At 58.1% G+C, this 57,671-nt stretch carries 50 protein-coding genes and 1 tRNA gene (1 of these 51 running past the window's edge); 31 read left to right on the plus strand and 20 right to left on the minus strand.

Annotated features, from left to right (window positions below):
* The 3 genes from metF to metB all read right to left on the minus strand — a co-directional run.
* Nucleotides 1–886, minus strand: an 886-nt coding sequence (gene metF / locus FT726_RS05580; RefSeq protein WP_346302553.1) for a methylenetetrahydrofolate reductase, incomplete at its 3' end; no start/stop codon positions are given.
* A 216-nt stretch (nt 887–1,102) separates the two neighbouring features.
* On the minus strand, nt 1,103–3,535 hold the full coding sequence (locus FT726_RS05585) for a bifunctional aspartate kinase/homoserine dehydrogenase II (RefSeq protein WP_021506835.1): 2,433 nt from the start codon (nt 3,533–3,535) through the stop codon (nt 1,103–1,105).
* Nucleotides 3,536–3,537: 2 nt separating this feature from the next.
* Entirely contained in the window at nt 3,538–4,698 is a 1,161-nt protein-coding gene (gene metB / locus FT726_RS05590; protein WP_021506836.1) for a cystathionine gamma-synthase, read from the minus strand.
* A 279-nt stretch (nt 4,699–4,977) separates the two neighbouring features.
* Between metB and metJ the strand changes: the two genes are divergently transcribed.
* Nucleotides 4,978–5,295 (plus strand): met regulon transcriptional regulator MetJ, encoded by a 318-nt coding sequence (gene metJ, locus FT726_RS05595; RefSeq protein WP_007885403.1) that lies wholly within the window; start codon nt 4,978–4,980, stop codon nt 5,293–5,295.
* A 77-nt stretch (nt 5,296–5,372) separates the two neighbouring features.
* On the opposite strand, the gene rpmE is transcribed toward metJ, so the two are convergent.
* On the minus strand, nt 5,373–5,588 hold the full coding sequence (gene rpmE / locus FT726_RS05600) for a 50S ribosomal protein L31 (protein ID WP_021506837.1): 216 nt from the start codon (nt 5,586–5,588) through the stop codon (nt 5,373–5,375).
* A 276-nt stretch (nt 5,589–5,864) separates the two neighbouring features.
* Here rpmE and priA point away from each other — a divergent pair, with 276 nt between their 5' ends.
* The 6 genes from priA (at nt 5,865) to FT726_RS05630 (ending at nt 12,854) form a co-directional block, all read left to right on the plus strand.
* Nucleotides 5,865–8,063, plus strand: coding sequence for a primosomal protein N' (gene priA, locus FT726_RS05605; RefSeq protein WP_288420875.1), 2,199 nt, complete (start codon nt 5,865–5,867; stop codon nt 8,061–8,063).
* Nucleotides 8,064–8,187: 124 nt separating this feature from the next.
* Nucleotides 8,188–9,267, plus strand: coding sequence for a DNA-binding transcriptional regulator CytR (cytR, locus tag FT726_RS05610; protein ID WP_370445720.1), 1,080 nt, complete (start codon nt 8,188–8,190; stop codon nt 9,265–9,267).
* A gap of 153 nt (nt 9,268–9,420) precedes the next feature.
* The gene (gene ftsN, locus FT726_RS05615; RefSeq protein WP_072209006.1) at nt 9,421–10,323 is read left to right on the plus strand and encodes a cell division protein FtsN; all 903 of its coding nucleotides are present in this window, start codon (nt 9,421–9,423) and stop codon (nt 10,321–10,323) included.
* 142 nt (nt 10,324–10,465) lie between these two features.
* Complete coding sequence (gene hslV / locus FT726_RS05620) at nt 10,466–10,996, plus strand: ATP-dependent protease subunit HslV (protein WP_031279590.1); 531 nt, start codon at nt 10,466–10,468, stop codon at nt 10,994–10,996.
* 11 nt (nt 10,997–11,007) lie between these two features.
* Nucleotides 11,008–12,342, plus strand: coding sequence for an HslU--HslV peptidase ATPase subunit (gene hslU, locus FT726_RS05625; RefSeq protein ID WP_021506842.1), 1,335 nt, complete (start codon nt 11,008–11,010; stop codon nt 12,340–12,342).
* A 149-nt stretch (nt 12,343–12,491) separates the two neighbouring features.
* Entirely contained in the window at nt 12,492–12,854 is a 363-nt protein-coding gene (locus FT726_RS05630) for a YibL family ribosome-associated protein (RefSeq protein ID WP_346302554.1), read from the plus strand.
* 6 nt (nt 12,855–12,860) lie between these two features.
* Here FT726_RS05630 and FT726_RS05635 read toward each other — a convergent pair whose 3' ends face one another.
* The 3 genes from FT726_RS05635 to FT726_RS05645 form a co-directional block, all read right to left on the minus strand.
* Nucleotides 12,861–13,823 carry a VirK/YbjX family protein gene (locus tag FT726_RS05635; protein WP_132466969.1) on the minus strand — a complete coding sequence of 321 codons (963 nt, stop codon included), beginning with the start codon at nt 13,821–13,823 and terminating at the stop codon, nt 12,861–12,863.
* A 177-nt stretch (nt 13,824–14,000) separates the two neighbouring features.
* The gene (gene sodA, locus FT726_RS05640) at nt 14,001–14,618 is read right to left on the minus strand and encodes a superoxide dismutase [Mn] (protein WP_021506845.1); all 618 of its coding nucleotides are present in this window, start codon (nt 14,616–14,618) and stop codon (nt 14,001–14,003) included.
* A 158-nt stretch (nt 14,619–14,776) separates the two neighbouring features.
* The gene (locus tag FT726_RS05645) at nt 14,777–15,802 is read right to left on the minus strand and encodes a LacI family DNA-binding transcriptional regulator (RefSeq protein WP_021506846.1); all 1,026 of its coding nucleotides are present in this window, start codon (nt 15,800–15,802) and stop codon (nt 14,777–14,779) included.
* A 312-nt stretch (nt 15,803–16,114) separates the two neighbouring features.
* Between FT726_RS05645 and FT726_RS05650 the strand changes: the two genes are divergently transcribed.
* The 4 genes from FT726_RS05650 to alsE are packed head-to-tail and all read left to right on the plus strand — an operon-like array spanning nt 16,115 to nt 18,869.
* Complete coding sequence (locus tag FT726_RS05650) at nt 16,115–16,555, plus strand: PTS sugar transporter subunit IIA (RefSeq protein WP_058758147.1); 441 nt, start codon at nt 16,115–16,117, stop codon at nt 16,553–16,555.
* 19 nt (nt 16,556–16,574) lie between these two features.
* Nucleotides 16,575–16,841, plus strand: a complete 267-nt coding sequence (locus FT726_RS05655; protein ID WP_021313417.1) for a PTS sugar transporter subunit IIB — start codon at nt 16,575–16,577, stop codon at nt 16,839–16,841.
* A gap of 35 nt (nt 16,842–16,876) precedes the next feature.
* Nucleotides 16,877–18,139: a PTS ascorbate transporter subunit IIC gene (locus tag FT726_RS05660; protein ID WP_058758148.1), complete on the plus strand. Its 1,263-nt coding sequence runs from the start codon at nt 16,877–16,879 to the stop codon at nt 18,137–18,139.
* A gap of 49 nt (nt 18,140–18,188) precedes the next feature.
* Nucleotides 18,189–18,869 (plus strand): D-allulose 6-phosphate 3-epimerase, encoded by a 681-nt coding sequence (alsE, locus tag FT726_RS05665; RefSeq protein WP_021506849.1) that lies wholly within the window; start codon nt 18,189–18,191, stop codon nt 18,867–18,869.
* Nucleotides 18,870–18,961: 92 nt separating this feature from the next.
* Here alsE and FT726_RS05670 read toward each other — a convergent pair whose 3' ends face one another.
* Nucleotides 18,962–20,302 carry an aspartate aminotransferase family protein gene (locus FT726_RS05670; protein ID WP_288420867.1) on the minus strand — a complete coding sequence of 447 codons (1,341 nt, stop codon included), beginning with the start codon at nt 20,300–20,302 and terminating at the stop codon, nt 18,962–18,964.
* 173 nt (nt 20,303–20,475) lie between these two features.
* On the opposite strand from FT726_RS05670, the gene FT726_RS05675 reads away from it, so the two are divergent.
* Nucleotides 20,476–21,249: a DeoR/GlpR family DNA-binding transcription regulator gene (locus FT726_RS05675; RefSeq protein ID WP_088516188.1), complete on the plus strand. Its 774-nt coding sequence runs from the start codon at nt 20,476–20,478 to the stop codon at nt 21,247–21,249.
* A gap of 51 nt (nt 21,250–21,300) precedes the next feature.
* Here the strand turns inward: FT726_RS05675 and FT726_RS05680 are convergent, their stop codons facing one another.
* Complete coding sequence (locus FT726_RS05680) at nt 21,301–22,416, minus strand: glycosyltransferase family 9 protein (protein WP_058770770.1); 1,116 nt, start codon at nt 22,414–22,416, stop codon at nt 21,301–21,303.
* A 204-nt stretch (nt 22,417–22,620) separates the two neighbouring features.
* On the minus strand, nt 22,621–23,451 hold the full coding sequence (gene fdhD / locus FT726_RS05685; RefSeq protein ID WP_058758153.1) for a formate dehydrogenase accessory sulfurtransferase FdhD: 831 nt from the start codon (nt 23,449–23,451) through the stop codon (nt 22,621–22,623).
* 143 nt (nt 23,452–23,594) lie between these two features.
* Between fdhD and fdnG the strand changes: the two genes are divergently transcribed.
* The 7 genes from fdnG (at nt 23,595) to selB (ending at nt 33,086) form a co-directional block, all read left to right on the plus strand.
* Entirely contained in the window at nt 23,595–26,642 is a 3,048-nt protein-coding gene (gene fdnG / locus FT726_RS05690; protein ID WP_288420863.1) for a formate dehydrogenase-N subunit alpha, read from the plus strand.
* A gap of 12 nt (nt 26,643–26,654) precedes the next feature.
* Nucleotides 26,655–27,554: a formate dehydrogenase subunit beta gene (gene fdxH / locus FT726_RS05695; RefSeq protein WP_021506856.1), complete on the plus strand. Its 900-nt coding sequence runs from the start codon at nt 26,655–26,657 to the stop codon at nt 27,552–27,554.
* Entirely contained in the window at nt 27,554–28,195 is a 642-nt protein-coding gene (fdoI, locus tag FT726_RS05700; RefSeq protein WP_031279592.1) for a formate dehydrogenase cytochrome b556 subunit, read from the plus strand. Before fdxH ends, fdoI begins: the two co-directional genes overlap by 1 nt.
* Nucleotides 28,195–29,121: a formate dehydrogenase accessory protein FdhE gene (fdhE, locus tag FT726_RS05705; protein WP_058770768.1), complete on the plus strand. Its 927-nt coding sequence runs from the start codon at nt 28,195–28,197 to the stop codon at nt 29,119–29,121. Before fdoI ends, fdhE begins: the two co-directional genes overlap by 1 nt.
* 115 nt (nt 29,122–29,236) lie before the next feature.
* Nucleotides 29,237–29,848, plus strand: coding sequence for a glutathione S-transferase (locus FT726_RS05710; RefSeq protein WP_021506859.1), 612 nt, complete (start codon nt 29,237–29,239; stop codon nt 29,846–29,848).
* Nucleotides 29,849–29,856: 8 nt separating this feature from the next.
* A complete protein-coding gene (gene selA / locus FT726_RS05715) occupies nt 29,857–31,236 on the plus strand; it encodes an L-seryl-tRNA(Sec) selenium transferase (RefSeq protein ID WP_104189538.1) in 1,380 nt (459 codons plus the stop codon).
* A complete protein-coding gene (gene selB, locus FT726_RS05720; RefSeq protein WP_346302555.1) occupies nt 31,233–33,086 on the plus strand; it encodes a selenocysteine-specific translation elongation factor in 1,854 nt (617 codons plus the stop codon). Before selA ends, selB begins: the two co-directional genes overlap by 4 nt.
* Nucleotides 33,087–33,136: 50 nt before the next feature.
* On the opposite strand, the gene glyS is transcribed toward selB, so the two are convergent.
* Both glyS and glyQ read right to left on the minus strand, forming a co-directional pair.
* The gene (gene glyS, locus FT726_RS05725) at nt 33,137–35,206 is read right to left on the minus strand and encodes a glycine--tRNA ligase subunit beta (protein WP_058781907.1); all 2,070 of its coding nucleotides are present in this window, start codon (nt 35,204–35,206) and stop codon (nt 33,137–33,139) included.
* 9 nt (nt 35,207–35,215) lie between these two features.
* Nucleotides 35,216–36,127, minus strand: a complete 912-nt coding sequence (gene glyQ, locus FT726_RS05730) for a glycine--tRNA ligase subunit alpha (protein ID WP_021506863.1) — start codon at nt 36,125–36,127, stop codon at nt 35,216–35,218.
* Between the two features lie 204 nt (nt 36,128–36,331).
* Between glyQ and FT726_RS05735 the strand changes: the two genes are divergently transcribed.
* A complete protein-coding gene (locus FT726_RS05735; RefSeq protein WP_058775591.1) occupies nt 36,332–37,327 on the plus strand; it encodes an acyltransferase in 996 nt (331 codons plus the stop codon).
* Here FT726_RS05735 and FT726_RS05740 read toward each other — a convergent pair.
* The 3 genes from FT726_RS05740 to xylA form a co-directional block, all read right to left on the minus strand.
* Nucleotides 37,312–38,244 carry a GlxA family transcriptional regulator gene (locus FT726_RS05740; protein ID WP_141496809.1) on the minus strand — a complete coding sequence of 311 codons (933 nt, stop codon included), beginning with the start codon at nt 38,242–38,244 and terminating at the stop codon, nt 37,312–37,314. The two genes, FT726_RS05735 and FT726_RS05740, sit on opposite strands and share 16 nt — an antisense overlap.
* A 139-nt stretch (nt 38,245–38,383) precedes the next feature.
* Nucleotides 38,384–39,826, minus strand: coding sequence for a xylulokinase (gene xylB / locus FT726_RS05745; RefSeq protein WP_346302556.1), 1,443 nt, complete (start codon nt 39,824–39,826; stop codon nt 38,384–38,386).
* Nucleotides 39,827–39,843: 17 nt separating this feature from the next.
* Nucleotides 39,844–41,166, minus strand: a complete 1,323-nt coding sequence (gene xylA, locus FT726_RS05750; protein WP_058758163.1) for a xylose isomerase — start codon at nt 41,164–41,166, stop codon at nt 39,844–39,846.
* Between the two features lie 358 nt (nt 41,167–41,524).
* Between xylA and xylF the strand changes: the two genes are divergently transcribed.
* The 6 genes from xylF (at nt 41,525) to FT726_RS05780 (ending at nt 47,535) form a co-directional block, all read left to right on the plus strand.
* The gene (gene xylF / locus FT726_RS05755) at nt 41,525–42,517 is read left to right on the plus strand and encodes a D-xylose ABC transporter substrate-binding protein (protein ID WP_104094297.1); all 993 of its coding nucleotides are present in this window, start codon (nt 41,525–41,527) and stop codon (nt 42,515–42,517) included.
* 27 nt (nt 42,518–42,544) lie between these two features.
* Nucleotides 42,545–44,065 carry a xylose ABC transporter ATP-binding protein gene (locus FT726_RS05760; RefSeq protein ID WP_058758165.1) on the plus strand — a complete coding sequence of 507 codons (1,521 nt, stop codon included), beginning with the start codon at nt 42,545–42,547 and terminating at the stop codon, nt 44,063–44,065.
* Nucleotides 44,058–45,239, plus strand: a complete 1,182-nt coding sequence (gene xylH / locus FT726_RS05765; protein WP_150361098.1) for a xylose ABC transporter permease XylH — start codon at nt 44,058–44,060, stop codon at nt 45,237–45,239. The genes FT726_RS05760 and xylH overlap by 8 nt, the downstream gene beginning before the upstream one ends.
* A gap of 93 nt (nt 45,240–45,332) precedes the next feature.
* A complete protein-coding gene (gene xylR / locus FT726_RS05770) occupies nt 45,333–46,511 on the plus strand; it encodes a D-xylose utilization transcriptional activator XylR (protein WP_282955055.1) in 1,179 nt (392 codons plus the stop codon).
* 60 nt (nt 46,512–46,571) lie between these two features.
* Nucleotides 46,572–46,666: transfer RNA gene (locus FT726_RS05775), tRNA-Sec, on the plus strand.
* Between the two features lie 20 nt (nt 46,667–46,686).
* Complete coding sequence (locus FT726_RS05780) at nt 46,687–47,535, plus strand: AraC family transcriptional regulator (RefSeq protein ID WP_058775596.1); 849 nt, start codon at nt 46,687–46,689, stop codon at nt 47,533–47,535.
* Here FT726_RS05780 and FT726_RS05785 read toward each other — a convergent pair.
* Nucleotides 47,492–47,890, minus strand: coding sequence for a helix-turn-helix domain-containing protein (locus tag FT726_RS05785; RefSeq protein ID WP_104189533.1), 399 nt, complete (start codon nt 47,888–47,890; stop codon nt 47,492–47,494). The two genes, FT726_RS05780 and FT726_RS05785, sit on opposite strands and share 44 nt — an antisense overlap.
* A 233-nt stretch (nt 47,891–48,123) precedes the next feature.
* Here FT726_RS05785 and FT726_RS05790 point away from each other — a divergent pair, with 233 nt between their 5' ends.
* Nucleotides 48,124–48,501 (plus strand): DUF1360 domain-containing protein, encoded by a 378-nt coding sequence (locus tag FT726_RS05790; protein WP_288420844.1) that lies wholly within the window; start codon nt 48,124–48,126, stop codon nt 48,499–48,501.
* A gap of 12 nt (nt 48,502–48,513) precedes the next feature.
* On the opposite strand, the gene FT726_RS05795 is transcribed toward FT726_RS05790, so the two are convergent.
* Nucleotides 48,514–48,978, minus strand: a complete 465-nt coding sequence (locus tag FT726_RS05795; RefSeq protein ID WP_021506875.1) for an Rrf2 family transcriptional regulator — start codon at nt 48,976–48,978, stop codon at nt 48,514–48,516.
* Between the two features lie 399 nt (nt 48,979–49,377).
* On the opposite strand from FT726_RS05795, the gene FT726_RS05800 reads away from it, so the two are divergent.
* On the plus strand, nt 49,378–50,010 hold the full coding sequence (locus FT726_RS05800) for a response regulator (protein WP_058758170.1): 633 nt from the start codon (nt 49,378–49,380) through the stop codon (nt 50,008–50,010).
* Nucleotides 50,007–53,195: an ATP-binding protein gene (locus tag FT726_RS05805; RefSeq protein ID WP_346302557.1), complete on the plus strand. Its 3,189-nt coding sequence runs from the start codon at nt 50,007–50,009 to the stop codon at nt 53,193–53,195. Before FT726_RS05800 ends, FT726_RS05805 begins: the two co-directional genes overlap by 4 nt.
* Before the next feature lie 9 nt (nt 53,196–53,204).
* On the opposite strand, the gene FT726_RS05810 is transcribed toward FT726_RS05805, so the two are convergent.
* Nucleotides 53,205–54,122, minus strand: a complete 918-nt coding sequence (locus tag FT726_RS05810) for an alpha/beta hydrolase (protein ID WP_058781882.1) — start codon at nt 54,120–54,122, stop codon at nt 53,205–53,207.
* A gap of 316 nt (nt 54,123–54,438) precedes the next feature.
* Here FT726_RS05810 and FT726_RS05815 point away from each other — a divergent pair, with 316 nt between their 5' ends.
* Complete coding sequence (locus FT726_RS05815; protein ID WP_223815726.1) at nt 54,439–55,515, plus strand: EpsG family protein; 1,077 nt, start codon at nt 54,439–54,441, stop codon at nt 55,513–55,515.
* 26 nt (nt 55,516–55,541) lie between these two features.
* Here FT726_RS05815 and FT726_RS05820 read toward each other — a convergent pair whose 3' ends face one another.
* Entirely contained in the window at nt 55,542–55,871 is a 330-nt protein-coding gene (locus tag FT726_RS05820) for a hypothetical protein (protein ID WP_164861029.1), read from the minus strand.
* On the opposite strand from FT726_RS05820, the gene FT726_RS05825 reads away from it, so the two are divergent.
* Complete coding sequence (locus FT726_RS05825; protein ID WP_230201055.1) at nt 55,815–56,798, plus strand: acyltransferase; 984 nt, start codon at nt 55,815–55,817, stop codon at nt 56,796–56,798. The genes FT726_RS05820 and FT726_RS05825 overlap by 57 nt on opposite strands.
* Before the next feature lie 48 nt (nt 56,799–56,846).
* Here FT726_RS05825 and FT726_RS05830 read toward each other — a convergent pair whose 3' ends face one another.
* On the minus strand, nt 56,847–57,671 hold the 3' portion of the coding sequence (locus FT726_RS05830) for a LacI family DNA-binding transcriptional regulator (protein ID WP_104189525.1). Its footprint extends 168 nt past the window's final position; the window shows 825 of its 993 coding nt (coding positions 169–993); its start codon lies beyond the right edge, outside the window; the stop codon is at nt 56,847–56,849.

Consider the following 57,671-nt stretch of genomic DNA (forward strand, 5'->3'; position numbering starts at 1 on the left):
GCGTCGGGCGAACACCCAGCGTGTGGCAGATGGCGTAGCTCATCTCGGCGCGGTTTAGCGTGTAGAAATGAAAGTCCTTCACCCCTTCGCGCGACAGAATTTTCACCATGTCCATGGCGATATTGGCACCGACCATTTTGCGCGTCTCCGCATCATCATCCAGCCCGTCAAACATGGCGTTCATCCAGCCCGGTACGCGCACGTTGGTCATGGTGGCGAAACGCTGCAGCTGTTTAAAGTTAGAGACCGGCAGAATGCCCGGCACGATCTCCACGTCGATACCGGTAGCCACGCAGCGATCGCGAAAGCGCAGATAGCTCTCCACGTCGAAGAAAAACTGGGTGATCGCGCGACTGGCGCCGGCATCTATTTTTCGCTTCAGGTTGATCAGATCCGCCTGCGCACTCTTCGCTTCCGGATGCACTTCGGGATAGGCCGCTACCGAGATGTCGAAATCACCGACCTCTTTCAGCAGCGACACCAGATCGCTGCCGTACATGTCCGGTTTGCCGCCGCCCGGTGGTAAATCGCCGCGCAGCGCCACGATATGGCGAATGCCGTTATTCCAGTAGTCACGCGCAATGGCGCGCAGTTCATCGCGCGTCGCATCAATACAGGTGAGGTGCGGTGCCGCTTCCAGTCCGGTGCGCTCTTTAATGCCTTTGATGATGCTGTGAGTGCGGTCGCGCTCGCCGGAGTTGGCTCCGTAAGTGACCGAGACGAATTTGGGTTTCAGGCTGCTCAGGCGGTCGATGGAGTTCCACAGGGTTGCTTCCATTTCGCTGGTGCGGGGCGGGAAAAACTCAAAAGAGACATTAATTTGCCCGTTCAGCTCAGCCAGGCTCTGGTTCAGCGCTTCGCGCTGATTGGCATGAAAGAAACTCATCCTGTTACCTCATCATCACATATCGATTAATTTGCGAACCGCGAACATCCATACGTTTAGACGTCCAGATGCACAAAATGAACGATCTTCAGCTTAGCGTCAACATAAAATTGCTTGCCGGGCGTGACAAATATTCAACCAAAGTGAAAGGGATTCACCTGACGGGGGGAAGCAGAGGGAAAAACGCAGACAGCGGACGCCGTCTGCGCAGCAGGTTTACAGCAGTTGGGCGAGACGATTGATATCAGACTGGAGCGCACCGGCGGTGACATCCCGGCCGGCGCCCGGCCCGCGGATCACCAGCGGATTGTCGCGATACCAGCGGCTTTCAATGGCAAACACGTTATCGCACGGCAGCAGCGCCGCCAGCGGATGCTCCGGACGCACCGCTTCCACGCCGACGCGCGCTTTACCGTTGGCATCGAAACGCGCCACGTAGCGCAGCACCAGACCCATCTCCTGTGCGGCTTCGAAGCGCTGCAGCATCTGCTCGTTCAGCTCGTCAGCGTTTTCAAAGAAGTGGTCGATGGATTCGCCTTCGCACTGTGACGGCACCAGCGATTCAACCCGCACCTGATCCGGTTCGATGTCGTAACCGGCTTCGCGCGCCAGAATCACCAGTTTGCGCATCACGTCCTGACCGGAGAGATCGACGCGCGGGTCGGGCTCGGTTAAGCCCTGCTGCCACGCCTGATCGACCAGCTCGCTGAACGGCACCGTGCCGTCAAACTGCAGGAACAGCCACGACAGCGTGCCGGAGAAGATACCGCTGATCGCCAGAATGCTGTCGCCGCTTTCGCGCAGGTCGCGCACCGTGTGATTGACCGGCAATCCGGCACCCACGGTCGCGTTATACAGCCAGTGGCGACCGGTTTTGGCGAAGGCATCGCGTACCTGACGCCAGCTCTGGCCGCTGGCAGCGCCGGCCACTTTGTTGGCGCTGATGACGTGGAAGCCGTGGCTGGCAAAATCGTGATACTGCTGCGCCAGCGAATCACTGGCGGTGACGTCGAGCACCACCAGATCGTCAAACGGGTGCGCGCGCATCCACAGGAACAGCGACTCTTCGTCGCGCGCTTCCGCTTCATCATCAAAGAAGGCCAGCGCCCGGCTGGCGTCGAGGCCGTCATAGCTCAGCAGGCTGCGGCTACTGTCCGCCACGCCCGCCAGCACAAACTCGAACCCGGTACGCGCCGACAGCGTCTCCTGCTCGCGCGCGAACAGCTCCAGCCAGCGTGAACCGATATTACCTTTGCCAAACAGAATCAGGCCGATGCGCTTCTCGGCGCGGAACAGCGACTGGTGCAGTCCCTGAATCAGGTGCTGGGTCGGTCCGACGCGCAGCACCGCCACCAGGCTGATGTGATCTTCTGACTGCCAGACGAATTCGACCGGCTGGTCTTTGATCTGCTGCCAGAAGCGATGGCTGTGCAGCGGATTACGCGTTACGCCAGCACCGACCAGCGCCACCAGCGCCAGACCGTCGCGCAGCTGCAGATGACCGGGCAGCGCCGCGTCCTGCAGCAGGTTAAAGGCGCTGTTGACCACTTCCGAGGTGTAACACAGCTGCAGCAGGCGACGATCCGGATGGATACCCATCGCCAGCGGACGCAGCTGCGCGCGCTTCAGCAGCAGATCGATCTCTTTCTGCTGGGTGGCAAAATCGTGGCTATCAGGAATCTGAATCTCAACCAGGCAGACATCGTCGTGGCTGGTGACAATGCGCGCGCCGGTACCGGATGCCAGCACGCGCTCAATGCGCGTTGAGCCCTGCTCCGGCTGATAGCTGCAGCGCAGCTGTAAATCGATGTCGCTATTGGAGACCGGCTGCAGCGTACGCGTGTGCAGCACCGGCGCCGCCAGTCGGGCCAGCTCGCTGGCCTCATCCAGCCGCAGCAGCGGCAGCAGGCAGGCATCGGAGACCTTGCGCGGGTCCGCGCTGTAAACGCCAGCCACGTCGCTCCAGATGGTGACGCGGTTCACGCCCGCCAGCGCGCCAATCTGCGTTGCCGAGTAGTCAGAGCCGTTACGGCCGAGCAGCACGGTTTCGCCCGCTTCGCTGCGGCTGATAAAGCCAGTGACCACCAGACGCTTATGCGGATGCTGCGCCAGCAGCGCCTGCAGCAGCGGCCAGGATTTGCCTTCATCTACCTGCGGCTGTGCCGCACGTTCGGCACGCAGGAAGTCGCGTGCGTCCAGCCACGCCGCTTCGATATCACGCTGGCTGAGCACCGCCGCCATCAGGCGCGCCGACCAGATTTCGCCGTGGCCGACCACTTCGGCGTACACCGCATCGGTGATGGCGCCGTCGAGCAGCGCAGCCAGGCGTTCAAGATCGCGGATGAAGGCTGCGGTCAGGGTTTCTGCATATTCAGCAGGCAGCAGTGCAGCGATCAGCTCGCTGTGAAAACGGCGTAACGCCTGTTGCACCTGATGGGCCGATAAGCGATCGCTCTGGCTCAGCTTGAGCCAGCTAATCAGCTGGTTAGTGGTGCTGCCAGCGGCAGAGACCACCATTAAGTCGCCCGGCTGGCTGTAATCGGCCATGATACCGGCGACGCGCTGATAACAGCGCGCGTCGGCCAGGCTACTGCCACCAAATTTATGCAACTGCTTGATCGGCGTTCCCGCGCCTGCTGAAATCGTCATGGTTACCCCTCGGCTGCGATCCTGAATGCATTATCCAGGTCGGCGATTAAATCTTCGTGATCTTCAATTCCGACAGAAATACGCAGCAGCGAGTCGGAAATGCCCGCTGCGGCACGCGCGTCCGCCGACATGCCGGCGTGCGTCATGGTGGCGGTGTGCGAAATCAGACTTTCCACGCCGCCCAGCGACTCCGCCAGCGTAAACAGCTGCAGCGCTTTCAGGAAGCGGCGCAGCCGCGCCTCATCGGCGTCGAGTTCAAAACTGAGCATCGCGCCAAAACCGCGCTGCTGACGCGCGGCAAACTGGTGGCCGGCATTCTCTGGCAGAGACGGATGATACAGCTTTTTCACCAGCGGTTGTTGCTTCAGGTAATCAACAATCGCCAGAGCGTTACGCTGCGCCGCCGCCATGCGCGGTGCCAGGGTGCGCAGGCCGCGCAGCAGCAGATAGCTGTCAAACGCCGCGCCGGTGACACCAATGTTATTCGCCCACCAGGCGAGTTCCGTGACCAGCGCCGGATCTTTAGCGATAACCGCACCGGCCACCACGTCCGAGTGACCGTTCAGGTATTTGGTGCAGGAGTGGATCACCAGATCGGCACCCAGCGCCAGCGGGTTCTGCAGCGCCGGGCTGAGGAAGGTGTTGTCCACTACGCTCACCGCACCGGCAGCACGCGCGGCGGCGCAGATGGCCGCAATGTCCACTACGCGCAGCAGCGGATTGCTCGGGCTTTCGACCAGCACCAGCTTTGGTTTTTCCGCCAGCGCCGCCGCCAGCGCCGCTTCATCGCCCTGATCGACAAACTTCACGCGGTAAGCGCCGCGCTTGCTCAGGCTGTCAAACAGACGATAGCTGCCGCCGTAGCAGTCGTGCGGCGCCACCAGCAGATCGCCTGGCTTCAGGAACACCGTCGTCACCAGATGAATCGCCGACATCCCGGTGTTGGTCAGCACCGCGCCCGCACCCCCTTCCAGCTCAGCCAGCGCGCGCTGGACCACATCGCGCGTCGGGTTACCACGGCGTGAATAGTCATGCGCGCGCGGCTCGTTGAAATCGAGGAAGTTATAGGTGCTGGAGAGGTGAATCGGTGGGACAACGCAGCCATATTGCTCGTCATCATTCAAACCGCTGCGTACTGCGATGGTTGCCTGTTTACGCGTCATGGTGCTTACTGTTCCTGAAGTGTAATAAAAAAGTGGCAACAGAATAACACTCCGCAACTGGACGTCAATACATCTGGACATCTAAATGTCTTTGCGTATAGATTGAGCAAAGCCGCAATACCCGCTAAAATTACGCGTCATCGCCTGGTGTTCAGCGCGCTTTCCTGTGAAACGCGATGTGTAAGCATAAAACCGGCAGTTTAAGCGGTCAGGCATCGAAAAATCGGGCATAATCAACGGATTTCCCCATATTCAACTTTTTATTGATTAAGGTAACCCATGGCTGAATGGAACGGCGAATATATCAGCCCTTACGCTGAACACGGTAAGAAGAGCGAGCAGGTTAAGAAGATTACAGTTTCTATCCCGCTGAAAGTGCTGAAGATTTTAACGGATGAGCGTACCCGCCGTCAGGTGAACAATCTGCGTCACGCCACCAACAGCGAACTGCTGTGCGAAGCCTTTTTGCATGCCTTCACCGGGCAACCGCTGCCGAATGATGTTGATCTGCGTAAAGAGCGCAGCGACGAGATTCCGGAAGAAGCAAAACAGATTATGCGTGAGATGGGCATCGATCCCGACAGCTGGGAATACTGAGGCCAGAAATAAAAAAACCCAGCCGAGGCTGGGTTTTTTCTTGCAACCGAATCGTGAAGATTCGCCGGCAAATAATCTTATTTCTTGCTGCCTGGGATGCTGAAACGCTTGTTGAAGCGATCAACACGACCACCAGAGTCAACAACACGCTGCTTACCGGTGTAGAACGGGTGGCATTTGCCGCACACGTCCAGGTTCAGGGTACCAGTCATGGTTGAACGGGTGTTGATCACGTTGCCGCAAGAGCAGGTGATGGTCACAGCTTCGTATTTCGGGTGAATACCTTGTTTCATGGGAGAACCTCATAAAAGGCCGTGTCGCTCTCCGTGCCAGGCGAACCTGCACAGCACCACACGCGGTTAATAAATGGTGTATCTTTGACGAGTCATCTCATCAAAGGCGGCATAGTATACAGAAAATGAGCGCATTGATCAAATCCGCGCAATGCGCCGTGCTCTGCCATGCCGGGTAAACGCCTGCAGCCAGCGCCGCCGCGCGCTGAAGTATGACGGGGGTGACGCCAGCGTGTACACTACTTCTCCTTTTTACAGAACCGGATAGAGATCGACATGCCCGTTGTTCAGGTTGCCCTGCCCGTTCCGCTGCCTCGCCTGTTTGACTACCTGCTGCCCGCCGATGCGCCGCAGCCGGTGGCCGGCGCGCGCGTGAGCGTACCGTTCGGCAACCGGAAAATGACGGGCATCGTGGTTAGCACGCGCGCCACCAGCGATCTCCCCCTTGCCCAGCTGAAACAGATTGATGCGTTACTCGATGACCGCTCGCTGTTTTCGCCGGCGCTGTGGCGCATCCTCAACTGGGCCGCCGGTTACTATCACTCTCCGCTCGGCGAAGTGCTCAGCCACGCGCTGCCGGTACTGCTGCGTCAGGGCAAACCGGCCCAGGAAGCGCCGCTGTGGCAGTGGGTGGTGAACGAAGCCGGGCGCGAAGTGGCGCTGGAAAGCCTGAAGCGCGCGCCGAAACAGCAGCAGGCGCTGGCGGCGTTGCGTCAGCGGCCGCTGTATCGGCATCAGATCGGCGAGCAGGATTTTACCGATGCCGCGCTGCAGGCGCTGCGTGCCAAAGGCCTGTGCGACCTGCGCGAACATGCGCCACAGCAGCACGACTGGCGCACCAGTTTCGCGGTGAAAGGTGAACGGCTGCGGCTGAATACCGATCAGGCGATGGCGGTGGGCGCCATTCGCAGCGAGGACGAACATTACGCCGCGTGGCTGCTGGCAGGCATTACCGGATCGGGTAAAACCGAGGTCTATCTCAGCGTGCTGGAGAATGTGCTGGCGCGCGGCAAACAGGCGCTGGTGCTGGTGCCGGAAATTGGCCTGACGCCGCAAACTATCGCCCGTTTCCGTGAACGCTTCGATGCGCCGATTGATGTGCTGCACTCGGCGCTCAATGACAGCGAGCGTCTGGCGGTCTGGTTGCGCGCGCGCAGCGGCGAGACCGCCATCGTCATCGGCACACGATCCGCGCTGTTCACACCGCTGGCGCGGCCGGGCGTGATCATCATTGATGAAGAACACGACAGCTCCTACAAACAGCAGGAAGGCTGGCGCTACCAGGCGCGCGATCTGGCGGTATTCCGCGCTCACGAAGAAGATGTGCCGATTGTGATGGGCTCGGCGACGCCGGCGCTGGAGACGCTGCACAACGTGCGTGTCGGTAAATATCGCCAGCTCAACCTGACCAAACGTGCCGGTAACGCCAAACCGGCGCTGCAGCAGCTAATCGATCTCAAGGGACAGCAACTGAAAGGCGGTCTTGCGCCGGCGCTGCTGGGCAAGATGCGCCAGCACCTGCAGGCGGATAATCAGGTTCTGCTGTTTCTCAATCGCCGCGGCTTTTCGCCGGCGCTGATGTGCCACGACTGCGGCTGGCTGGCGGAGTGCCAGCGCTGCGACAGTTATTACACGCTGCATCAGCAGCATCGTCAGCTGCGCTGTCACCACTGCGACAGCCAGCGTCCGCTGCCGCATCAGTGTCCGGGCTGCGGTTCAACCCATCTGCTGCCGGTCGGCGTGGGCACGGAACAGCTGGAGCAGCAGCTCAGCACGCTGTTTCCTGGCGTGCCGGTGTCGCGCATCGATCGCGACACCACCAGTCGCAAAGGCGCGCTGGAACAGCATCTGGCCGATGTGCATCGCGGCGGAGCGCGCATTCTGGTCGGCACGCAGATGCTGGCCAAAGGCCATCACTTCCCGGACGTGACGCTGGTATCGCTGCTGGATGTCGATGGCGCGCTGTTTTCCGCCGATTTCCGTGCCGCCGAGCGCTTTGCCCAGCTCTACACACAGGTCGCCGGCCGCGCCGGCCGCGCCGGTAAGCAGGGTGAAGTGTTACTACAGACGCACCATCCGGAGCATCCACTGCTGCAAACGCTGCTGCATCGCGGCTATTTTGCGTTTGCCGATCAGACGCTGCTGGAGCGCCAGTCAGTGCAGCTGCCGCCGTGGACCAGCCACGCACTGTTTCGCGCTGAAGATCTGGATAACGCGCAGGCGGCGGAGTTCCTTACTCAGCTGCGTAACCTGCTGGAAGCCAGCCCGCTCAAAGATGGGGCGATGTGGCTTATGGGGCCGGTGCCGGCGCTGGCACCGAAGCGCAGCGGACGCTGGCGCTGGCAACTGCTGCTACAGCATCCGTCGCGCAAGCGGCTGCAGCAGTTGCTGAGCAGTTCACTGCCGCTGGTCACCACCCTGCCCGCCGCGCGCAAAGTCAAATGGACGCTGGATATCGACCCCACCGAGAGTTAAGCCGCGCCACATCTGCGAGCCAGATCGAAAAAAGTCGCACAAGTCACAATTTTTATGCAAATTAAGTAACAACCTCACACGGCGTTGGGTTAACAATAGTGCCCGTTCCGGCACTGGGCCGGCTATGTGTGAATATCTATGCGCTGTACCGCGTCAGGAGTTAACGTTGGATCAGAAGCAACCCTCATCGGCAGCCACCATGAAAGATGTGGCCGAGCAGGCTGGCGTCTCCACCGCCACGGTTTCGCGCGCGCTGATGAATCCGGAAAAAGTCTCCGCCGCGACCCGGCAGAAAGTGGAACAGGCGGTGCAGGCCGTCGGCTATGCGCCGCACGGTCTGGCGCGCAACGCCAAACGCGGCGACACGCAAACTATTCTGGTGATTGTGCCGGACATCTGTGACCCTTTCTTCAGCGAGATTATCCGCGGCGTGGAAGTGACCGCCGCGCAGGAAGGCTATCTGGTGCTGATTGGTGACTGCGCGCATCAGGATCAGCAGGAGAAAACCTTCCTTAACCTGATGCTGACGCGCCAGATTGACGGCATGGTACTGCTGGGTTCGCAGCTGCCGTTTGACGCCGGTATTGAAGATCAGCGTAATCTGCCGCCGATGGTGATGGGCAACGAGTTCGCGCCGGAGATGGCGCTGCCCACGGTGCATATCGATAACCTGACCGCGGCCTTTGAAGCGGTGAATCATCTGTTACAGCTGGGCCATCGGCAGATCGCCTGCATCACCGGACCGGAACATATCCCGCTCAGCCAGTATCGGTTGCAGGGCTACATCCAGGCGCTGCGCCGCAGCAATATCGCCATCGATCCCACGCTGATTGTGCACGGCGACTTCACCTTTGAAGCCGGTGCCAGCGCGCTGAAGCAGCTGATGAGCCTGCCGCAGCCGCCGAAAGCCCTGTTCTGCCATAGCGATCTGATGGCGCTGGGCGCGATGAACCAGGCGCGTAAGCTGGGAATGCGTATTCCGCAGGATCTGTCGGTGGTCGGCTTTGATGATATCGAGCTGGCGCAATACTACGATCCGCCCCTGACCACCGTGGCACAGCCGCGTTTTGCCATTGGCCGCGAAGCGATGCTGCTGCTGCTGGATGAACTGCAGGGCAAACGGGTCAATAACGGTTCACGCCTGCTCGACGCCGAACTCCGCGTCCGCGGCAGTACCGCACCGGCAGCAAAACGCGAAAAATGAATGCGGGAACCCTGCATTTTCAGCAGATTCTGAAGGCAGACTGTGCTGGTCAAAGTTCCAGCCCTTGAGTAACATGACGCATTCCTTGCCGGGCAAAATTAACACCCCATTTACACGCCCAGTGGCATTTTTTTGAAGGGTATCAGAACGAAAGTGGCACAGAGAGATTACGTAGGCCGCGGGCGTTCAACAGGGACGCGTCGCAAAAAACCCGCAGGCCGCAGCAAGAAAAGCAAAGGCGGCTCCGGCACTTCAAAGCTGATGATAGTACTGGCCGTGGCAGTGCTGGTGACCTTTGCCGGTGGTTTATGGTTCATCTCGCATCACAAAAAAGAAGAAACACCGGTGATTCCGAATCATAAAGCCAACGGTAATGGCCTGCCGCCGAAGCCGGAAGAGCGCTGGAAGTACATCAAAGAGCTGGAAAATCGTCAGGTGACCGTGCCGTCGCCCACCGAGCCGTCTGCCGGTGGCGAAATCAAGTCGCAAACCCAGCTGACCGACGAACAGCGTCAGCTGCTGGAGCAGATGCAGGCCGATATGCGCCAGCAGCCGACCCAGCTGAATGAAGTGCCGTGGAACGAACAAACCCCGGCTCAGCGCCAGCAAACGCTGCAGCGTCAGCAGCAGGCACAACAGCAACAACAGCAGTTGCAGCGTCAGCAGCAGCAGTTACAGCAGCAGCAGCGTCAGCAACAGTTGCAGCAGCAGCGCCAGCAGGAATTGCAGCAGCAGGCGGCACGCCAGCAGCAGCAACAGGCCGCGCCGATCACTCGCGAGCCGGCGAAGCCGCAGGAGAGCGCCAAAGCCAAAACGGAAGAGAAAGCGAGCACCCAGCGCTGGATGGTGCAGTGTGGCTCGTTTAAAGGCACCGATCAGGCGGAATCGGTACGCGCCGGTCTGGCGTTTGAAGGTTTCGAAAGCCGCATCACGACTGGCGGCGGCTGGAATCGCGTGGTGATTGGGCCGTTTAAAGACCGCAGCAGCGCAGACAGCACCGTGAAGCGCCTGCACAGCTCCGGCCACAGCAGCTGTATCCCGCTCGCCCTGCCTTAACCCTCCCTGCTCGCCCCCGGCAATTTGCAGCATCAGATATTGCCGGGGGTTGAAACCCCACAGGATTACCCCATATCTGGTTGCATGATACGCCGCGCCCGCTGCGCGGTGTCTTTTTTCCACTGCAACAAGGGGTCTGCCCGTGACAACAATAGTAAGTGTACGACGCAACGGCCGGGTCGTGATCGGCGGTGATGGCCAGGCGACGCTCGGCAATACCGTAATGAAAGGCAATGTTAAAAAGGTGCGTCGTCTTTACAACGACAAAGTGATCGCGGGCTTTGCTGGCGGCACCGCAGATGCCTTTACCCTGTTTGAACTGTTCGAACGCAAACTGGAGATGCATCAGGGCCATCTGGTGAAAGCCGCGGTCGAACTGGCGAAAGACTGGCGTACTGACCGGATGCTGCGCCGCCTTGAAGCGCTGCTGGCGGTTGCCGATGAGAACTCCTCTCTGATCATCAGCGGTAACGGTGACGTGATTCAGCCGGAAAATGACCTGATTGCCATCGGTTCCGGCGGGCCTTACGCCCAGGCAGCCGCCCGCGCGCTGCTGGAGAACACGGAGATGGGTGCGCACGATATCGTAGCCAAAGCGCTGAATATCGCCGGTGATATCTGCATCTACACCAACCACAACATTAACTACGAAGAATTACCGTCTAAGGCGTAAGGACCAAAACCATGTCTGAGATGACTCCACGCGAGATTGTCAGCGAGCTTAACCGCTTCATCATCGGCCAGGACGGCGCCAAAAAAGCGGTCGCCATTGCGCTGCGTAACCGCTGGCGCCGCATGCAGCTTGACGAAGAGCTGCGCCATGAAGTGACCCCAAAAAACATCCTGATGATCGGCCCGACCGGCGTCGGTAAAACCGAAATCGCCCGCCGTCTGGCGAAGCTGGCCAATGCGCCGTTCATCAAAGTTGAAGCCACCAAATTCACCGAAGTGGGCTATGTCGGGAAAGAAGTGGATTCGATTATTCGCGATCTGACGGACTCCGCCATCAAGATGGTGCGCAGCCAGGCGATCGAGAAAAACAAATATCGCGCCGAAGAGATGGCAGAAGATCGCATTCTGGATGTGCTGATCCCGCCAGCGAAAAACAACTGGGGCCAGCCGGAGCAGAGCGCTGAGCCGTCCGCTGCCCGCCAGTCGTTCCGCAAAAAACTGCGCGAAGGCCAGCTGGATGACAAAGAGATTGAGATCGATCTGGCTGCTGCGCCGATGGGCGTTGAAATCATGGCGCCTCCGGGCATGGAAGAGATGACCAGCCAGCTGCAGTCGATGTTCCAGAACCTCGGCGGCCAGAAGCAGAAACCGCGTAAGCTGAAAATCAAAGATGCGATGAAGCTGCTGATTGAAGAAGAAGCGGCCAAGCTGGTGAATCCGGAAGAGCTGAAGCAGGACGCCATCGACGCGGTTGAACAGCACGGTATCGTGTTCATCGACGAAATCGACAAAATCTGTAAGCGCGGCGGCCAGTCGTCGGGCCCGGATGTGTCACGTGAAGGCGTACAGCGCGATCTGCTGCCGCTGGTGGAAGGCTGCACCGTGTCCACCAAACACGGCATGGTCAAAACCGACCATATCCTGTTTATCGCCTCCGGTGCGTTCCAGGTGGCCAGCCCGTCGGATCTGATTCCGGAGCTGCAGGGTCGTCTGCCGATTCGCGTTGAGCTGCAGGCGCTGACGGTCAATGATTTCGAACGCATCCTGACCGAGCCGAACGCGTCCGTGACCGTACAGTACAAAGCGCTGATGGGCACCGAAGGCGTTAACGTTGAATTCACTGAAGACGGCATCCGTCGCATCGCCGAAGCGGCGTGGCAGGTGAACGAAACCACCGAGAACATCGGTGCACGTCGTCTGCACACCGTGCTGGAGCGTCTGATGGAAGATATCTCCTACGACGCCAGCGATCGCCACGGCGAATCGATCACCATCGATGCCGAATACGTTGGTCAGCATCTGGATGAACTGGTGGCCGACGAAGATCTCAGCCGCTTCATTCTGTAATTCCAGCCAATACCCAGCCTTGCGCTGGGTATTTTTTTGCCCGCACGCCGCGCTGCACCCGATTATCCCGTTGCCTCTGTTGTCGCTGCGCTGCAAAAGCGGGCGGATTTGATGTATCCTTTGCCTGTTTTCCTTAATGAGTTTTCCCAATGAAAGAACAAGAAAAAACCGAGATTAAACGTCTCAGCGACCAGCTGGACGCGCTGAATCGCAAAGAACCGCAGCTGCTTGAAGCGGGCGATGCCGAAAAGCTTGGCGCGCTGCTGAAAGAGAAAGAGACGCTGGTGCAGGAAATTGAGCGTCTGCGCAACGTGCGCGAAGAGAAGCTGAGCAAAGAAGCCCAGCAGCTGAAAAAGCTGCCGTTCAGCCGTGAAATCACCAAAAAAGAGCAGGCGAACATGGGCGCGCTGAAGAAAAGCGTGCGCGGCCTGGTGGTGGTACACCCGATGACCGCGCTGGGACGCGAGATGGGGCTGAAGGTGATGACCGGCTACGCGAAGCAGCCGTTCTGATTACCGTTACGCGGCGTGGGCCACGTCGCGTTCTGCCCCGGCAGCCTGCAGCACCTGCTGCGCCAGCGTATCCAGCAAGGCATAGCGGCGGCGATACTCCGCGCGCTTCTTGCTGGCAATCTCTTCCAGATCTTTACGTGCCATGCTCAGCGGCAGCGTAAACAGCTCATCACCCCGCATTTCCCCGCCCAGTGACAGCCAGAACTCGCTATAGCTGGCAAAGAATTTATCACCTTTGCTGTGACGGTAGCGCAGACTGCGGAAAACATGGGTGGTATCGCCGACGGCGGTAATGGCCTGTACGCCGCACTGTGCCGCCAGAATAAATACTGCTTCCATCAGCAGACGCTTGGGAAATACGCCGTGCGCGGCTTTGGTGGCATCGCGAATAACGTCACTGGAAATATGTTTCCGCGGCCCCTGCAAGCCCCCAATTAATAGCGTGCGCTGCTGCTGCTCCTGAATAATAGAGAATGACAGCGAGGCCAGCGTCATGTCCTGATAATTAAGCAGCAGCGTAATTTCCCCTTCCCGGTCGTAATGGCCGGAGCAGCAATAAATCGCAAACTGCTCCTCGTTTTTGCCGTCGAAACGGGCAAGGAGATTACCAGTCGGGCTCAGCAGCAACTGGCGCAGCTGATTATTCGCCAGTTTGTCCATCAATTGATAATGATCGAGAATCGCCTGCGCACGCTGCGCCACGCTGAAACCGGCGCGCAAATACGGGCGATGCGGCTTAGCCGGCAGTAAGCCCTGGCTGCTTAACAGCTGCGGCAGAAAAGAGAGTTTGGCCAGCTGATGGAGATAATTAAAAGTGGTCAGTGGAAATACCGCTGACCTTAAGGCAAATTTCAGGCGAAATTGCTGGCTATTCCACAGCTTATTTGGCCGCAGCTTTCCACTGACTAAAGGTATAAACAGCGCGGCCGACGAAACGGAGTCCGGCTCAGAATGTGTAATAATAGACATGATTATTTTTACGTCGCGAGATAACTGAAGGCTACTGTATGCCCCAAATTATCAACGGCGCGTTAATAACCACTTTAGCCTGGTCATGACGTGGAGTTTGTTGAGCTGCGGTTTAGGATGGCGATAAAAAAACCGGTGCACGCAGGCACCGGTTATTCACATAGCGTAAGCCAGAACTTATTTTGCCGAGGCGAAACGTGCCGCTGCTTCGTCCCAGTTCACCACGTTCCAGAACGCTTTGATGTAGTCAGGGCGCTTGTTCTGATACTTCAGATAGTAAGCGTGCTCCCACACATCCAGACCGATGATTGGGAAACCAGACACGCCAGCGATGGCTTCGCCCATCAACGGGTTGTCCTGGTTAGCGGTTGAAACGACCGCCAGTTTATCGCCTTTTTTCACCAGCCACGCCCAGCCAGAGCCAAAACGGGTCGCAGCCGCTTTCTCGAACTCTTCCTGGAATTTCTCAACGCTACCGAAATCTTTTTCGATTGCTGCTTTCAGGTCGCCCTGCAGCGTGGTGCCGGTTTTCAGGCCTTTCCAGAACAGGCTGTGGTTAGCGTGGCCGCCAGCGTTGTTACGCAGTGGGCCTTTTTTGTCTGCTGGCAGCTGATCCAGTTTGGTGATCAGTTCATCAACCGGCAGGTTTGCGAATTCGGTACCTTCCAGCGCCGCGTTGGCGTTGTTAACGTAGGTCTGGTGATGTTTAGTGTGATGGATTTCCATCGTCTGCTTGTCGAAGTGCGGTTCCAGTGCGTCGTAGGCGTACGGCAGGGATGGCAGTGAATAACTCATGTTCTTCCTCTCCATTTAGTGTTTGGCAGCACAACCTTGCTGGTGTGCCGCATAAGCAGTCGGATCATTATAGTTAAAATCATGATCCGGAAAAGGGTTATCAATGCCTTAGTAATGATAAGGATTTGATCAATCTGGCAAAAGGTGCGCACACACGGCTACACCTTATGCGTACTGGCGCGCAGCTTAAGCTGCACCGGCAGCTCATTGATGGCAGGCGGCTCGTCGCCGTTGAGCGCCGCCAGCAGACGTTTACCGGCCATGCGCCCCATCTCCTCGTACGGCAGCACAATGCTGGTCAGCGGCGGCGAACATACCGCCGCCAGCGGGCCACCGCCGATGCTGGCTATTGCCAGCTGGCTGGGCACCGAGACGCCGGCTGCGTGACAGGCCATGATGGCACCGCACGCCACTTCATCGCTGGTACAGATCAGGACGTCCAGTTCCGGCCAGGTGAGACGGATCTCTGCCAGCAGGCTGTGGCCGGCGGCAAAGGTGGGCATTTTCGGTGAGGTCACTACGCGGTGCGGTGCCAGATTCAGCGCCAGCATCCCGCTGTGCCAGCCATTGAGCAGCTGACGGAAAATAGTGCTGTGCGTTTGTGTGCACAGCAGGCCGGGATGGCGATAGCCGCGCTCCACCAGGCTGTTTACCAGCTGGCGAATGGCTTTCGCATAGTCCACGCCGATGCTGATGCCGGCAGAATCCTGATGCACGCCGCCGATGTCCATCACCGGCAGGCCGGAGTTACTCAGCAGGCGCTGCGCTTCGGCGGCATTGTCGAAATTGAAGTGCACCATCGCGGCCGGGTTGTAAGAGAGCAGCATCTCAATCAGCTCGCTCTCCTCCGCCGCCGAGTGATTGGCTTCGGCCAGCATCATGTTATAGCCCTGCGGCCGCAGCACCTCCTGCAGCGCCTCTGACACAATCGCGCTGCCCGGCGTCGCAAATGAGGGTACCACCATGGTGATCAGCCGCGACGAGGCTGACGCCAGGTTACGCGCCTGCACGTTGGGCACATAGGCCAGTTCCGCGACGGCCGCGTCGATCCTTGCGCGAATTTCGGGCGACACTTTCTCCGGCATACGCAAAGCGCGCGACGCCGTCATGGCGCTGACACCGACCAAACGGGCAACATCGGCCAGCGTGCTTTTGCCGGTACTGCGCCGTCGTTTTTCTGTCATGCGTTCTCCTGTCTCTACCCTGCTGGTTCCGGGTAGCGCTCGATTTATCCGCACGCAGCTTAAAACCAAAAGCAAATTGGTGCCATGTTAAAAACCACAGAATCGGGCATGTCTCATTGGCTGCGTGATTTTCGCTGGCCTGAGCATGTCACCCCGGCCTCAGCGTGACAAACCGCGCGCGCAAAAATGTTATCGCTAACACACTTTTTAACATCATTCGTGTTAGCGCTAACTTTTGCGAGCAACATCACAGAACCCAGGCGATAAAATCACCTACAGTGCACCGCATCGACGAATAAACAGGAATTACTGATGCTCACTCAATGGCTGACACCGCAACATATCCGGATAGTAGACGACGTTAGCGACTGGCAGGAAGCAGTGCGTTTATCGGCCGAGCCGCTGCTGGCGGAGGGGGCAATTACCCCGGCTTATCTGGATGCGATCTTTACGTCGCACGCTGAGCTGGGTCCCTATTATGTGCTGGCGCCGGGTCTGGCGATGCCGCATGCGCGTCCGGAACAGGGTGCACGCAAAAACGGCCTGTCGCTGCTGCACGTAAAACAAGGCGTGAATTTTGCCGCCGATGAAAACGACCCGGTGTTTGTCGTTATTATGCTGTGCGCCCTGTCTGGCGACGATCATATTCAGATGATCACTGCGCTGGCTGAGGTGTTCAGCGACGAATCCCGCCTGCAGCAGTTGCTGTCGGCATCGACCCTGCCAGCGATTGAAGCTGTCATTAAAGATTAATCACCAGAGAAACCTGAAAATGAAAAAAGTACTGATTGTGTGTGGAAACGGTTTAGGCAGCAGCTTCATTGTGGAAATGAACGTGAAGAAAATTATTAAGGAGCTGGGTAAAGAGGCTGAAGTGGGTCATACCGATTTAACCTCTGCCAAATCTGAGCAGGCCGATATTATCATCAGCGCTAAAGATATCGCTGACCAGCTGTCGAGCCACAGCGCACAGGTATTTGGCCTGAGCAATTTACTGGATAACGCCAGAATCAAAGAAATTCTCGCCGACAACCTGTAATTGACCCGACGAAATTTACTCACACGGAGTAATTTATGCTGCAGTTTATAATTAAGGATGTTCTTGGAACACCCGCTATACTTGTCGGCCTTTTTTCCCTGATTGGTTTATTACTGCAAAAGAAACCGGTATCCGATGTGATTTCCGGTACGCTAAAAACCATCATGGGTTTTGTTATTCTTATCGCCGGGGCCAACTTAATTGCGGCCACCCTGACCATCTTCAGCCAGCTATTCGAGCACTCGTTCAATATTCAGGGCGTAGTGCCGAATACCGATGCGATGGCCGCGCTGGCACAGAAAAACTACGGTACCGAAACCGCGATGATCATGGTGTTCGGTATGCTGGTGAATATTGTGCTGGCGCGCATTACGCCGCTGAAATACATCTTCCTGACCGGGCACCATACGCTGTATATGTCGGCCATGCTGGCGGTGATCCTGTCGGTGGGCGGCGTGCACGGCTTCTGGCTGGTGCTGATCGGCTCGCTGATTCTCGGCACCATGATGGTGGTATGTCCGGCGATTCTGCAGCCGTTCACCCGCAAAATCACCAATTCGGACGATCTGGCGCTGGGCCACTTTGGCTCCACCGGCTACCTGTTGTCAGCGCTGGTCGGCAAAGCGGTGGGCAAAGGCAGCCCGTCAATTGAAGAGCTGAAAGTACCCAAAACCCTCAACTTCCTGCGCGACTCGTCCGTGGCAATTTCGCTGACCATGATGATTCTGTTTGTCGCGCTGGTGCTGGTTGCCGGTAAAGAGTTTACCGAAAGTCAGGTGAGCGGCGGCCAGAACTTCATCGTCTTTGCCATTATCCAGTCAATCACCTTTGCTGCGGGTGTTTACATCATTCTTGCCGGTGTACGCATGGTGATTGCCGAGATCGTCCCGGCGTTCAAAGGCATCGCCGATAAACTGGTGCCAAACGCAAAACCGGCGCTGGATTGCCCGACGGTCTTCCCGTTCGCGCCGAACGCCGTGATCATCGGCTTCCTGTGCAGCTTCGCCGCCGGGCTGATCAGCATGTTCCTGTGTCCGCTGTTCGGTCTGAGCGTGATTGTGCCGGGTCTGGTGCCGCACTTCTTCTGCGGCGCGACCGCTGGCGTCTACGGCAATATCACCGGCGGACGGCGCGGCGCCATCATCGGTTCCTTTGTCCAGGGGCTGCTGATCTCCTTCCTGCCCGCCATTCTGCTGCCGCTGATGGGTGACCTTGGCTTCGCGTCCACCACCTTTGGTGATGCGGACTTCGGTATCGTCGGCATTGTGCTCGGCCATATTATTTCGTTCTTCCATTGATGTCACAGACAGCGCCTGCGGGCGCTGTTTGCGTAATGAGGAAATCAGCATGAACGCCCGCTTTTCACCGTCCCTGATGTGCATGGATTTGACCCGCTTCCGCGAGCAGATCGAAGCGATGAACGCCAGCGCCTCGTTCTATCATGTCGATATTATGGATGGCAGCTATGTTAAGAATATTACGCTGTCGCCGTTCTTTATTGAGAACCTGCGTAAAATTACCGATGTGCCGATTGATGTGCATTTAATGGTGAACCACCCGGAAGATATTATTCCGATGTGCATTGACGCCGGCGCGGATATTATCAGCTTCCATCCGGAGACGGCGAATAACAAAATTTTCCGTTTGCTGACGCAAATTAAAGAGGCCGGCCGTCGCTGCGGCGTGGTGCTGAATCCGGCGACGCCAGCCGACAGCATTCGTGAATATGCGCATCTGCTGGATAAAGTGACGGTGATGTCCGTCGATCCCGGTTTCGCCGGGCAGAAATTTATTCCGGAAACCCTGAACAAAATTCGCCAGCTGATCGCCATGCGGGAAACGCACGGTTATCACTATCTGACCGAAATCGATGGGTCGTGCAACGCGCGCACCTTTAAGCAGATTGCCGCCTCGGGCGTCGACGTGTTTATTGTCGGCACCTCCGGCCTGTTCAATCTTGACGATGATGTGGCGCAGGCGTGGCAGAAGATGGAGCAGATTTTTGCGCAGGAAACTGCCGCGGCGTGATGTCCTTTCGCGCCCTGCCAGATGCGCATCAACGCGCATCTGGCACATTATGCAGTCGGGTTGCCATTCATGGCGACCTGAAATCTGAATAATTAACGCCCCAGCTCGGTCAGCGACTTATCCAGTGCTCCCACCAGCCAGTCGATATCACCGCTCTGGAACGCCAGCGGCGGACGCAGTTTCAGCACGTTGCCGTACGGCCCGGCCACCGACGTCAGCACATGGTGATCGCGCAGTTTCTCGATCAAATCCAGCGCCAGCGCTTTGTCCGGCGTCTTACTGCTGCGATCCTGCACCAGCTCAAACCCAATAAACAGCCCGGCACCGCGCACATCACCAATGCAGTCATGGCGATCCATCAGCTTCTGCAGCTCCGCCAGCAGCTGTGCGCCGACCACGCGGCTATGCTCCTGCAGCCCCTCTTCCTGAATCACCGTCAGCACCGCCTGCGCAGCGGCCATCGCCACCGGGTTGCCGCCAAAAGTATTGAAATAAGGGATCTCGTCGCTGAACGCGGCCAGCACGTCGCTTTTCGCCAGCAGGCCGGAAACCGGAATACCGTTGCCCATCGGCTTACCGGTGGTGACCACATCCGGCACCACGCCGTGACGGGCAAAGCCCCAGAAGGCATCGCCGGTACGGGCAAAGCCGGGCTGCACTTCATCAGCGATAAAAATGCCGCCGTTAGCATGCACCACATCCACCGCTTGCTGCAGGAATCCGCGCGGATTAGGCAGCACGCCGTCGGAGGAGAAGAGCGAGTCGGCGAGGAAACCGGCGAATTTAATGCCGTGCGCTTTCATGTCATCAATCTGCTGCTGAATCTGATCGGCAAACCATGCCCCGAGATCGGGCGCATCGACACGATAAGCATCTGGCGGTGGCACCAGGCGAGTGGTCGGTGCCAGCGGCTGACCGCTACCCAGCGCCGGTGACGCGCCAGAGGTCAAATCACTGGTACCGTGGTACGCCTCCTGCGAGACAATAATGCCGGTGCCGCCGCTCCAGGCGCGCGCCACGCGAATCGCCAAATCGTTGGCTTCTGAGCCGGTACACATATACATGGCGCGATCGATGGCTTCCGGCGTGGTCGCCAGCAACGCTTCGCTGTAATCAAGAATGCGCTCGTGCAAATAACGCGTGTGCGTGTTCAGCATCTTCATCTGCTGATTCACCGCCTCAATGACCGCCGGATGGCAGTGGCCGATGCTCGCCACATTGTTATACACATCCAGATATTTGTTACCCGCCGCATCCCACAAATACTGCCCTTCGCCGCGCACCAGATGCACCGGCTTGCGATAAAACAGACGATACGATTCGCCCAGCACTTTGCTGCGCTTGTCCGTCAGAGTGCGGGTGGCCGGATCCAGCGCGTCGGCGTGTTCGGCGCGAAAACTGTTGGTATCCATGATGGTGGAACGTGTAACCATGGTAACTCCCGTTGCGAAGGTGAAAGGGGTGTTTGCAGCCTGATCTCTGCGAACATCATGCCTGCTTTAGTGAAAAATGCAACCAAATACACAAATACAACCAAATACACATGACGCCACGATGACACTCAGGTAAGCTTAGGCCCAGCTTCGCTCTGCCACAGGGAAACGTCATGCTGCAGGAAACCCGTTTACATCGCATCCGCGCGCTGCTGAGCACGCAACATCAGCTCAGCACTGAACGCATCATCAAAGAGCTGGGCATTTCACGGGAAACGGCACGGCGCGATATCATTTCGCTTGAGGCGCAGGGGCTGGCGCGCCGCGTACATGGCGGTCTGGTGGCGCTGGAGAGCCCGCCGGAGCCACCGCTGCAGGTGCGCCGTAACGCACAGGCCAGAGAGAAACGCGCGATTGCCGCCGCGGCGGTACAACATCTGCAACCCGGCCAGACGCTGTTCCTCGATGCCGGCACCACCACCACGCTGCTGGCTGAAGAGCTGCGCACCATGTCCGGCCTGACCATCATCACTAACAGTCTGCAGGCGGCACTGGCGCTTAGCGCGGCCGAAGAGCATGAAACCCTGAATAACCAGGTGCTGCTGCTGGGCGGCATGATGATGGCCGGCGCGCAGCAGACGCGGGGAGAAATGACGGTGGGGGAAATTTATCGATATCGCGCCGACGTGGCGCTGCTGTCACCGGTCGGCATCGACGCCCGAAACGGCGCCAGCAGCTTCCATCCGCATGAAGCCGCCATCGCGCACGCCATGGTACAGCAGGCCAGCCGCACCCTGCTGCTGGCGGATCACAGTAAACTCGGCGTGATCAGCCGTACCCAGTACGCCCCTGTCGGCGATATCGATCTGTTGATTTGCGACGGCGGCGCGGCAAAGCCCGGTGCGCTCAGCGCTCTGCAGCAGGCGTTAGCGGTGCAGGTGGTGTAAGGAACTGCCCGATGCACGGTCACCGTACTGACGGCACAGTGACCTCATCGATTATGGCTGAACCAGCGTATGGATTTTTTGGCTTATTTTCTCAACCAGCCGTCCGTCATTTTTAAAAACAAACTCATCGGAAAATATCTGATGGCCGTTACTGTAGCCAGGCGACCACAGCTGATTATTTTTCAGTGAGTCCTGATAGATGCCAACCAGGGCTTTGTTATAAGCCGCCGAGATATGCACCACGGCGGTATCGGGAGTAATCACGCAGTCACTTTTCTTAACCGCAGCGAAAGCATGATACAGCGAGGGAACGCGGTATAACTTCGCGGGGTGCAGCGACGCCTGTTCCAGCGCGCCTTTGTGATCGAGCACCACGATATTGGTGGCCGCATTGTGCCTGACAATCGCCCCGATTAGCTCATTCAGCTGCTGCTCAGAGAGGTCACGATCGGCATGACTGGCATAAATATTGATTAAAATATTGTGCTCATCAGCGGAAAACATGCCGGACTGGTGAATTTCGGCATCAATGCGCTCAGGATAAAATATTTCATAATTCAGCCCATCAACCGTCTCAACCTGAAGATAGTCAAGAACCGCACGATAGATATTTTTAACGTGGTTATTAAGGTGATCGAACTGAATGTTGATATCGTAAGGTTTAAGCCAGCCAGGCTTGTTGAAACCCAGCGTCATTTTAGGATTGATATCGGCAATCATTTTGGGCATATACAGCGCGGTTTGCCAGATAGCCGTATCGATCAATAAATCGTAAGCATTGTCTCTCAGGAGGGTCACGACCTCACTCCCGATGGCGGTGTCATATTTATCGCGCTGATGACAATCGCTGAAACTGTCCGAGAGATAGATGTTGTGAATATACGGGTTATGTCGGAAAAGGCTCTCATTCTCCTTTACCGCCAGAATATCTACACGATACCCGGCTTCAAACAGCGCTCTGAGAAAACACGTAGAAACAATGGCATCGCCGATTTTACCTTCATTGCGAACCAGCAGAATGGATTTGATATCCTGTTTATTCTGTTTGTGGCATGAAGACTTTTTCCATTTCCTTGCTGCAAAATAAAGATCAAGAGAATATTTAATCTCTTTCTTTAAATAATTACGCCTGCGATTCAGCTGCCGCAGCTTTTTAATTAAAGCCATAATGGATATATTATTATTGATTGAGACGTTAATGATAGCGCATCAACTTCTTCATTCCTATCAAAAAGAATGTCACATTAAAAACTATTGCATGCATATTATTTAGCAGGCTAACCAGAAAAGCGCAGCGTAATAAAAGATTGCCTGACACCTCCCGGTACGCCGCATGCCGCGAACGATGAAATTCCCGGCATGTATCGCACATCAACCGTTAATCAGACGCTGCGGATGGCTGTACACCGTGGCGCGTCCCGGTTTAGAAAAACCGACCAGCGTCAGGTTACAGCGCTCGGCCACTTCAACGGCCAGCTGGGTGGCGGCCGAGACGGCAAACAGAATCTCTACGCCGCACATGGCAGATTTTTGCACCATCTCATAGCTGGCGCGGCTGGAAACCAGCACCGCACCCTGCTGCCAGTGCTGCTGGCTGCGCTGACCCAGCAGCTTATCCAGCGCCACGTGGCGACCCACGTCTTCGCAGCCGCCCTGCAGTTCGCCCTGCGGCGACATCCACGCGGCGGCGTGCGTACAACCGGTCAGATTGCCGATGGGCTGGAAATCGCGCAGCTGTGCCAGCCCGTTATCGAGGCAGGCCAGATCGAAGGTCTGCGTAAACGGCAGCGGCTGCACCGGCTTGCCGATTTGATCCAGCTGCTCCACCCCGCATACGCCGCAACCGGTGCGGCCCGCCATGGCGCGACGCTGCGCCTTCAGCGCCATAAAACGCCGGCTGGAGAGTTCGATCTGCACTTCGAACCCATTGCAGCCCGGCACCACATCCATGCCATAGATCTCGCCGGGTTGCTCAATAATGCCTTCGGAAAGCGAAAAACCGAGCGCAAAAGCCTGCAGATTATCCGGCGTCGCCATCATCACCACGTGTGAAATACCGTTGTAGACCAGCGCCACCGGCACTTCCTGCGCCAGCCAGTCGCTTTCCGCTTCAGTAATCGCGTGGCGCTGCCATACGGTGGTCTGGCTCAGTCCTGCGATCTCATTCACATTCTGGTTACTTTTTTGCTGTTTCGCTTTCACTTCTCTCGTCTCGCATAACAACCACATTAAAGTAGTGGTAATATCAGGTCGCTTTTGACGCAATCCTGCGTGGAGCCATTCTGAACCCCGGCTCCATCCAGCGCAAAAAAATTATTACAGCAATGTCGACTCAAGGATTACCCATGAACGTCAGCCGAAGAAAATTCTTCAAGATCTGCGCTGGCGGTATGGCAGGAACCACGGCAGCACTGCTCGGCTTTACGCCGGAAGCCGCGCTGGCGGAAACACGGCAGTATAAGTTGCTGCGTGCCCGCGAAACCCGTAATACCTGCACTTACTGCTCAGTCGGCTGTGGCCTGTTAATGTACAGCCTCGGCGATGGCGCGAAAAACGCCAAAGAGACCATTTTCCACATCGAAGGGGATCCGGACCATCCGGTGAGCCGCGGCGCGCTCTGTCCTAAAGGCGCGGGCCTGCTTGATTTTGTCCACAGCGACAGCCGTCTGAAATATCCGGAATACCGTGCGCCAGGCTCCGACAAATGGCAGCGCATCAGCTGGGATGACGCCTTTACGCGCATCGCGCAGTTGATGAAAGCCGATCGCGACGCCAACTTTATCGCGCAGAACGCCGCCGGCGTGACGGTAAACCGCTGGCTCTCTACCGGCATGCTGTGCGCTTCGGCCTCCAGCAACGAAACCGGCTACTTAACGCAAAAATTTACCCGATCGCTCGGTATGCTGGCGGTCGACAACCAGGCACGCGTCTGACACGGACCAACGGTAGCAAGTCTTGCTCCAACATTTGGTCGCGGTGCGATGACCAACCACTGGGTCGACATCCGTAATGCCAATCTGGTTGTGGTGATGGGCGGAAACGCTGCTGAGGCGCATCCGGTCGGTTTCCGCTGGGCGATGGAAGCCAAAATTCACAACAAAGCCAAACTGATTGTTATCGATCCGCGCTTCACGCGCACGGCATCGGTGGCAGACTTTTACACGCCTATCCGCCCCGGCACCGACATTGCCTTCCTGTCGGGTGTGCTGCTGTGGCTGCTGCAGAATGACAAAATCCAGCATGAATATGTGCAGGCGTACACCAATGCCAGCCTGATCGTGCGGGAGGATTACCATTTCGACGACGGCCTGTTTAGCGGCTACGACGAAGCCAATCGCAAATATGACAAAACCAGCTGGAACTACGAGCTGGGCGACGACGGCTTTGCCAAACGCGATGACAGCCTGAGCCATCCGCGCTGCGTCTGGAATCTGCTGAAGCAGCACGTCAGCCGTTATACGCCGGAAATGGTCGAGCGCATCTGCGGCACGCCAAAAGCGGATTTCCTGCACGTCTGTGAGCTGATTGGCGAAACCAGCGCGCGCGACCGCACCACCTCGTTCCTGTATGCGCTGGGCTGGACACAGCACTCGGTCGGGGCGCAGAACATTCGCACCATGGCGATGATTCAGCTGCTGCTGGGCAATATGGGGATGGCCGGCGGCGGCGTCAATGCGCTGCGCGGACACTCCAATATTCAGGGTCTGACCGATCTTGGCCTGCTGTCGCAAAGCCTGCCGGGCTATATGACGCTGCCGTCGGAAAAACAGACCGATCTCACCAGCTATCTGGCGGCGAACACGCCGAAGCCGACGCTGCCGGGCCAGGTGAATTACTGGGGCAACTACCCGAAATTCTTCGTCAGCATGATGAAAGCCTTCTTTGGCGATAAAGCGCAGGCGGAGAACAGCTGGGGCTTTGACTGGCTGCCGAAGTGGGACAAAGGCTACGACGTGCTGCAGTACTTCGAGATGATGTCGCAGGGCAAGGTTAACGGCTATCTGTGCCAGGGCTTTAACCCGGTGGCGTCGTTCCCGAACAAGCGCAAAGTGATCGATTCGCTGTCGAAGCTGAAGTTCCTCGTCACCATCGACCCGCTCAACACCGAAACCTCGACCTTCTGGCAAAACCACGGCGAGTTTAACGATGTCGATCCGGCGCAGATTCAGACCGAAGTGTTCCGTCTGCCGTCAACCTGCTTTGCCGAGGAGAACGGCTCAATCGTCAACTCCGGCCGCTGGCTGCAGTGGCACTGGAAAGGTCAGGATGCGCCGGGCGAAGCGCTCAACGACGGTGAAATTCTTTCCGGTATCTATCTGCGTCTGCGTGAGATGTATGCGCGCGAAGGCGGTGCACAGCCAGAGCCGGTGCTGAACATGACCTGGAACTACCTGACGCCCGACAATCCGGCCTCGGAAGAGGTGGCGATGGAGAGCAACGGCAAGGCGCTGGCGGACATCTACGATGACAAAGGCACGCTACTGGTGAAAAAAGGCCAGCAGCTCAGCACCTTTGCCCATCTGAAAGATGACGGCAGCACCAGCAGCGGCTGCTGGATTTTCGCCGGTAGCTGGACGCCGGACGGTAACCAGATGGCGCGCCGCGATAACACCGATCCGAGCGGGCTGGGCAATACGCTGAACTGGAGCTGGGCGTGGCCGCTGAACCGCCGCATCCTGTATAACCGCGCCTCCGCCGACCCGCAGGGCAACCCGTGGGATCCGAAACGCCAGATCCTCAAATGGGATGGCAACAAGTGGGGCGGTATGGATATTCCGGACTACAGCACGGCCGCGCCGGGCAGTAACGTCGGGCCGTTTATCATGCAGCCGGAAGGCATGGGCCGCCTGTTCGCCATCGACAAAATGGCAGAAGGACCGTTCCCGGAGCACTACGAGCCGTTTGAAACGCCGCTCGGCACCAACCCGCTGCATCCTGACGTGGTCTCCAACCCGGCCGCGCGCGTGTTCAAAGACGATCTGGCGGCGATGGGCAAAGCGGAGCAGTTCCCGTATGTCGGCACCACGTATCGTCTGACCGAGCATTTCCACTACTGGACCAAACACGCGTTGCTTAACGCCATCGCGCAGCCAGAACAGTTTGTGGAGATTGGCGAGAAGCTGGCGAACAAGCTCGGCATCGCCCAGGGCGATACGGTGAAGGTGAGTTCCAACCGCGGCTATATCAAAGCCAAAGCGGTGGTCACCAAGCGCCTGCGTCCGCTCAACGTCGATGGCAAAACTGTCGATACCATTGGCATCCCGATTCACTGGGGCTATCAGGGCGTGGCGAAAAAAGGCTTTATCGCCAATACCCTGACGCCGTTTGTCGGTGACGCCAACACGCAAACGCCGGAGTTTAAGGCGTTCCTGGTTAACGTCGAGAAGGTGTAACGGAGAACGAAGATGGCTTATCAATCGCAAGACATTATCCGCCGCTCCGCCACCAATGGTTTCACGCCTGCCCCGCAGGCGCGTGACCATCAGCAGGAAGTGGCGAAACTGATCGACGTTACCACCTGCATCGGCTGTAAGGCGTGTCAGGTCGCGTGTTCAGAGTGGAACGACATTCGCGACGAGGTCGGTCATAACGTCGGGGTGTATGACAACCCGGCGGATTTGACCGCCAAATCCTGGACGGTGATGCGTTTCTCGGAAGTCGAGGAGAACGGCAAGCTGGAGTGGCTGATCCGCAAGGATGGCTGTATGCACTGTGCCGATCCCGGCTGTCTGAAAGCCTGCCCGTCGGAAGGCGCGATTATTCAGTACGCGAACGGGATCGTCGATTTTCAGTCGGAACAGTGCATTGGCTGCGGCTACTGCATCGCCGGCTGTCCGTTTGACGTGCCGCGGCTGAATAAAGACGACAACCGCGTGTATAAATGCACGCTGTGCGTCGATCGCGTTAACGTCGGTCAGGAACCGGCGTGCGTGAAAACCTGTCCGACCGGGGCGATTCATTTCGGCAGCAAAAGTGATATGCAGCAGCTGGCTGCCGATCGCGTCGCCGAGCTAAACACGCGCGGCTATGCCAACGCCGGGCTGTACGATCCGGCTGGCGTCGGCGGCACGCACGTCATGTACGTGCTGCACCACGCCGACAAACCGCAGCTGTATCACGGCCTGCCGGCCAACCCGAGCATCAGCCCGGCGGTCACCTTCTGGAAAGGCGTCTGGAAACCGCTGGCTGCTATCGGCTTTGCCGCCACCTTCGCCGCCGCGGTGTTCCACTACGTTGGTGTCGGTCCGAACCGGGTGGAAGAGGACGACGACGAAAACCTGCATGAAAAAGAGGAGCGCGAATGATGAAAAAGCGCGATCGTCTGGTGCGCTACAGCGCGCCGGAACGCATCAATCACTGGATTGTCGCGTTCTGTTTTGTGTTTGCCGCGCTCAGCGGACTGGGTTTCTTTTTCCCGTCGTTTAACTGGCTGATGCACGTGCTCGGCACGCCACAGCTGGCGCGTATCCTGCACCCGTTCGTTGGCGTGGTGATGTTTGCAGCCTTTATTATCATGTTCTTACGCTACTGGAAGCACAATCTTATCCAGCGCGACGATCTGGTATGGGCGAAAAATATCCGTAAAATCGTGCGTAATGAAGAGGTGGGCGATACCGGGAAATACAACTTCGGGCAGAAGTGTGTGTTCTGGGCTGCTATCATCAGCTTAGTCTTGCTGCTGGCGAGCGGAATTGTCATCTGGCGCCCCTGGTTCGCCGGATACTTCACCATTCCGCTGATTCGCGCCGCGCTGGTGGTGCATTCGGTCTCGGCTGTGGCACTGATCATGACGATTATGGTGCATATTTATGCCGCCCTGTGGGTGAAAGGCACCATTACCGCCATGGTTGAGGGCTGGGTACCGGCCGCGTGGGCGAAAAAACATCACCCACGCTGGTATCGCGAGCAGCGCCAACGCCAAACACAACAGGAAAAACGTCCCTGATGAGTATTCGCATCATCCCGCAGGAGCAGCTGGAGAAGAGCGAAAAGAACACGGCGGAGCAAGTTCCGCCGTTACTTTTCCCCCGGCTGAAAAATCTCTACAGCCGCCGTGCGGCGCGGTTGCGTGATCTGGCGGCGAAAAATCCGCTGGGCGACTACCTGCGTTTTGCCGCGGTGATCGCGCAGGCCCAGGAAATCGTGCTGTATGACCATCCGCTGCAGATCGATCTGCATCAGCGGCTGGCAGAGAGCGCGCAGCAGGGCAAACCGCCGCTGGATATCCACACTTACCCGCGCGATGTGCACTGGCAGCGGCTGCTGCATTCGCTGATCGCCGAGCTGAAGCCAGAGATGAGCGGCCAGGCGCTGGCGGTACTGGAGAATCTGGAGAAGGCCTCGTCCACCGAGCTGGAAACCCTTGCCAGCGCGCTACTGGAGGGCGAATTCGCCCAGGTCAGCAGTGATAAAGCCCCGTTCATCTGGGCGGCGCTGTCAATTTACTGGGCGCAGATGGCAGCAATGATCCCCGGCAAAGCGCGGGCCGAATATGGCGAACACCGTCAGTTCTGCCCGGTGTGCGCCAGTGTGCCGGTCGCCAGCGTGGTGCACATGGACGTTGGCCAGCAGGGTCTGCGCTATCTGCACTGTAACCTGTGCGAAAGCGAGTGGTACGTGGTGCGCAGCAAGTGCTCGAACTGCGAGCAAACGCGCGATCTGCATTACTGGTCGCTGGACAGCGAGCAGGCCGCCGTGAAAGCCGAAAGCTGCGGCGACTGCGGTACCTACCTGAAGATGCTATACCAGGAGAAAGATCCGGCGCTGGAACCGGTGGCCGACGATCTCGCCTCGCTGGTGCTGGATGCCCGCATGGAGCAGGAAGGATTCGCGCGCAGCAGCCTGAATCCGTTTATGTTTCCCGGGGATTGATGCCATGTGCGCATGATTGGACGCCGGACACTGTAGGGTCGCCATTCATGGCGACCAGGTTTATTCACCTGCGTCATCCCTGTTGCCTGAATTGATCATTCACACGGAGACTTCGATGAAACTGATTGGCAGCTATACCAGCCCGTTTGTGCGCAAAATCTCAGTGATCCTGCTGGAAAAGGGCCTGGTGTTTGAATTCGTCAACCACTCTCCGTGGGAGCCTGACAGCCACGTCCCGCAGTACAATCCGCTGGGTAAAGTGCCGGCCTTCATTGATGACCAGCAGCTGACCTGGTTTGACTCCTCAATTATTGCTCAGGTGATTGAGCTGCGTGGCGATGCGCCTGCCCTGCTGCCCGACGACGCACTGCGCGCCCTGCAGATCCGCCAGCTGGAGAAGCTGGCCGACGGCATCAATGATGCGGCGGTGATGATCGTGCGCGAACAGATGCGTCCCGGCGATCGGCAATCGGAAGAGGTGCTGCTACGTAATCGCGAGAAAATCGCGCGCGGCCTCGACGCGCTGGAAACCGCCGCCGCACAGGGCGAGTTGCTCAACAGCGGCACGCTCAACCTCGCCGATATCGCTACCGGCTGCACCCTGGGCTATCTCAATTTTCGCCGCGTGCTGCCCAACTGGTGCGTCAATCGCCCGGCGCTGGTTAAACTGGCAGAAACGCTGTTCGAGCGGGAAAGCTTTGCCCGTACGGTTCCGCCCACCCACTAAGTGATGTGATGAAAGCCCTCTACAGTCAGCTCCCTGCCATCGACAGCCTGCTGCGCGATCCGGCGCTGCAGCCGCTGCTGGCACAATCCGGTACCGCCTTTATCACGCGCCAGCTGCGCGGCATGCAGCAGGAGGCGCGCGACCACATTCAGCAACATCAATCGTTACCGCACTGGCACGCCAGCTGGCCGGATGAAGCGCTGCGCCGCGCACAGCAGCAGCAGCAAAGCGCGCTGCGCCCGGTGTTTAACCTGACCGGCACCGTGCTGCACACCAATCTGGGGCGCGCGCAGCTCAGCGATCGCGCCATCGCGGCGGTCAGCGCCTGTCTGCGCCAGCCGGTAACGCTGGAGTATGCGCTGGACGACGCGGCGCGCGGTCATCGCGATCGCGCAGTCAGCGCACTGCTGTGCGAGCTAACCGGCGCCGAAGCTGCCTGTATCGTCAATAACAACGCCGCTGCGGTACTGCTGATGCTGGCCAGCCTGGCAGCGGGTCGCGACGTGATTATGTCGCGCGGCGAACTGGTGGAGATCGGCGGCGCATTCCGTATCCCTGACGTGATGCGCCAGGCGGGCTGCCGATTGGTGGAGGTTGGCACCACCAATCGCACCCATCTGAAGGATTATCGCGGCGCCATCGCCGGGGATAGCGGCCTGCTGATGAAGGTACACACCAGTAATTACCAGATTCAGGGCTTTACCCATGCCGTGTCTGAAGCCGAGCTGGTGCAGTTAGGCGACGCGCACGGCCTGCCGGTGATCAGCGATCTCGGCAGCGGTTCGCTGGTGGATATGACGGCGTACGGGTTGCCGCCTGAACCGATGCCGCAGCAGCTGATTGCGGCCGGCGTGAGCCTGGTGAGTTTCTCCGGTGACAAACTGCTGGGTGGCCCGCAGGCCGGGATTATCGTCGGCAAAAAAGCGCTGATTGACCAGCTGCAACAGCATCCGCTGAAGCGCGCACTGCGCGTCGATAAAATGACGCTGGCGGCGCTGGAAGCGACGCTGCAGCTCTACCGTCAGCCGGAAACCCTGCACGAGGCGCTGCCGACACTGCGCCTGCTGACGCGCAGCGCGCACGATATTCTGCAACAGGCCGAACGTCTGATGCCGGCGCTGGAGCACGCCTTCAGCGCCGATTTTTCGCTGGCGATCGCCGCCTGTTCCTCGCAAATTGGCAGCGGTTCGCTGCCGGTCGAACGTCTGCCCAGCTTTGCTATCACCTTCACGCCACGCGACGGTCACGGCAGCCAGCTCAACGCCCTGGCGCAGCGCTGGCGCCAGCTGGCACGCCCGGTGATCGGCCGCCTGCAGGAGGGCAAACTGTGGCTGGATTTACGCTGCCTTGATGACGAAGCCGCCCTGATACGGACCTTAGTACCATGATTATTGCCACGGCCGGACATGTCGATCACGGTAAAACCGCGCTGTTGCAGGCCCTGACCGGGATTGATGCCGATCGCCTGCCGGAAGAGAAACGGCGCGGCATGACCATCGATCTCGGATATGCCTACTGGCCGCAGCCCGATGGCCGCACGCTGGGCTTCATTGATGTGCCTGGCCATGAAAAATTTCTCGCCAACATGCTGGCCGGCATCGGCGGCATTCATCATGCGCTGCTGGTGGTGGCCTGTGACGATGGCGTGATGCCGCAGACGCGTGAGCATTTACAGTTGCTGAGCCTCGCCGGACAGCCGCCGCTGAGCGTGGCGCTGACCAAAGCCGACCGCGTTGACGCCGCACGCATCGCAGAGGTGCAGCAGCAGGTCGCGCAGCTCACGCAGCAGCTCGGCTGGCCAGCGGCAGCGCAGTTTGTTACCAGCAGCCATACGCTGCAGGGCATTGAAACGCTGCGCCAGCACCTCTTCAGTCTGAACGCACCGGCGTTTGAGCCTGGCCGCCGTTTCCGGCTCGCCATCGACCGCGCTTTCACGCTGAAAGGCACCGGGCTGGTGGTCACCGGCACCGCGCTGAGCGGTGAAGTCAGGGTGGGCGACACGCTGTGGCTCAGCAGCCTGAACCTGCCGCTGCGCGTGCGGGCGCTGCATGCGCAGAACCAGCCGGTGACGCGCGCCCAGGCGGGCGAGCGCATCGCGCTGAATATCGTCGGTGACGTGGAGAAGGCACAGATTACGCGCGGCGACTGGCTGCTGGCGCAGCCACGTCCCGCCGGCACGCAGCGGCTGATCGTCGCACTGCGCCTGCTGCAACCGCTGAAAACGGCCTCACAGCCGGTGCATCTGCATCACGCGGCCAGCCACGTCACCGGCCGCTTAACGCAGCTCACGAACGATGTGGCTGAACTGGTGCTCAGCCAGCCGCTGTGGCTGGCGGAAAACGATCGGATAATTATTCGCGACAGCAATGCGCAGCACACGCTGGGCGGCGGACGCGTACTGCTGTGCGACAGCAAAAAGCGCGGTAAACGCCAGCCGGACTACCTGCAGTGGCTACAGCAACTGGCCGCGGCGCGCGATGACAGCGCCAGCCTGCAGGCGCATCTGGCGTATCAACCGGCCGCGTATGACGAGCTCGGCTGGGCGCGCCAGCTCACTGCGCCGGCGCTGGACGCGCTGCTGCTGCCGCTGAATCCGGTACGGCTGGGTGTCAGCCTGATGAGCGACACCATGGCCAGCGCCTGGCAGCAGCGTTTACGGGAAGCGCTGAGCGCCTTCCACCAGCAGCATCCGGAGCTGCCGGGCATCGGCCACGACCGCCTGCGCCGTGTGGCGCTGCCGCATGCGCCGGCACCGCTGGTGCCGGGATTAATTGACCAGATGCTGGCACAAGGCGAGTTGCGGCAGAAACAGGGCTGGCTGCACCTGCCCGACTTCGCGCCGCGCTTTAATCCGCAGGAAGCCACGCTGTGGCAGCAGGTCGAGCCGCTGTTCAGCGACCAGCCGCTGTGGGTGCGCGATATTGCCGATGCGCTGCAGCAGGATGAAGAGCAGATTCGCGGTTTATTGCTCACCGCGGCGCGTCTCGGCCATATCACGGCGATCGTGCGCGATCGCTACTACCGCAGCGCGCAGATCCAGATCTTCGCCGATCTGATTCGTCAGCGCGCGGCCGCCGGAGGCAGCACCAGCGCCGCTGACTTCCGCAACCAGCTGGGTACCGGCCGCAAAGTCGCGGTGCAGATTCTGGAATTCTTTGACCGCAGCGGCTTTACCCGCCGTCGCGGTAACGATCACCTGCTGCGCGACGCGCGCCTGTTCACCTCTTCTGCCGCCTGAAACAAAAAAGGGACGATTGCTCGTCCCTTCGGTTCACTTCTGCCCATCGCTTACTGCAGCAGCGAAATGTCCGCCACCTGCAGGAACAGCTCGCGCAGTTGCGCCAGCAGCGTCAGGCGATTGATACGCACCGCTTCGTCATCGGCATTCACCATGACGTTGTCGAAGAAGTTATCCACCGCTTCGCGCAGCTGCGCCAGCTCCACCAGAGCATCCTGATAGCGGCCTTCCGCAAAGTACGGCTGCAGCTTGTCGCCCAGCGCGGTGACAAAGGTCGCCAGCTGAATTTCAGCGTTCTCTTTCAGCAGGGACGCCTGCACGCTGTCGTTCAGGGTTTCGGTGGCTTTCGCCAGGATATTCGACACGCGCTTGTTAGCCGCCGCCAGTGCCGAGGCCGCTTCCAGCGTACGGAAGTGCGAAACCGCCTTCATACGTGCATCGAAATCGGCCGGACGGGTTGGACGACGCGCCAGCACCGCCTGAATGGTGTCAACGCTGTGGCCCTCTTCCTGATACCAGGCGCGGAAACGACCCAGCATGAAGTCGATGACATCATCAACCACGTTGGCGTTGCTCAGCTTGCTGCCGTACAGGCGCACCGCTTCTTCCGTCAGGGTTTGCAGATCGAGCGGCAGGTTCTTCTCAACGATGATACGCAGCACGCCCAGCGCGGCACGACGCAGCGCAAACGGGTCTTTATCGCCTTTCGGATGCTGTCCGATGCCGAAGATACCGGCCAGGGTATCCATTTTATCGGCAATCGCCACGGCGCAGGCCACCGGGCTGGACGGCAGATCGTCACCGGCGAAACGCGGCTGGTACTGCTCGTTAAGTGCGACCGCCACATCTTCCGCTTCGCCATCGTGGCGCGCGTAGTGCATGCCCATCACACCCTGGGTGTCGGTGAACTCGAACACCATATTGGTCATCAGGTCGCACTTCGACAGCAGCCCGGCGCGCGTGGCGTGATTGACATCAGCGCCAATCTGCGCGGCAATCCAGCCGGCCAGCGCCTGAATACGGTCAGTTTTGTCACGCAGCGTACCCAGCTCTTTCTGGAACAGCACGGTTTCCAGACGCGGCAGGTTATCTTCCAGACGCTTTTTGCGGTCGGTGTTGAAGAAGAACTCGGCATCGGCCAGACGCGGACGCACCACTTTTTCATTACCGGCAATGATCTGCTGCGGATCGCGCGATTCAATGTTGGTGACAAAGATGAAGTTTGGCAGCAGCTGGCCGTCTTCGGCGTACACCGGGAAGTATTTCTGATCCCCTTTCATGGTGTACACCAGCGCTTCAGCCGGTACCGCGAGGAACTTCTCTTCAAACTTCGCCGTCAGTACCACCGGCCACTCCACCAGCGAAGCCACCTCTTCCAGCAGGCTGTCGCTCAGGTCGGCTTTACCGCCCAGCTGCTGCGCGGCAGCTTCGGCATCGGCTTTGATTTTGGCTTTACGCGTGGCGTAATCGGCGATCACTTTACCGCGCTCCTGCAGCAGCTGCGGATATTGATCGGCGTTGTCCAGCGTCAATTCCGGCTCGCCCATGAAGCGGTGGCCGCGAATGACGCGATCGGACTGAATACCGAGGATGGTGGCCGGAATCAGCTCATCACCCAGCAGCAGCGTCACGGTGTGCACCGGACGCACGAACTGCACGTCGCTGGCACCCCAGCGCATCAGTTTTGGAATCGGCAGCTTGCTCAGCGCGGTCGCGACCATCGCCGGCAGCAGCGCCTGCGCGCTTTCGCCTTTTACCGCAGCACGATGCACCAGCCACTCGCCTTTGTCAGTGCTGAGACGCTCAGCCTGCTCTACGGTGATGCCGTTGCCACGTGCCCAGCCTTCTGCCGCTTTAGTCGGCTTGCCTTCGGCATCAAACGCCGCAGCGACGGCCGGGCCGCGCTTTTCTACTTCACGATCGGGCTGCGCGGCCGCCAGCTGTGCCACTTTCAGCGCCAGACGGCGCGGTGCCGCAAACCAGCTGACGTCGCCATGCGCCAGACCGGCACTGTCGAGCTCAGCGGTAAAGTGCGCAGCAAAGGCTTCTGCCAGGCTGCGCAGGGCTTTCGGAGGCAACTCTTCGGTGCCAATTTCCACCAGGAAAGTTTTATCGGTCATGGCTGCCTCTTACTTATTACGGTTGCACATAGGGAAGCCGAGTGCCTCGCGGGAGGCATAATAGGCTTCCGCCACGGCTTTCGTCAGGGTGCGAATACGCAGGATATAGCGCTGGCGCTCGGTTACCGAGATCGCTTTGCGCGCATCAAGCAGGTTGAAGCTGTGCGCGGCTTTGAGAATGCGCTCATAGGCCGGCAGCGGCAGCGGTTTTTCCAGCGCCAGCAGCTGCTGTGCCTCTTTTTCATACTGCTCGAAGCAGCTGAACAGGAAATCGACGTCGGCGTACTCAAAGTTGTAGGTCGACTGCTCCACTTCGTTCTGGTGGAACACGTCACCGTAAGTGGTTTTGCCGAACGCGCCGTCGCTCCAGGTGAGATCGTACACGCTGTCCACGCCCTGGATGTACATCGCCAGGCGCTCCAGACCGTAGGTGATCTCGCCGGTCACCGGCTTACACTCCAGGCCGCCGACCTGCTGGAAGTAGGTGAACTGCGTGACTTCCATGCCGTTCAGCCACACTTCCCAGCCGAGTCCCCAGGCGCCCAGCGTTGGGTTTTCCCAGTTATCTTCGACGAAGCGAATGTCATGCACGCCAGGGTCGATACCGAGCTCTTTCAGCGATCCGAGGTACAGCTCCTGAAGGTTGTCCGGGTTCGGCTTAATCACCACCTGGAACTGGTAGTAGTGCTGTAAACGGTTCGGGTTTTCACCGTAGCGGCCATCGGTGGGACGGCGCGATGGCTGCACGTAGGCGCTCGCCATCGGCTCTGGCCCGAGAGCACGCAGGCAAGTCATAGGGTGAGAAGTGCCAGCGCCCACTTCCATGTCCAGCGGTTGGACGATGGTGCAGCCCTGACGCGCCCAGTAATCCTGCAAGGTCAGGATCAGGCCCTGAAAGGTCTTGGTATCAAACTTTTGCATGTTGAATTCGCACGCGATACGGGTGGATTTAAAAAGAGTGCGACAGTATACCCTTTGACCGCGCATTGTGCAGCCGGAAATCCTGGCGCAGGCGGGTGCGGTTATGCGGCGGTTAACAGAGAGCTCCGAAATCCAGGCTGCGGGGGTTGTTGGCCCGCTGTGCACTGGCTACCCTTCTTCGCACGGAGTACGCACGAGGAAGCCATGTCGCAAAAAATCTGCTGGATTGATAACTTACGCGCGGTCGCCTGTCTGATGGTGATCGTCATTCACACCACCACCTGGTACATTACCGGACCGATGGCAGTCACCGGACCCAGCTGGGACGTCGCCAATCTGCTTAACTCGGCTTCGCGCGTCTGCGTGCCGCTGTTCTTCATGATTTCCGGTTATCTGTTCTTTGGCGAACGCAGCGCACAGGGCCGCCATCTGCTGCGCATTGTGCTGTGCCTGCTGTTCTACAGCGCCGTCGCGCTGGCCTACATCACCTGGCTGACGCCGATCAGCGAAGGCCGATCGCTGCTGAAGCTGTTGCAGAAGCCGGTGTTCTACCATCTGTGGTTCTTCTTCGCCATTATCGGCATCTACCTGCTGTCTCCGCTGATTCAGGTGAAAAACGTGCCGCCGCGCTATGTGGCGCTGCTGGTGCTGATCCTCGCGGTGATCGCCAATCCGAACACCGTCAGCCAGTCGCTGGGGCCGTTCCACTGGCTGCCGGTCAATCTGTATGTCAGCGGCGACTCGATTTACTACCTGCTGTACGCGCTGCTTGGACGGGCAATTGGCGTGATGGATACCGACAGGCGCGGCATCAGCTGGCTGGCCGGGCTGAGTTTTATCGCCTGCGTCATCGGTATCGCACTTGGCACCAGACAGATGCTGAAGATTAACGGCGCGTTTAATGACACCTGGTATCTTTACTGTGGCCCACTGGTGTTTATCGCGGCGATAAGCCTGCTGGTGCTGTTTAAAAATGTGCTGAACCACCGGCCGCTGCCGCTGCTGGCAACCATTTCACGCTATTCGCTGCCGATTTATGGTTTCCATGCGCTGTTCATTCACTATCTGCGTACCCATCATTACGACGATATGTCGCGGCCGTGGCTCGATCTGCCGTGGGTCTTTGGCGTAACCCTGCTGGGCAGCCTGCTGCTGGCGATGTTGCTGAAACGCGTGGACAAGCATCATCTGGTGAGCTGATCGTCCCAGCGCTGCCGGGCGCGGCGCAGCTGGCGTGCCGAGGAGAAGCCGGCGGCCAGCGCCGCTTTTTCCGCCGCTTCCCCCTGCTGCTGGCGCTGGCGCGCAATCACCAGCCGCAGCTGCTCGTGGTATTCCCGCACGCTGATACCCAGATGCTGGCGAAACAGGCGCGTCAGATGGCGCTCGCTGACGTGGGCGCGTTCGGCCAGCGCGCCCAGCGACCAGTCATGTTCCGGATGCGCAATCATCGCGTCCTGCGCGCGATGAATCGCCGGATGCAGATGATTACGATAACGCAGCCACGGCGAGAGTTGCGGATCGTCACCCGAGCGGCGGAACCACACCACCATCTCCCGCGCCACCGTTAGCGCCTGCCGCGCGCCGCACAGACGATTGATCAGGTGCAGCGCCAGATCGATACCGGCAGTAATCCCCGCGCTGGTCCAGATGCCGGCATCTTCCACAAACACGCGGTTGTCTTTCACCAGCGCAGCCGGCGCGGCAGCTTTCAGGCGCGGCAACACATCATGGTGCGTGGTGCACTGTACGCCATCCAGCAGGCCAGCCTGCGCGGAGAGCAGCGCGCCGGAGCAAATACACACGAGGGTAATGCGCCGCGTATGAATCGCGCTGCGTTGCTGGCGCAGCCAGTCGCGCGCCTGCCCGGCAGCCCCGGTATCGAACCAGATGCGGGAATCGAACACGCCGGGCACAATCAGCAGGCTGTTATCGGGTAGCGTGGCGGGCAGCGGTGCAATATCCGCAATGGTCATGCCGGTCGAACAGGTGACGCTCGCCTGTGGGCCGATGTAGTGCAGCGCAAAATGTCCGCCCGCCAGCTGCAGCGTCTCTGCCGGCCCGGTGAGGTCGAGCGCCATGACGCCCGGCAGGACAAGAAAATAGACGGGCTGCGGCATGGTGGGTTCCTCAGGCGATGAAGGGTAACGATGGGCGAAGATGCGCAGCCAAATCCGGCCACGTATCTTCATCGATTCTTCCCATCATACCCGACTCTGTTCACGCCTTGCGACCTCATCCGGCCATGCGTCAGCCAAATCAGGACATCAGTGGTAACAGCTGCTGATATAGCTGCGCAAAGCGCGCACGGCGCGGCTGATAGGCCTGATGCTGCGCGGCGTCCGGCTGATGGCGCTGCACTAACGCCGGTGCCGGCCATTCGCTGGCCGGGTCCACCGCCAGCTGCGCCAGGCGTGCGGCACCGAGCGCCGGCCCCACCTCGCCGCCGTGACAATAATCCAGCGTCAGCCCGCTGATGTCCGCCAGCATCTGCCGCCAGTACGTGCTGCGCGCACCGCCGCCAATCAGCATCACCGTGTTGGGCAGTACGCCACACTCATGCACCGCATCCATGCCTTCCGCCAGCGCAAAACCCACGCCTTCCAGCACCGCGCGCGCCAGTTCCGGCCGGCCGTGCTGGTGCGTCAGGCCAAAGAAAGCCCCCTGTGCCTGCGGATTATTGTGCGGCGTGCGCTCGCCGGAAAGATAAGGCAAAAACCACACCGGCGTGGCCTGCGCGCTGGCGCGTTCAGCTTCGGCCAGCAGGTGCGGCACATCATCACAGCCGGTCAGCGCAGCGGCCCAGTCCAGACAGGCGGCGGCACTCAGCATCACCGACATCAGATGCCAGCGCTGCGGCAGCGCATGACAGAAACTGTGCACGGCGCGTTGCGGATTGCTGAGATAGCCTTCGCTCACCAGAAAATAGACGCCGGAGGTGCCGAGCGACAGCATGCCCTGCCCTGGCTCAACCATGCCAACGCCCACGGCGCCAGCCGCATTGTCGCCGCCGCCGGCCACCAGTGGCACCGGATCCATCCCCCAGCGCGCCGCAATTTCCGGCAGCAGCGTGCCAGTAATCTGGTTGCCCTCAAACAGCTGCGGCATGTGGCTGCGGTTCAGTCCGCACGCCGCCAGCATTGCATCGCTCCAGTCGCGCTGTGCCACATCCAGCCACATCGTTCCCGCCGCATCTGACATATCGGTGGCGAAATCGCCGCTCATCCGCCAGCGCAGATAATCTTTCGGCAGCAGCACTTTTGCTACCTGCGCAAATATCGCCGGTTCATGTTGCTGCACCCACAACAATTTGGGCGCGGTAAAACCCGGCATCATCAGGTTGCCGGTAATCTGACGCGACGTCGGCACGCGCTGCTCCAGCTCGTGGCACTGCGCGCTACTGCGCCCGTCGTTCCACAATATCGCCGGACGCAGCACCTGATGCGCGGCGTCCAGCAGCGTCGCGCCGTGCATCTGGCCGCTAAAGCCGATGGCGCTGACGTGGCGTAAATCGTGCTGCTGCGCCAGCGCCTGCATGGCACTATCGGTGGCCTGCCACCAGCTTTCGGGATCCTGTTCGCTCCATAGCGGCTGCGGACGCGTCACCTGCAGCGGCGCGCTGGCCGTTGCCTGAACCTGGCCGTGCGCATCCAGCAGCGCCACTTTAACGCCGGAGGTGCCTAAATCGATCCCGATAACCATGCTTCGCTCCCGATGGATTAGAAATTATACAAATAGTGATTCACCAGATTTTCCAGCTGCTCCTGGCGTCCGCTGCGATGCTGCGGATTGAGTTGCTGTTGCTGAGCATGCGCCGCCAGCGAGGCAAGAGAAAACTCGCCTTTCAGAATTTGCTGGCCGAACTCACCATTCCAGCCGCTATAGCGCTGCGCCACACGCTTATCCAGCTCACCATCGTTCACCATACGCGCCGCCACTTTCAGCGCCAGCGCCATGGTATCCATCGCGCCAATGTGGCCATAAAACAGGTCGTATTTGTCGGTGCTCTGGCGCCGTACTTTGGCATCAAAGTTTAAGCCGCCGGTGGTGAACCCGCCCGCTTTGAGGATCTCGTACATCACCAGCGCGTTTTCTTCGACGCTGTTCGGGAACTGGTCGGTATCCCAGCCGCACTGGCTGTCACCGCGGTTGGCATCGACTGAACCGAAGATGCCCAGCGCAATCGCCGTCGCAATTTCATGATGGAAAGAGTGACCCGCCAGCGTGGCATGGTTGGCTTCCACATTCACTTTGATCTCTTTTTCCAGGCCAAACTGCCGGAGGAAACCGTAGACCGTCGCAACATCAAAGTCGTACTGGTGTTTAGTCGGTTCCTGCGGCTTCGGCTCAATCAGCAACATCCCCTGGAAACCGATTTTATGCTTGTGCTCCACCACCATCTGCATGAAGCGCCCGATCTGCTCGCGCTCCTGCCGCAAATCGGTATTCAGCAGCGTTTCGTACCCTTCGCGTCCGCCCCACAGCACATAGTTTTCACCGCCCAGCGTCTGCGTCGCCTGCATCGCGCTGCACACCTGGCTGGCTGCCCAGGCGAAAATTTCCGGATCCGGGCTGGTCGCCGCGCCGGCCGCATAGCGGGGATGCGTAAAGCAGTTCGCGGTGCCCCATAGCAATCTGACGCCGGTTTCCTGCTGTTTTTCCAGCAGTTTATCGGTCATTACCGCCAGGTTTTCCTGGTAGCTGCGCAGTGAATCACCTTCCGGTGACACATCGACATCATGGAAGCAGTAATAAGGCACGTTGAGTTTGTAAAAGAACTCGAACGCGACATCCGCTTTGAGCTTCGCCAGCTGCAGCGCATCGCCATTTTTCTGCCACGGGCGATCAAAGGCCCCCACGCCGAACATATCCGCCCCGTTCCAGCAGAACGTGTGCCAGTAACAGGCGGCAAAACGCAGGTGTTCCGCCATGGTTTTACCCAGAATCACTTCCTGCGGATTGTAATGACGAAACGCCAGTGCGTTAGTGGTATTGGCCCCTTCATAACCAACGCGCTCAAGCTGGTCGAAATAAGCGTGCATGTTGTGCTCCTTAGCATCAGACCCGAATGGTCAGCAGTGAAGCGTTATTTTGCGGAGGCGTAAGCGTTCAGCTCAATTACGATATTTCACACTGAACTTAAGATAATTATTATTTGTGCGGCAGCTCGCAAATCCATGTATTTAATTACATCGCGTACCGGCGCGCAGCGCCGCTGCAAGATTTAACAGATGGGCGCGTAAAATTTCGATCGCGCTCAAAGAATCACAAATAAACAAAAAAACGTAATAGCAGGATAAAAATCAGTAATTGATGTTGTTCACGTCGCGGGGCAACAATTCATCCGCCCTGGTTCATAGCCTTACAACGACAATAGCCTCAACCTACAGGATGACCATGATGAAAATGAGACACACGCTGTTAGCCCTCAGCGCTGCACTGGCCCTGTTCAGCCACGCCGGGCTGGCGAAAGAAGTGAAAATCGGTATGGCGATCGATGATTTACGTCTGGAACGCTGGCAGAAAGACCGGGACATTTTTGTCAGCCAGGCGGAAAAGTCTGGGGCCAAAGTATTTGTCCAGTCGGCCAACGGCAATGAAGAGACGCAAATCTCGCAGATTGAAAATATGATCAACCGCGGTGTCGATGTGCTGGTCATCATTCCTTATAACGGTCAGGTATTGAGTAATGTGGTGGCCGAAGCGAAACGCGAAGGCATTAAAGTCCTCGCTTATGACCGCATGATTAATAATGCTGATATCGATTTTTATATCTCGTTTGATAATGAAAAGGTCGGCGAACTGCAGGCCGAAAGTCTGGTTAAACAGGTACCTAAAGGGAACTACTTTTTGATGGGCGGATCGCCGGTGGATAATAACGCGCGTCTTTTCCGTGCCGGCCAGATGAAAGTGTTAAAACCTTACATCGATAACGGCAGCATTAAAGTGGTGGGCGATCAGTGGGTCGATGCCTGGCTGCCAGAGAATGCGCTGAAAATCATGGAAAACGCGCTGACCGCTAACAGCAACCACATTGATGCCGTCGTTGCCTCCAACGATGCCACCGCCGGTGGGGCCATTCAGGCGCTGAGCGCGCAGGGACTGGCGGGCAAAGTCGCCATTTCCGGTCAGGATGCCGATCTCGCCGCCATCAAACGCATCATGAACGGCACGCAAACCATGACGGTGTACAAACCCATCACCGAACTCGCCACCGAAGCGGCAAAAATTGCGGTGGAACTGGGTGATGGCAAAACCCCCGCCAGCAACAGCAAGCTGAATAATGGCCTGAAAGAGGTGCCGTCGCGCCTGCTGAAGCCGATTCCGGTCAACAAAGACAACATCGAAAGCACCGTACTGAAAGACGGCTTCCATAAACAGAGCGAACTCTAAGCGCCTGAAACGCGAAGGAGCAGATCGATGCTGCTGGAAATGAACAACATCACCAAGCGTTTCGGCGCGGTGAAAGCGCTGGATGCCGTCAGCCTGCGGCTCGAAGCCGGTGAAGTCATGTCGCTGTGCGGTGAGAACGGCTCGGGCAAATCGACGCTGATGAAAGTGCTGTGCGGGCTTTATCCGCACGGCGAATTTGACGGCGAAATTCGCTTTGCCGGCGATCGCATCGAGGCGCAAACCATCCGCGACACCGAGCGCAAAGGCATTGTGATTATTCATCAGGAGCTGGCGCTGGTGCGGCAGCTTACGGTCATGGAGAACATTTTCCTCGGTGCCGAGCTCGGCCGCTTCGGTATGGTCGATGATGAAACCATGACACTGCGCTGCCAGCAGCTGCTGGAGCGGGTCAAACTTAACGTTTCGCCTGCCACCAAAGTTGGCGAGCTCGGCCTCGGGCAGCAGCAGCTGGTAGAGATCGCGCGGGCGCTGAATAAGCAGGTGCGATTGCTAATTCTTGATGAGCCGACCTCGTCGCTCACCGAACAGGAAACCGAAGTGCTGCTTGGGATTATCACTAACCTGCGCGAGCACGGTATTGCCTGCATCTACATCTCCCACAAGCTTAATGAGGTCAAAGCAATTTCGGACACCATCTGTGTGATCCGTGATGGTCAGCACATCGCCACACGGCCAGCAGCCGGGCTGAGTGAAGATGACATCATCACGATGATGGTGGGCCGCGAACTCACCGCGCTCTATCCGCACCAGCCGCACGAGATCGGCGAAACGGTGCTGAAAGTGGAAAACCTCACCGCCTGGCATCCGGTCAACCGCCACGTGCGCCGCGTCAATAATGTGTCGTTCAGCCTGAAGCGCGGCGAAATTCTCGGTATTGCCGGGCTGGTGGGCGCAGGACGCACCGAAACGGTCCAGTGCCTGTTTGGTGTCTGGCCCGGTCGCTGGCAGGGCGAAATCTGGATTGATGGCCAGCAGGTGAAGATCGACGATTGCCGGGCCGCGATTGCGCACGGCATCGCCATGGTGCCGGAAGACCGGAAAAAAGATGGCATCGTGCCACTGATGGGCGTGGGGAAAAACATCACGCTGGCCGCGCTGGATCAATACAGCCATCGCTTCTCCACGCTGGATGAAGCCCAGGAGCAGCAGGCGATCAACGATGCTATCCGCCGTCTGCGTGTCAAAACCTCCTCACCCGAGCTGGCGATTGGCCGACTCAGCGGGGGCAATCAGCAAAAAGCGATCCTCGCCAAATGCCTGCTGCTCAATCCGCGCATTTTGATTCTGGATGAACCGACGCGCGGCATCGACGTCGGCGCTCGCCAGGAGATCTATCTGCTGATTAACGCGCTGGTGCAGCAGGGCATCGCGGTGATTGTTATCTCCTCCGAACTGCCTGAAGTGCTGGGTCTGAGTGACCGCGTATTGGTGATGCACGAAGGGCAAATCAAAGCCGATCTGATTAACGACAACCTGACTCAGGAGCAGGTCATGGAAGCTGCCCTGCGGAGCGAACATTATGCTTAAAACTGAAAGTAGCCAGAGCCTGTCCGGTACCCCGGGCAAGCCAGCGCCGGGCAAGTTTCCGCGCTTCAATCTGCAGGTGCTGGTGATGCTGGGAGCGATTGCGCTTATCGCTCTGTTCTTCACCTGGACCACCGACGGTGCCTGGCTTAGCCCACGCAACGTCTCTAACCTGCTGCGCCAGACCGCCATCACCGGCATCCTCGCGGTGGGCATGGTGTTTGTCATTATCTCGGCGGAGATCGACCTTTCCGTCGGTTCGATGATGGGCCTGCTGGGCGGTGCCGCGGCCATCTTTGACGTCTGGCTCGGCTGGCCGCTGCCGCTGACCATCGTGGTAACGCTGGTGCTTGGCCTGTTATTGGGCACCTGGAATGGCTGGTGGGTCGCGTACCGTAAAGTGCCTTCGTTCATCGTCACGCTGGCGGGCATGCTGGCGTTTCGCGGCATTCTGGTTGGTATCACCGATGGCACCACCGTTGCGCCAACGACGCCGGCGATGTCGCAGATCGGGCAAAGCTATTTGCCCGGCGGCGTTGGCTTTGGCTTCGGCTTCGCCGGTCTGGCACTGTTTATTCTCTGGCAATGGCGGCTGCGGCTGCGTCGCCAGCAGCTGGGGTTATCACAACCGGCCGCCAGCGGCACGGTGGCACGCCAGGCGATTACCGCTGTTCTGGTGCTGGGTGCCATCTGGTTGCTGAACGATTACCGCGGCGTGCCGACACCGGTCCTGCTGCTGGCACTGCTGCTGCTCGGCGGCATGTTTATGGCCACGCGCACCGCCTTCGGACGACGGATTTACGCCATCGGCGGCAACATTGATGCAGCGCGCCTGTCGGGCATCAACGTGGCACGCACCAAGCTGGCGGTGTTCGCCATCAACGGCGTCATGGTGGCTATTGCCGGCCTGATCCTCAGTTCACGTCTTGGTGCTGGCTCGCCCTCGGCGGGCAATATTGCCGAACTGGACGCCATCGCTGCCTGCGTGATTGGCGGCACCAGCCTGGCGGGCGGCGTCGGTTCGGTGGCTGGCGCGGTGATGGGCGCCTTCATCATGGCGTCTCTGGATAACGGCATGAGCATGATGGACGTGCCGACCTTCTGGCAGTACATCGTCAAAGGGGCGATTTTACTGCTGGCGGTGTGGATGGATACGGCCACGCGCCGCCGGGTGTAATCGCGTGGGCGATCACAATGTGGCGCAAACAATTTCTGCTGCCTTTTCCGCCGTGCTATGCAATGCGCAACAGGTTTAAGGGAGCGCGCCACGATGCACGAAAAACGTTACCGTATTACGCTGCTGTTTAACGCCAACAAGGTGTATGACCGCCAGGTAGTGGAGGGGGTCGGCGAGTATCTGCAGGCTTCGCAAACCGACTGGGATATCTTCATTGAAGAGGATTTCCGCTGCCGCATCGACAACATCCGCGAATGGCTGGGGGACGGCGTCATTGCGGATTACGACGACAGCTCAATCGAGAGCCTGCTCAGCAATGTGCCGGTGCCGATTGTCGGCGTTGGTGGCTCTTATCACCGGCAGCAGGATTATCCGCCGGTGCACTACATCGCCACCGACAACGCTGCGCTGGTGGAGAGTGCCTTTCTGCATCTGAAAGAGAAAGGCATTCATCGCTTTGCGTTTTACGGCCTGCCCACCGCCAGTGGCAAACGCTGGGCGCAGGAGCGCGAGCAGGCGTTTCGCCAGCTGGTGATGCGCGAGCGCTATCAGGGCGTGGTGTATCAGGGGATGGAAACCGCGCCGGAAAACTGGCAGCACGCGCAAAACCGCCTCGCCGACTGGCTGCAAACGCTACCGCCGCAGACCGGCATTATCGCGGTGACCGACGCGCGTGCTCGTCATTTGCTACAGGCCTGTGAACACCTGAAAATACCGGTGCCGGAGAAGCTCAGCGTAATCGGCATCGATAACGAAGAGCTGACGCGCTATCTGTCCCGCGTGGCGCTCTCTTCGGTAGCCCAGGGCACGCGCCAGATGGGTTATCAGGCCGCCAAACTGCTGCATCGTCTGCTCGATCGGCAAACGCTGCCGCTGCAACGCATTCTGGTACCGCCGGTGAAAGTCATTGCCCGCCGTTCTACCGATTTTCGCTCGCTGCGCGATCCGGCGGTGATTCAGGCGATGCATTACATCCGCTTTAACGCCTGTAAAGGCATCAAGGTCGAACAGGTGCTGGATGCGATTGGCATGTCGCGCTCCAATCTGGAAAAGCGTTTTCGCGATGAGACCGGCGATACCATTCACGCCATGATTCACCGCGAAAAGCTGGAAAAAGCGCGTGAACTGCTGGCCTGCTCTTCATTGAATATTAATGAAATTTCGCAGATGTGCGGCTATCCTTCCCTGCAGTACTTCTATTCGGTGTTTAAAAAAAGCTACGCCACTACGCCAAAGGAGTATCGGCAGCATCACGGCGAGAAGGTGCAATAACGCCCCGCTGCGATCAAGATTTTGCCGCCAATTGCCGCTATACTGCGCGGCATCTTCAAAGGAAGATCGTCGTCTCCGGTGAGGCGGCCGGATTTCAAATCCGGTTGGGGCCGCCAGCGGTCCCGGGCAGGTTCGACTCCTGTGATCTTCCGCCACTCACCACTCAGGCCCGGCCATGCTCATCCATCCATCCGACAACCTTCCGTTCTCTGGCGATCCGCGTAAGGAAGAGCTGCGCCAGCGGCTGATGCGACCGGATGCGCCCAAAGTCATTGCCGTGTCACTGTCGAAGGAGCTGGATCGCGAGCGACGCACGCATCGTCATGCCGCCGGTCAGCTGTTTTGTCTGCGCCAGGGATTGATGACGGTGAACACCTCGTCGGGCATATTTGCTAATCCGCCGCGGCTGGTCGGCTGGATTCCGCCGTGGTTTGACCACGCCCTTGTCGGGCCGGGGCGCGTGCTGGGCTGGACGGTACTGATTGACGAAGCGCTGGCTGCGCCGCTGCCGGATCGGCCGGTGCTGCTCTCCTGCCCGACAGTACTGGAGCCGCTGGCTGAACGGCTGGCGGTGCTGGAGCCTGAACTGTGGAGCAGCGCGCGCTATGCCCGGTTGGGTCAGGTGTTTCTTGATGAACTGTACGAATCCACGCCGCAGGAACTCACCCTGCCGCTGCCGGAAGAGCCACGCCTGCGGCAGATTGCACGCCTGCTGATGGACGATCCGGCTGATACACGCACCGGGCCGGAGCTGGCGCAGTGGGCTGGTCTGAGCGCGCGCAGCCTGAGTCGCCACTGGTCCAGCGCGGTTGGCATGAGCCTGAGTAAATATCGTCAGGTGTCGCGCCTGCTGAAATCGCTGGAAGGGCTGGCGGCAGGCCACAGCGTGCAGCAGGTTGCCTGGCAGGTGGGCTTCGACAGCGTCAGCAGCTATATCAGCGCGTTTCGCGCCGCCTTCGGCTCAACGCCAGGCAAATACTTTACGACGCCAGCCGACTCTGCGAATGCAGCATCAGCAGGCTAGCCGGACCGTCAATCGGTGGCAGGCTGTGCCGGTATTTGCGGCGAAACGCGCCGGGCGGCAGGTCAAACATGCGCCGAAAGGTGCGGCAGTAGGTTTGCTGTGAATCGAAGCCAAACTGCAGCGCAATCTGCATCAGCGACGTATTACTGCTGAGCAGGGTGATGACGGAAGCCGTCAGCTTGCGTTCACGGATATAGGCTCCCAGCGCCACGCCAGTGTAGCTGCGGAACAGCCGCTGCAAATGCCACTGCGAATAACCGGCCCGCCGCGCGACCGTCTCCAGCATGAGCTTTTGTTCAATATTCGCCTCTATCCACATCATCAGCTGATGCATAACGGCTGCGTGAATATCCATCCTCTCCTCCTGATGCCGTGGTGCGACTCAATCTGCGACATTGTAAAAACAGGACGACTGGCTGTGTTTGCGCATAAAGCCAATAAATAGCGATAACTCGCCAATTTACATGCCACTACTCTGGCGGGGAGAACACGCTGTTGCGCCAGCACACATCATGTAATATTGTAAGTTACATGATGGATAAGCCGCCGTTCTTTCCGCTGCGCCAATCGTCACAAAGGAGAAAATCTATGCATGCCTTTTTACTCTCTGACACGGGTGTGTGCCTGGCAATTGCGCTGGCCTCAGCCAGCATCGCGATGACCATGACGCAGACCGAACTGTTTGCAGGTTTGCGCGCCTGGACCGCACGCAAACATCCCTTGCTCGGCCATCTGTTTCACTGTTTCTATTGCCTGAGCCATTGGGTGGTGTTTGCCGCGATGCTGATTTACCACCCGACGCTGCTGAACAGCGGTTGGCCGCTGGTCGACTGGATCATGACAGCCTTCATTACGCTGACGCTGACCACGTTTGTCAGCGGTATGATGTTTAAAGTGTTTCAGGCCGCCGTCACCACGCATGTAATGAAGCATGACGCGCAGATCAAATTGCAGAAGCAGGATTAACGGCCGCGCCGGCTAGTCGCTGCAGCGCGGAAAGGTGTGCGGATCCAGCCCAAGGCTGGCCATTTTTTGCAGGTAATCTTCGGCGATGTCCGCCACGGTAATCTGGCTGAAGCGCTGCAGCAGTAGCGCTTCAGCTTCACCCAGCGCCTGGTCAAGCCGGGCGTCCACCGCATGTTCCACCAGGCAGGGTGAAGGATCGGCCGCCGGGCCAATGCTGAACAGCGCCGGTGAGCCGATAGCCTGGTACACATCCAGTAGCGTGATATCGCGCAGGTCCGCGCGCAGTTCCCAGCCGCCGCCGTGCCCCTTTTCCGACACCAGATACCCCTTTTCACGCAGCCCCGACATCATGCGACGCACCACCACCGGATTGGTGCCGAGCATTTTTGCCATGGCATCGGAAGTAGCGCGTTTAACGTGACGATCAAGATGAATGAGCGCGTGCAGCGAGCGGGACAGGCGGTTATCGCGTGGCATGGACGTTTCCTCTGAAATTCCCGCTACTGTAGCAAACCACGCTGGCGGCAACAATTTATCCCGGCTGAGGGTGGATAGCGCCCTGACCAGGCATCCGCGTTAATCAGGCTGCCAAATGGGAAAAGGCAGACCGCCACAGTAAAAGAAATTACGGTGAAAAGGCGATTGGGCATCAGTTAATTAATTAATGAACTGAGTGAAAGAAAGGGAATATTTATTTCCCACCAGGAAAGATAACTCCTCCAGGCGGAATAACCACTTCCCTTTTATAATTAATTTAATCTTGTAGGACATAGACTACAAATAATTATTTTATTGTTCTTGATCATACGCAATATATATAATTCAACGAGCGGCTAAAGTTTGACCTGTCATTCACTCATCAGGAAAAGGTTAACTATGGCTCAGGTCGTTGTGGTTGATGACCATCCGATCGCGCGGATGGCCGTTCGTTATTTGCTGGAACAAAATGGACATACGGTGCTGGCCGAAAGCGCCGATGGCCGGGAAGCGGTAACGCTGATTCAGCAGCAGCAGCCGGATATCGTCATCATTGATATCGACCTGCCGTCGCTGGACGGAATTGAAGTGGTTAAGTCGTTGCGCGATCAGAGTTTTCCAGGAAAAATCATCGTTATTTCTGGGAAAAATGAAAACGTGTATGCCGTGCAGAGCCTGCGCAGCGGCGCCAATGGCTTTGTCAGTAAAAAAACCGATATGCCAGAGATCGCCACTGCTATTCAGGCGACACAACGTGGTTACGGTTATTTCCCGCTGGGCGGTTTTATGCAGCAAATGGAGCAGGAAAGCACGCTGGCGGAGAAAAAAATGATTGAATCATTGTCACCACAGGAGTTTCAGGTTTTTCATCACATTATTAAGGGCCTGAATAATATGCGCATCGCAGCGCGGATGGGCGTCAGTAATAAAACCGTCAGCACTTATAAAAGCCGGTTAATGGATAAACTGCACTGCAAAACCATGAGTGATTTATTTGCTTTCGTGCATCGCAATCAAATGGAAGCCTCATGATCCGTCTGCTGATGTTTATCGGACTGGTGCTGTGCTGCAGCCCCACGGTGGCGCAGCCGATGCCACAGCTCTATATTCCGCTGGAGCGGGAACCGCTGGCACCGCTGATACCGCAACTGTCGCAGGACGATTGGCAGGCATTGCGTCAGTTGCCCACGCTGCGCATTGCGCTGTGGGCGCCCGATATTCCGCCTTATCTCACCTTCCTTGATATGTCATCTGAGGAAAAAAACGTGGAAGGCGTATTTGCTGATTACGCCCGGCTGATTAGCCAGGCACTTGGCATGCGGATAGAGATGCTGCGCTATACCGATCGTGACGCGGCGCTGGCCGCTATCGCTGCCGACCAGGCTGATATGCTGTTTAGCAAAGCCGGGAACACTGTGCCTTCCAACGCCCAGCTGGACGCCTCACAGAATCTGCTGATCAACCGACCGGTGGTGGTGACCCAGCGCGATCGCGCCATGCAGCCGGTGCCTTATGCAGCGCCAGTCAGACTGGCGGTGGACCAGCACTATCTCAGCGACAGCGCAATCCGGGCGCAATTTCCTCAGGCGCACATCATGCGTTATGCCTCCAGTCGCGTCGCGCTGTCGGCGCTGGCGACCGGCGAGGCGGATTACGTGCTCGATAATCTGACCTCCGCCAGCTTTTTAATTGAACGCAACTACCTCAATCAGCTGGCGCTGGCCGACATTCTCGCCCCACGCGCGCAGGATGCCAGTCGGCTACTGGTGAGTCAGCGCAGGCCGGTATTGCTGCGTGCGATAAATCGCGTCATCGCGGCGATCCCCGCAGAGCAGCATCGCGCGATCTCACGCCAGTGGACACAGCGCCCGGACATCTGGCGTCTGCAGCAGCCGCTGGCGCTTACGGCTGCTGAACAGCGCTGGCTACAGCAGCACGGCAGCGTGCGCGTGGGTTTTAATCCGTTTTTTGCGCCACTGGCGCTGCTGGATGGACGTAATCAGTTTCAGGGCATCAGTGCCGAACTGCTGCACCAAATCCACCTGCGCACCGGTATCAATTTTGTCGCCGTGCCGGAGTATCACGAAGACACGCTTCTGATGCAGCTTCAACAGCATAAAATCGACATGGTGGCCGCACTCTCCTATAACGCGCAGTGGCCAGGCCGTTTTACCCAGCCGTGGCTGCACACGCCGTTTGTGCTGATTACTGCCGCTACCGCGGGTGCACCCGCCGCGCTGCACTCGGGCTTACGTATCAGCGTAATGAAAGGCAGCCCGGTCATTGGCTGGCTGCAGCAACACTATCCTGAAGTACAGCTACAGCTGGTAGACAATGCCAGTCTCGGCATGCAGCAAGTGGTGGAAGGCAAAGCCGATGGCATGGTGCATAACCAGCTGGGCGCCGCTTACCTGATCAAACGCTATTTTTCCGGACGGATGCGCATTGCCCAGCGCGTCGGCACCCAGCCCGCTCACATCAGTTTCGCCGTGCACGCTGGCGATCCCGAGCTGCTCAGCATCATGAATAAGGCCCTGAATGAAATATTACCCAGTGAGATCTCGCAGCTCACCAGCCGCTGGCAGGGTACGCCCGAGGTGACGGCCAGCAGCTGGCCACTGTATCGCACGCCATTTTATGCGCTGGCGGGCGTGGCAGCCGTCGTCTCCCTCGCCTGCCTGCTCTGGGTGTATCAGCGCGGCCGGGAAATCCGCCGCCGCCGCCGGGCGCAGCGGCAATTGCAGATCGCCCGCGATCGTGCCGATCGTGAAAATCAGGCCAAAAGCCGTTGGGTTGCTACCGTGAGCCATGAGATTCGCAATCCGGTCAACGCGATCATCGGCCTGCTGGCGCTGGAAGCGCGTAAGGCCGGTGCCAGCGAGGCGCTGCTGACTGCATGGCAATCGGCACAGGCATTAAGCGGCCTGGTGGGCGATATTCTGGATATGGCGAAGATTGAGCGCGGGCAGCTGACGCTGGCACCGCAGTGGCATAGCATCGCGACCCTGTGCCAGCCGGTACTGCAGCTCTATCAGGGGCTGGCGCATGAAAAAAACCTTACGCTTACCTATCACACTACGCTGCCTGATCTTGAAGTCTGGGTTGATGCGCCGCGCCTGCGTCAGGTGATCGCCAATTACATCAGCAACGCCATTAAATTCACGCCGCAGGGAAACGTGGCGGTGTATCTCAGCGGTGAGCAAAACGCCACTGGCGAACTGGTGCTGGAAATTGAAGTGCAGGATAGCGGCATTGGCATCAGTGAACAGGAGCAGCAACAGCTGTTTCAGCCGTTTGCGCAGACCACAGCCGGTCGTCAGCAAACCGGCTGCGGACTGGGACTGGTGATCAGCGCGCAGCTGCTGCAACAGATGCAGGGCAGCATGCGCCTGCACAGCGAGCCGGGTGAAGGCACCCTGGTTCACGTCACGCTGCCGCTACCGAGTCGTGCACCGCCGCCGGTAACCCTGTGCGCGACTGATGCACCGCCCGCCGTGCCGACACTGCATATCCTGGTGGTTGACGATCATCCGGCGAATTGTTTGCTGCTGACCCGTCAGCTGGAAGCGCTGCAGCATCGTGTCACCGCGATCGGCCAGCCTGACCTCGCACCTGAGATCATCGCAACACAGCAAATTGACGCGGTAATCACCGATTGCCATATGCCGCAGATGGATGGTTTTACGCTGACCAGTGTGTTACGTCGCCGTGGTTATCGTCACAAAATCATCGGACTTACCGGCAGTGCACTGGCTGAGACGCGCGAACGCGGCCTCGCGGCTGGTATGGATGCGTGCCTGTTTAAGCCGCTGCATCCGGATCAGCTTAACGCTGCCCTGGCGCAGCCTGCTGCCCTGCCGGCATTGCTGTCTTTGCCGCAACTGCGCGCCATGGTGCACCACGATGACGATATGGTGGCAAAACTGCTGCTCAGGGTATGCGAAGAGAATCAGCGCGATTTGCAACAGGCCCAGCAGGAACTGGCGCAGCAGCAGTGGCCCGCGCTGGCACGCACGCTGCACCGGCTGGCCGGCGCAGCTCAAATTATCTATGCGGCAGATATCAATCAGCTTTGCCAGCAGCTGGAGCAAGCCTGCGTCGATGCGCACGATGGCGACCTGCTCAGCGTGGGTCTGGCTGGCCTGACTACGCGTATCGAGCAGCTACAGCTGGCCATTGATTGCTGGCTGCCGTTCAATCGTGTTGTAAAGCAATAAACATCCCGCTTACGGCTTCACCAGGCTGCTTTGCCAGGCGTGGAACAGGGTGAGCCAGTTTTGCACCGGCAGATGTTGCTTCTGCCCGGTGCCAAAGCCGTGACCGCCCTGCTGGAACAGATGCAGCTCCACGTTGACCTTGTTCTGCCGCAGGGCGCTGAACATGCCCAGCGCGTTTTGCGGTGAGGCGGTGCCATCGTTCAGCGCCTGCACCAGAAAAGTCGGCGGCGTGTGTGCGCTGACGCGATCTTCCTGCGAAAGCTGCGCCATTTGCTGGGCACTGAGATCTTTTCCGTACAGCGCCGCGCGCGTGCCTGGGTGGGTCACGCCCTGTTTCAGCGACAGCACCGGATAGATGAGGGCGCTGAAATCCGGGCGCGCCGACACCTTATCCTGCGCATCGACGGCCTGATAGTTAGCTTCATCGGGAGTGTTGCTCAGATTGGCGGCGAGAAAGGCACCGGCGGAAAAGCCCATCACGCCAATGCGGTCAGGCGCTACCTGGTACTGCTGCGCATTGGCCCGAATCAGCCGCAGCGCTCGCTGGGTATCGGCAAAAGCCTGCTGGCGATACTGCGCTGAACCGTCGTGTGGCAGACGATAAATTAACACAAATGAAGCGTAGCCCTGCTGGCTAAGCACGTTGGCCACGTCCAGCCCTTCAAGATCTTTCATAATATAAGAAAAACCCCCACCGGGAATGATTAGCACCGCCGCATGATTATTTTTTCCTGTTGCCGGAACATAAATCATTTGTGGCGCATCGACGTGGGTAACAGCCCGGTTATTAATGGCCGGGTTTTTACTAAAATTAATAAATTTATTATTTGCTGACACTTCATCTGGCCAGATCGGAATTTCCTTATTGGCAAACGCGGCCGGAAGATACAGTAAAAAAAACAGGCTAAATATCCGCAACCCTCTCATCGCACTGGCTCCAAATCCTGAATAAAAACAGTAACAAAAGTCAAACTGAGCGGATAAAATCGCTCAGTGACGCTCCGGCTCCCCGCGAGATAATGAAAAAAACGTACTCATCAAAAAATGTCTGTGGAAACGGTAGCAAATAAATATGGCAAAACCTATTCAATATAATATCGGACCAGAAAAAATTAGACTTTTCTCATGTTTACGTTAACAAGACCGTATGTTATAAGTGAATTTTAAACTATAAGAATCTGTGACCATGGGAATTTACTGGATCATAAGTCTTAGCCTGACTTTCGTCGCTATTGTCGAAATCATGTTAAGTAAAAATGAAAACACAGCGCAAATCAGGACGTGGCTTTATTTTGTTGCCGTTGTAGTACTTTTTACTTTTGGCGGTATTCGTGGCCTGGGAACCGGCCTTGATGACTTCCAGTATCGCGACTTCTATGCCCAGTTTATCGATAAAATTATTATCGAAGGTTTCTGGCGTGCGGTCGTGGAATTCCGTTATGAACCAGCCATTTACGCCATTGCCGGCGCGACACGTATCTTTACCGCTAATCCGGACATTTTCATCTTTGTCTTCGCGGTCATCGCTGTTGGTGTCAACGCGCACTACTTCCGTAAGCTGACACCGCTGCCGCTGGTGGCCCTCGCCGTCTACTCTGCGCACCTGTTTATCAACAAAGACATGAACCAGATTCGCTTCGGTTTATGTTCGGCGTTTTTAATGGGCTTCGTCTGGCACATGTCGCGGCGCAGCAAGTCTGGCATGATCACCACCTTCATCCTGTCGTTTATCAGCCACGCCACCGCGATTGTCGCGCTGCTGATTCCGCTGGCGATGATTGTGCGTAAAAACAAATACATCCCAATTGCCATCGTGGTCGCCAGCCTGCCGCTGGCGTTTCTCGGCAGTTCAGCGCTGATCGCCGCGCTCTCCAGCCACCTCGGTGCGCTGGGCGACAGGGCCATGGGCTATGCCGATGCCGATTCTCGCCAGGAGCAGGGCATTCTGACCCTGTCGAACCTGAAGAATATCGGCTTCGTCTTTATCTTCAGCTACATGTTGCTGAGCGATAAAATTAAAAATTTCGACCCGGAAAAGTTTAATACCTATTACATTCTGGTGATCACTTTTGCCATCGGCAGTGGCCTGAGGATGGCGCTACAGGATTACGCTTCTGGTGGTCGTCTGGCGAACTATTTGCTGCAGGTTGAGCCGGTGCTTATTTCGCTGTGTATCTGGGAAACCAGAAAGCTGAAGAAGGTACTTGCCGTGGCTGTCACCATTCTGATGGTGCTGTACTATCTCTACTACAACACCGTATCGAGCAAGCAGTCGATTGTCGGCTATGAGGTGTCACGCACCTTCCAGCTGTTCCGTTAGGTCCAGAAATAACGCTAGCCAACTGGTTAGCGTTTTTTCATTAATAAGCCCTTTCTCATCGTCATCCAGGGAAAATCCGAATATTTTACTGGTCCTGAACATTGCTTGCTTTTTATGAGGATTAAAATTCTAATAGATTGCATCTGCTCACGCAGAACACCTGTGATAAGAATATTCCGAAGCAACCATGCAAAGTCTTTCATGGCTTTTCCTGGCACGTCGTCACTCAATGAAAGAATGCTGACATGAACGAAAAAAACAATTTTGACATCGTACGACTTTCCCTCGCCTTTATCGTAATGCTGGTGCATTCCGCTGAGGTGACGAGAAACGCCGATATCCGTTTCCTGGCGCATTTTCTCAATAGTGATTTTGCCGTCAAAGGATTTTTCGCAATAAGTGGTTTTCTTATTGCAAAAAGTTACTTAAGAAGTAAATCGCTGACGTCCTATTTTATTAAGCGCGCACAACGTATATTGCCGGCTTATATTTTCACCATCATCATGTGTTTTGTGATTGGCATGTGTCTTACTACCCTGCCGCTGATGGACTTCCTGAAAAATAAAGAAACCCTTAAATATCTGGTCGCCAACTTCTCGTTTCTTAACTTTATTCAGCCGTCGCTGCCGGGCGTGTTTACCAACAACCCCAATCAGCCGCTGGATGGTTCACTGTGGACCATCAAAGCCGAGCTGACGCTCTACGTGCTGCTGCCCTTTATCGTGCCGTTGCTGAAGCGAAGCCCGCTGAAAGTGTGGAGCGTGATTTTTATTATCTCCTGCGCCTGGTACTTCTACTTCACCGCGCTGTACAGCGGCCCGAAAGCCGATACGCTGGCCAAGCAGTTTATTGCGCTGTCGTCCTACTTCTTCTTTGGCAGCCTGCTGGCGGTGCATCAGCCAACCTTTGACCGTCTGAAAGAGATCACCATTGTGTCGCTGGTGGTGTTCCTGCTGTTCAAGAGCACGGATTACGCGTTTATCGTTGAGCCGGTGGCGTTTTCGGCGGTAGTGATTCTGTTCTGCACCAGCCTGTGTAAAGAGATTAAAATCAGCCAGTACGGCGATCTCTCTTACGGCATGTACCTCTATCACTGGCCGATTATTCAGGTACTGCAGCATTTTGGTGTGTTCGATGCCAATGCGTTTGCTGGCCTGGGGCTGACGATTGTGATGACGCTGGCACTGGCTTACACCTCGTGGAATTTGCTGGAGAGCCGTTTCCTGAAACGCACCCATCACGCTCAGCCGTCGATTGTGCCGCCCACCGCTGCACGCGACTAAGCGTTAATCATGCAGGCGCACGTCGCGCCTGCACCAAAGCGCCACCGCTCAAATGGTGGCGCCCATCGACAGCTGATAATGCAAATCCACCTGTTCAATGGTGGGCTGCTGGTTAATCTTCTTCAGCACAATTTCCGTTGCCACTTTGCCCATCTCGAAGCGCGGTGTAATCACACTGGCCAGCCGCGGCGTTGTCGCCTGACCAATCTCCAGTCCGTGGAATCCGGCAATCGCCAGCGCCTGCGGCACTGCAATGCCTGCCGCCTGACACTCCTGCAGCACGCCGACCGCCAGATCATCGTTGGTACAGAGAATGGCATCCATCTGCGGATAGAGCTGGCGCGCCAGCGTCATCATGCCGGTGCCAATCGACACCGAAGAGACTTTGTTCGGAACGATGCGTCCGGCCGGCAATCCGGCCGCCGCCACGGCATCGCAATAGCCGGCGTAGCGCTGCTGGTCACGGCGATCGGACATTGAGCCAAAATAAATCACCCGCCGTTTGCCGCTGGCCAGCAGCATCGCGGTCATGTCGTAGCCGGCACGGTAGTTATCAAAGCCGACATTGATGCGCCCGCGCGTCTCGCTCAGTCCCATCACTTCGGCGACCGGAATGGTGGCCGCGTTAAGATACTTTTCCGCGCGCACGGTGTGCACCGACTCGGTCAGAATCAATCCCTGCACGTTAAAAGCCAGCACCGTGGCAATCTGCTCTTCTTCGCGCTGCGGATTGTAGTCGTAGTTGACCACCAGCGTCTGATAGCCGTGGGCGCTGGTGACCGATTCGATACCGGCCAGCAGATCGGCAAAGATTTGATTATTGAATGAGGGGATGAGCACGCCGATGCGCGGCGGATTGTGCCGCGACGCCGC

It is taken from the genome of Pantoea sp. Morm, assembly GCF_016643525.1.
Classification (GTDB): Bacteria; Pseudomonadota; Gammaproteobacteria; order Enterobacterales; family Enterobacteriaceae; genus Pantoea; species Pantoea dispersa.

Coding starts and splice junctions, on each gene's coding strand:
- cytR (WP_370445720.1), top strand. CDS start 8,188: ATGTGTGAATATCTATGCGCTGTACCGCGTCAGGAGTTAACGTTGGAT.
- FT726_RS05635 (WP_132466969.1), bottom strand. CDS start 13,823: ATGTCTATTATTACACATTCTGAGCCGGACTCCGTTTCGTCGGCCGCG.
- FT726_RS05800 (WP_058758170.1), top strand. CDS start 49,378: ATGGCTCAGGTCGTTGTGGTTGATGACCATCCGATCGCGCGGATGGCC.
- FT726_RS05740 (WP_141496809.1), bottom strand. CDS start 38,244: ATGCCGCAGCCCGTCTATTTTCTTGTCCTGCCGGGCGTCATGGCGCTC.
- FT726_RS05630 (WP_346302554.1), top strand. CDS start 12,492: ATGAAAGAACAAGAAAAAACCGAGATTAAACGTCTCAGCGACCAGCTG.
- FT726_RS05805 (WP_346302557.1), top strand. CDS start 50,007: ATGATCCGTCTGCTGATGTTTATCGGACTGGTGCTGTGCTGCAGCCCC.
- FT726_RS05650 (WP_058758147.1), top strand. CDS start 16,115: ATGCTCACTCAATGGCTGACACCGCAACATATCCGGATAGTAGACGAC.
- fdhE (WP_058770768.1), top strand. CDS start 28,195: ATGAGTATTCGCATCATCCCGCAGGAGCAGCTGGAGAAGAGCGAAAAG.
- FT726_RS05825 (WP_230201055.1), top strand. CDS start 55,815: ATGCTGGTGCATTCCGCTGAGGTGACGAGAAACGCCGATATCCGTTTC.
- xylH (WP_150361098.1), top strand. CDS start 44,058: ATGCTTAAAACTGAAAGTAGCCAGAGCCTGTCCGGTACCCCGGGCAAG.
- selB (WP_346302555.1), top strand. CDS start 31,233: ATGATTATTGCCACGGCCGGACATGTCGATCACGGTAAAACCGCGCTG.
- xylB (WP_346302556.1), bottom strand. CDS start 39,826: ATGGTTATCGGGATCGATTTAGGCACCTCCGGCGTTAAAGTGGCGCTG.
- sodA (WP_021506845.1), bottom strand. CDS start 14,618: ATGAGTTATTCACTGCCATCCCTGCCGTACGCCTACGACGCACTGGAA.
- rpmE (WP_021506837.1), bottom strand. CDS start 5,588: ATGAAACAAGGTATTCACCCGAAATACGAAGCTGTGACCATCACCTGC.
- FT726_RS05780 (WP_058775596.1), top strand. CDS start 46,687: ATGCTCATCCATCCATCCGACAACCTTCCGTTCTCTGGCGATCCGCGT.
- FT726_RS05790 (WP_288420844.1), top strand. CDS start 48,124: ATGCATGCCTTTTTACTCTCTGACACGGGTGTGTGCCTGGCAATTGCG.
- glyQ (WP_021506863.1), bottom strand. CDS start 36,127: ATGCAAAAGTTTGATACCAAGACCTTTCAGGGCCTGATCCTGACCTTG.
- xylF (WP_104094297.1), top strand. CDS start 41,525: ATGAAAATGAGACACACGCTGTTAGCCCTCAGCGCTGCACTGGCCCTG.
- FT726_RS05810 (WP_058781882.1), bottom strand. CDS start 54,122: ATGAGAGGGTTGCGGATATTTAGCCTGTTTTTTTTACTGTATCTTCCG.
- FT726_RS05785 (WP_104189533.1), bottom strand. CDS start 47,890: ATGGATATTCACGCAGCCGTTATGCATCAGCTGATGATGTGGATAGAG.
- priA (WP_288420875.1), top strand. CDS start 5,865: ATGCCCGTTGTTCAGGTTGCCCTGCCCGTTCCGCTGCCTCGCCTGTTT.
- FT726_RS05710 (WP_021506859.1), top strand. CDS start 29,237: ATGAAACTGATTGGCAGCTATACCAGCCCGTTTGTGCGCAAAATCTCA.
- FT726_RS05585 (WP_021506835.1), bottom strand. CDS start 3,535: ATGACGATTTCAGCAGGCGCGGGAACGCCGATCAAGCAGTTGCATAAA.
- FT726_RS05760 (WP_058758165.1), top strand. CDS start 42,545: ATGCTGCTGGAAATGAACAACATCACCAAGCGTTTCGGCGCGGTGAAA.
- xylA (WP_058758163.1), bottom strand. CDS start 41,166: ATGCACGCTTATTTCGACCAGCTTGAGCGCGTTGGTTATGAAGGGGCC.
- FT726_RS05645 (WP_021506846.1), bottom strand. CDS start 15,802: ATGACAGAAAAACGACGGCGCAGTACCGGCAAAAGCACGCTGGCCGAT.
- fdxH (WP_021506856.1), top strand. CDS start 26,655: ATGGCTTATCAATCGCAAGACATTATCCGCCGCTCCGCCACCAATGGT.
- hslU (WP_021506842.1), top strand. CDS start 11,008: ATGTCTGAGATGACTCCACGCGAGATTGTCAGCGAGCTTAACCGCTTC.
- alsE (WP_021506849.1), top strand. CDS start 18,189: ATGAACGCCCGCTTTTCACCGTCCCTGATGTGCATGGATTTGACCCGC.
- metJ (WP_007885403.1), top strand. CDS start 4,978: ATGGCTGAATGGAACGGCGAATATATCAGCCCTTACGCTGAACACGGT.
- FT726_RS05795 (WP_021506875.1), bottom strand. CDS start 48,978: ATGCCACGCGATAACCGCCTGTCCCGCTCGCTGCACGCGCTCATTCAT.
- glyS (WP_058781907.1), bottom strand. CDS start 35,206: ATGACCGATAAAACTTTCCTGGTGGAAATTGGCACCGAAGAGTTGCCT.
- fdoI (WP_031279592.1), top strand. CDS start 27,554: ATGAAAAAGCGCGATCGTCTGGTGCGCTACAGCGCGCCGGAACGCATC.
- FT726_RS05735 (WP_058775591.1), top strand. CDS start 36,332: ATGTCGCAAAAAATCTGCTGGATTGATAACTTACGCGCGGTCGCCTGT.
- FT726_RS05660 (WP_058758148.1), top strand. CDS start 16,877: ATGCTGCAGTTTATAATTAAGGATGTTCTTGGAACACCCGCTATACTT.
- FT726_RS05680 (WP_058770770.1), bottom strand. CDS start 22,416: ATGGCTTTAATTAAAAAGCTGCGGCAGCTGAATCGCAGGCGTAATTAT.
- FT726_RS05820 (WP_164861029.1), bottom strand. CDS start 55,871: ATGCGCCAGGAAACGGATATCGGCGTTTCTCGTCACCTCAGCGGAATG.
- FT726_RS05655 (WP_021313417.1), top strand. CDS start 16,575: ATGAAAAAAGTACTGATTGTGTGTGGAAACGGTTTAGGCAGCAGCTTC.
- FT726_RS05675 (WP_088516188.1), top strand. CDS start 20,476: ATGCTGCAGGAAACCCGTTTACATCGCATCCGCGCGCTGCTGAGCACG.
- xylR (WP_282955055.1), top strand. CDS start 45,333: ATGCACGAAAAACGTTACCGTATTACGCTGCTGTTTAACGCCAACAAG.
- selA (WP_104189538.1), top strand. CDS start 29,857: ATGAAAGCCCTCTACAGTCAGCTCCCTGCCATCGACAGCCTGCTGCGC.
- FT726_RS05670 (WP_288420867.1), bottom strand. CDS start 20,302: ATGGTTACACGTTCCACCATCATGGATACCAACAGTTTTCGCGCCGAA.
- FT726_RS05815 (WP_223815726.1), top strand. CDS start 54,439: ATGTTAAGTAAAAATGAAAACACAGCGCAAATCAGGACGTGGCTTTAT.
- metB (WP_021506836.1), bottom strand. CDS start 4,698: ATGACGCGTAAACAGGCAACCATCGCAGTACGCAGCGGTTTGAATGAT.